Source organism: Methyloversatilis sp. XJ19-49, from assembly GCF_024580145.1.
Classification (GTDB): Bacteria; Pseudomonadota; Gammaproteobacteria; order Burkholderiales; family Rhodocyclaceae; genus Methyloversatilis.
The window spans coordinates 58642-115325 of record NZ_JANINI010000010.1 but is presented as its reverse complement, the minus strand read 5'-3'; the positions used below and the strand labels follow the sequence as shown (position 1 = coordinate 115325).

Sequence of the window (56684 nt, the reverse complement as noted above, 5' to 3'; positions counted from 1 at the left end):
GCGGTGTCGATTGCGCTCGAACACCGGGGCCTGATGCAGTCGGCCGTCGTGTTCGATCCGGTGCGCAACGAGCTGTTCACCGCCAGCCGGGGCCGTGGCGCCTTCCTGAACGACCGCCGCATCCGCGTATCGCGCCGCGCCAAGCTGGGCGAAGCACTGGTCGGCACCGGCTTTCCATACCGTGTGTGGGACCACGTCGATGCCTATCTGGGCATGTTCAAGGAATTGATGGAAAAGACCTCCGGCCTGCGCCGCCCGGGCGCTGCCGCGCTCGACCTGGCCTATGTCGCCTGCGGCCGCTTCGACGGCTTCTTCGAAATCGGCCTGTCGCCGTGGGACATCGCCGCCGGCGCCCTGCTGGTGACTGAAGCCGGCGGTCTGGTCGGCAATCTGACCGGTGAAACCGGCTATCTGGACAGCGGCAATCTGGTCGCCTCCACGCCGCGCATCTTCCCGGCCCTGCTGGCTGCGATCGAACCGCACCTGACAGACGCACTGCGGAGCTGACCGCAGGCCACCCGTGGCGGCACCGGTCGCGAACGAGTATTCTTACCAAATTCCGATCGATAAGCTCCAGGTACGACCATGCCAAGTACTGCCATGCTGTCCAGCAAATTCCAGATTTCCATCCCCAAGGCCGTGCGCGAGGCACAGCACTGGGAAGCCGGGCAGGAATTCGTGTTCATCCCGAAAGGCAAAGGCGTGCTGATGATGCCGGTGCCCGATGCCGCGCAGCTCGCCGGCATCGCCCGGGGCGCATCGACCGATGACACGCGCGACCGCGAGGACCGCTATTGATGCCGGTCGCCGCGTGCGTGGTCGATACCTCGGCGTGGATCGAGTGGCTCACCGGCAGCGACCTCGGCGAAATCATCGGCAAGGAACTGCCGGAGCGGCCGCAGTGCATCGTGCCTACCATCGTGCAGCTCGAACTTTCGAAATGGCTGGTGCGCGAAGTCGGCGATGACAAGGCCGACCAGGTCATCGCCTACACGCAGAAATGCGTCATCGCCCCCCTCGACACCCGCATCGCCCTGCTCGCGGCGGACCTTCATCGCGCGCATCGGCTGGCCACGGCCGATGCCATCGTGTACGCCACGGCGCGTGAGTACAAGGCTGAACTTATCACCTGTGACCGGCACTTCGACGGACTGCCGGGCGTGCGGCTTTTTCCGAAAGCGGGCTGAACGTCAAAAATGAATTCATCGAACGGCGTACCCAGCATCGATCCGTCGCATACACCGATGATGCAGCAGTACCTCGGCTTCAAGCGGCAACACCCCGATCTGCTGGTGTTCTACCGGATGGGGGATTTCTACGAGCTGTTCTTCGAGGACGCGATCCGCGCTGCGCGGCTGCTCGACATCACGCAGACGCACCGCGGCCAGTCGGCCGGACAGCCGATCCCGATGGCGGGCGTGCCCTTTCACGCGGTCGAGCAGTATCTGGCGCGGCTGGTGAAGCTGGGCGAGTCGGTGGTCATCGTCGAACAGATCGGCGACCCCGCGACGTCCAAGGGGCCGGTCGAGCGCGCGATTGCGCGCATCGTCACACCGGGCACGCTGACCGACGCCAGCCTGCTCGACGAGCGCGCCGATTCCCTGCTGATGGCGCTGCATGTCGAGCGCAGCCGCGCCGGTGTCGCCTGGCTGAATCTGGCCAGCGGCGAACTGAAACTGACCGAAGTCGCCGCCAATGTGCTGCCGTCGCTGCTCGACCGGCTGCGCCCGGCCGAACTGCTGGTGGCCGACAGCGGCACGGCACCGGACGGCAGCTGGGCCGTCACGTCGCGCAGCGCCTGGCAGTTCGACGCGGGTGAAGCCACGCGCCTGCTGTGCGAGCACTTCGGCAGTCGCGATCTCGCCGCCTTCGACGTGGCCGAGGTGCCGATCGCGCTGGCCGCCTGCGGTGCGCTGTTCAGCTACGCCCAGGCGACCCAGCAGCGCGCGCTGTCACATGTGACGACGCTCGCCGTCGAACACGATTCCGCCTGGCTGCGCATGGACGCCGCCACCCGGCGCAATCTCGAACTGACCGAGACGCTGCGCGGCGAAGCGGCGCCGACACTGCTGTCGCTGCTCGACACCTGCGCCACGTCGATGGGGTCGCGCTGGCTGCGCCGCTGCCTGCACCACCCGCTGCGCGAACGCGCGCAGGCCGAGGCGAGACATCAGGCGGTCGAGGCCCTGCGTACCGACAGCACCGCCGATTCGTTGCACGACGCGCTGCGCGGACTGGCCGACATCGAGCGCATCGGCGCACGCATCGCGCTGCGCACCGCGCGACCGCGCGATCTGTCGAGCCTGCGCGACAGTCTGGCGCGGCTGGGCGACATCGCTGCCGCCGTGCCGCCGGACGGTGGCCTGCTCGACGACGCGCGTGCCACGCTGGCGCAGCCGCTCGACGCCTGCGCCCTGCTCGCCCGCGCCATCATGGACGAACCGGCTTCGCAGCTGCGCGACGGTCGTGTGATGCGCGCCGGCTTCGACGCCGAACTGGACGAACTGCGCGGCCTGCAGGACAACTGCGGCGAATTCCTGCTCGCGCTCGAAGCGCGCGAGCGCAGCCGGACCGGCATCGCCAATCTCAAGGTCGAGTACAACCGCGTGCACGGCTTCTATATAGAGGTGACGAATGCCCACGTCGAACGCATTCCGGACGACTATCGCCGCCGGCAGACGCTGAAGAACGCCGAGCGCTACATCACGCCGGAACTGAAAACCTTCGAGGACCGCGCGCTGTCGGCCGCCGAACGCGCCACTTCGCGCGAAAAGCACCTGTACGAACAATTGCTGGACGCACTCGCCCCGGATCTGCCGGCACTCGGCGACATCGCCCGTGCGCTGGCGCATCTCGACGGCCTGCTCGCCTTCGCGCGCGCCGCGCAGCGCCACGACTATTGCCGGCCGCAGTTCGTCGACGAACCCGAAATCACGATCGTGCGCGGGCGCCACCCGGTGGTCGAACAGCAGGTCGACAGCTTCATCGCCAACGACACCGCCCTGCATGAGGCGCGGCGCATGCTGCTGATCACGGGCCCGAACATGGGCGGCAAGTCGACCTACATGCGCCAGGTCGCGCTGATCGCGCTGCTGGCGCACTGCGGCTGTCCGGTGCCGGCACAGTCGGCGCGGCTCGGCCCGCTGGACGCCATCCATACGCGCATCGGCGCGTCCGACGATCTCGCTTCCGGCCGCTCGACCTTCATGGTCGAAATGACCGAAGCCGCCGGCATCCTGCACGGCGCGACCGAACGCAGCCTGGTGCTGATGGACGAGATCGGTCGCGGCACCTCGACCTTCGACGGTGTGGCGCTGGCGCAATCCATCGCCCGCCATCTGTTGACGCGCAACCGCAGCTGGACGCTGTTCGCCACCCACTACTTCGAACTGACGCAGCTGGCGCAGAGCCATCCGACCTGCGCCAACATGCATCTGGACGCGGTCGAGCACGGCCGGCGCATCGTGTTCTTGCACGCCATCGAAGAGGGCCCGGCGTCGCAGTCCTACGGCATCGAGGTCGCCGCGCTCGCCGGTGTGCCCGGCACGGTCATCCGCGACGCGCGGCGCGCGCTGCAGCAGCTCGAAGCCAGCCGCATCAGCGCCGGTCCGCAGGCCGACCTGTTCGCGCCCGCCGCCCCGCCGCCGGAACCGCCCGTGCACGCCGCGGTCGATGCGCTGGCCGCGCTTGACCCCGACAGCCTGAGTCCGCGCGAAGCCCTCGATGCGCTGTATGCGCTGAAGAAGCTGGTGCAGGAGGATTGACCTCGGCGCCGGTTTTGTGGGAACAGCGCTGGTTTTGTGGGAGCGGCGCCGGTTTTGTGGGAGCGGCGCCGGTTTTGTGGGAGCGGCGCCGGTTTTGTGGGAGCGGCGGCCTCGCCGCGATCGGTGCAGCGATGATCGTTGATCAGCGTGCCGATCGCGGCGAGGCCGCCGCTCCCACAGGCCGCTCCCACAGACCCACACCATCTGACGAAACTGCCCGAAGAAGCACAGAGGACCCCATGACTTACGCAATCATCTGGATCATCACCGCGCTTCTGCTCGGTTTCTGGACCTTGCTGACCTGGACGGCCGACGCCGTGCTCACGTGGCCGGGCTGGAACGCCGACGCGCTGGCAACCTGGCCGGGCTGGGTGGTGAGCCTGCAGCCACCGGTGTGGCTGGCGCCCTGGCTGCCGGAAGGCTGGCTCGACATGGCGCGGCACACCCTGCTCGACTGGGGACCGACGATACAGGCGTCGCTGCAGCAGATTCCCGACCTGACCGGCTGGCTGAGCGCCATCGTCTGGGCGGTGTGGCTGATCGGTGCCCTCGGCTTCCTGCTGATGGGGCTGGCTGCGAGCGCGATCGCACGCATGCTGCTGCCGCGCAAGCCCGAGCCGACCCCCTGACCGACGCGGCCGGCTGCGATTGACTACTGCTCCGCCACTTGCGGCGGACGCGGGTGCAGCGGCATCACGTGCACCAGGGCTGAGTCCAGGCGCACGGCCAGCCGGTCGCCATTGGCGATGCGCTGGCGCTGCGGCCCGGCCAGCGTGATGCGCAGACTGATCTGCGGATTGCGCTCCAGCGTCAGGGTTGCCAGCGTGATTTCGCCCAGATGGCGGGCGTCGCTGACGCGCGCGTCCAGTGCCTGACCGCTGCCTTCCGCACCCAGCAGGATGCCGTCACCCGGTACAACCCAGTTCACGGGTTGCCCCGGCTTGATCTTTCCCTTGTCGCGCACTTCGAGCAGCATGTCCTCATCGTCGCCCGCGCCACTGGCCGCCGTTACCCACTTCAGCAGGCCCCAGCCGGCGCGACCGGACGGTCCCACCCAGACGCCCTGAAAGCGGTTGTGCATGCCCACCAGATCGGCCACGCGCGCGTTGCGCGGCGCCCGATGGATGTGAGCGGGCGGCCCTTCCTGCAGGACCGCGCCGGCATCCATCACCACCAGGCGGTCAGCCAGCAGGCGCGCCTCGTTCAGGTCATGGGTGACCAGCAGGATGGGGATGTCGAGATCGCTGCGCAGTTGGGCCAGCAAGCGGTAAAGCCCTTGCCGGCTCATCTGGTCGACCGCCGAAAAGGGTTCGTCGAGCAGCAGCAGCTTCGGTTCGCGGGCGAGCGCACGCGCCACCGCCACGCGCTGCTGCTGGCCGCCCGACAGCGCGCCCGGCCGACGCTGCTGCTGTTCGCCGGACAAGTGCACATGCTCAAGCCAGCGTCGGGCCTGCGCGTCGCGCTCGACAGTCGGCAGATGCAGCATGGCCAGTGCGACATTGTCGGCGGCACTCAGATGCGGCATCAGCGCATAGTTCTGAAACACCAGGCCGACATGCCGACGCTGCGGCGGCAGGAAGATGCACTGTTCACTGTCGCACCACACCTGCCCGCCGACCTCTATTCGTCCGCGCTGCGGCCGCATCAGCCCGGCCAGAACGCGCAGCATCGATGTCTTGCCGGCACCCGACGGGCCGACCAGCGCAAGCAATTCGCCGGCCGCGCACTCGAAGCGGCCGCGCAGCGGCATCGGTTCCTGCTGATCGATCTCGACGCGCAAGGCGCGCGATCCGTCGCGCCGGTCGCTCATCGCCGGGCCACCAGTCTGGCCGACGCGAAGAACGATGCCGCGACCGCGCCGAGCGACAGCACAAGCAGCAGCAGCGCCATGCGGTCGGCACCGGCGAGGTCGAACGACTGCACGCGATCGTAGATGGCGATGGCGACTGTCCGGGTTTCGCCCGGAATGCTGCCGCCCATCATCAGCACCACGCCGAATTCCCCCAGCGTGTGTACAAAGGTCAGCACCATGGCCGACAGGATGCCCGGCCAGGCCAGTGGCAGTTCGACGCGCCAGAAGGTTTGCCAGCCACTGAGCCCGCAGACCGACGCCGCCTCGGCGAGGTTTTCGGGGATCGCCTCGAAGGCGCGCTGCACCGGCTGAACGATGAATGGAATGTTGAATACCAGCGAGGCGATCAGCAGGCCGGCGAAGTTGAAGGTCAGCCTGACATCGAAGCTGTCGAGCAGCCAGCGACCCAGCGGCGAGCCGGTGCCCAGCGACACCAGCAGGTAGTAGCCCAGCACGGTCGGCGGCAGCACCAGCGGCAGCACGACGAAGGCTTCGATCCAGGCCTTGCCGGAAAAGCGCGTGCGCGCGAGCCAGCGCCCGGCCAGCACGCCGAACGGCAGCAGCACCAGCAGCGTCACCACTGCAAGTTCGATCGACAGCGAAAATGCTGGCCAGTCCATGTCAGTTCCCGTTTCCGGATCAGCACACCGGCGTCAGCCACAGTGGCGCACGCCGGGTCACTCCTTCGGCATTTCGAAACCGTAACGACGCATCACGTCCTGTGCCGCAGGCGTCGCGACGTAATCGTAGAAGGCCCGCGCGGCGGGCGGCGCATCGCGCAGCAGCACCATGCGCTGGGCAAGTCTGCGATGCCAGCTCTCGGGGATCAGCGCGAACTCGCCCCGCCCGCCCACCTCGGGCGCCATGGCCAGCGACAACGCGATGATGCCGCCCTGACTCGAGCCGGAGGTGGCGAACTGGGCCGCCTGTGAAATGTTTTCGCCGAGCACCAGACGCGGTTCGATGTCGGCCCACAGTCCGGCATGCTGCAACGCCTCCTTCGCCCGCGCGCCATAGGGGGCATGCTCGGGATTAGCGATGGCGAACTTCTTCAGTCGCCCGTCACGCAGCGCACGCGCCAGATCCTTCAATTCGCCGTCGGCCTTCAACGGCGAACCTTTCGGCACCATCAGGCCGATCCGACCGAAGGCGTACAGCCGGCCACGGTCCTGCGTGAGTTCCAGGTCGGCGAGCTTGAACACGAAATCCTCGTCGGCCGACATGAACAGATGAAACGGTGCGCCCTGCCGGATCTGCGAGAAGAAATTTCCGGACGAGCCGAATACCAGTCGAAGCTTGTGGCCGGTGTCGCGCTCGAAACGTGCCGCCAGCGCTTCGATCGCGAATTTCAGATCGGATGCCGCCGCCACGGTCGGCGACTCGGCCGCGCGCGCAAGCGGCACGACAGACCAGGCAACGATGCACAACAGCAGGATTCGGTGGATCAGGCGAACAGATGTCACGGGCAACGCGCCTCCGCACGGTTCGATATACATTCTTATGGATATCGTTCGCTGAGTATAACGAGTACCGTATGCTGTGCATGGCCGTCCATGCATCAACTTGTCCGAAGTGCGTCCCTCGATCCCGATGGACGCCGATCAACGATGACCAGGAACACCGCGCCCGACACGCCCGAACACAGCACGCGTTTTCGCGTGCAGATCAAGCACGCCGTCGCGATCGGCCCCGGCAAGGCGGACGTGCTGCAGGGCATCGCCGCAACCGGCTCGCTGGCCGAAACCGGTCGCCAGCTGGGCATGAGCTACCAGCGCATCTGGTCGTTGGTGGATGCGATGAACAAGGATTTCGTCGAACCGCTGGTCATCAAGCAGCGCGGCGGTACGGCGGGCGGAGGTGCCCGCCTCACCGCAACCGGAGAGCAGGTGCTCGCGCTCTACCGGGCGATCGAGGAGGACGCGCGCATCGCCGCGGCACGTCGACTGCCCGAACTGGTGGCACTGATCCGGGCGGGCGCCGGCGAGTCCGGATCGAACTGAAAAGGCGCCGTCCGGAATCGCACGGCCGCGAGCAGGTCAAGTCAGGACCGGCTCAGGCCGTGCTCGGGTCCACCGTCCAGCGGCGCGACACATTGCCCAGGCTGCCGACGCTTTCCAGATGCACCGGAAAGCCCCACAGCCGGGCGACGTGCTTGAGCACCTCGTAGGCGTTGTCATGCAGCGGGCGCTCGTTGTGCTGCGTGTGGCGCAGCATCAGCGAGCGGTCACCGCGCAGATTGACCGACCACACCTGGATGTTCGGCTCGCGCGAGCCCAGATCGTATTGGCGCGACATGGCCTCGCGCAGGCTGCGGTAACCGGCCTCGTCGTGGATGGCCGACACTTCCAGCGTCGGATCGGTCTCGTCGTCGACGATGGAAAACAGCCGGAAATTGCGCATGACGCGCGGCGACAGATACTGGCCGATGAAGCTTTCGTCCTTGAAATTGCGCATCGCGTGGTCGAGCGTTTCCAGCCAGTCGCGGCCGGCGATGTCCGGAAACCAGTAACGGTCTTCGTCGGTAGGCGCCTCGCAGATGCGCTTGATGTCGCTGTACATCGCAAACCCGAGTGCGTACGGGTTCATGCCGCTGTAGGCCGGGTGATCCACAGGCGGCTGGAACACCACATTGGTGTGCGACTTCAACCACTCGATCATGATGCCGTCTTCGAGATAGCCGTCGTCGTACATCGTGTTCAGCAGGTGGTGATGCCAGAACGTCGCCCAGCCCTCGTTCATCACCTGGGTCTGGCGTTGCGGGTAGAAGTACTGCGCGATCTTGCGCACGATGCGCACGATTTCGCGCTGCCAGGGTTCGAGCAGCGGCGCGTTCTTCTCGATGAAATACAGCAGGTTTTCCTGCGGATCGGCCGGAAAGCGCGCCTGCTCCTTCTCCGCGGCGTCCTTGCCCGACTTCGGCGGCAGGGTGCGCCAGATTTCATTCACCTGCTGCTGCGCATACGCCTCGCGGTCTTTCGCGCGCTCGAGTTCCTGCGTCAGGCTCAGCTTGCCCGGGCGGCGGTAGCGATCGACGCCGTAATTCATCAGCGCATGGCAGCTGTCGAGCAGCAGTTCCACGGCGTCGACGCCATGGCGCTCCTCGCAGGCCGCGACATAATTCTTCGCGTACACGAGGTAATCGACGATCGAACCTGCGTCGGTCCACATGCGGAACAGGTAGTTGCCCTTGAAGAAGCTGTTGTGCCCGTAAGCCGCATGCGCGATCACGAGGGCCTGCATGGCCATCGTGTTCTCTTCCATCAGATAGCTGATGCACGGATTGCTGTTGATGACGATTTCGTACGCCAGCCCCATCTGACCGCGCCGGTAGTTCTTTTCGGTGCTGATGAATTCCTTGCCGTAGCTCCAGTGCCGGTAGTTGACCGGCATGCCGACCGACGCATAGGCGTCCATCATCTGTTCGGCAGTGATGATTTCCAGCTGGTTCGGGTAGGTGTCGAGACTGAAGCGCTGCGCCGTGGCGCGGATCACCGTGTGGTACTGATCGATCAGATCGAAGGTCCAGTCGCTCGGACCGGGCAGCGTCTGCGCAGGTCTGTCGGTCGGCGGCAGCGGCACGCGCAGCGGCGGACGCGGACGGCGGCCGCCGTACTCGTCGGGCGTGGCCGCCTGACCGACATGCCGACGATTGAAGGTGTCGCTCATTTTGCCGCTCCTTCCTTCCTGAACAGGTCGCGGAACACCGGGTAGATCTGGTCCACCTCGCTCGCCTTGCGCATCGCGAAGGTGTCGGATTCTTCCGCCAGCGAGGCGTACTCATGCCACAGGTTCTGTTCCTGATCGACCACCTGGATGTAGGCGAAGTAACGGCACAGCGGCAGGATGCCGTGTTCCAGCAACTGGCGGCAGCGCGGGCTGTCGTCGTGCCAGTTGTCGCCGTCGCTGGCCTGCGCACCGTAGACATTCCACTCGTTGCGCGGGTAGCGCGCGCGGATGATCTCTTCCATCAGCACCAGCGCGCTCGACACCACGGTGCCGCCGGTTTCGGTGGCATGGAAGAAGTCGTGCTCGTCCACCTCCTGCGCCTGCGTGTGGTGGCGGATGAACACGATGTCGATCTTTTCGTAGTGCCGCGTCAGGAACAGATAGAGCAGGATGAAGAAACGCTTGGCCAGATCCTTGCGCGCCTCGTCCATCGAGCCGGACACATCCATCACGCAGAACATGACCGCCTTGGCCGTCGGTACCGGCGTGCGCACCCGGCTGCGGTAGCGCAGGTCTATCGGATCGAGGTAGGGAATGCGGTCGATGCGTGCGCGCAACGCCGCGATGTCGGTTTCGAGCTGCTCGATCTCGTGCAGCCGTTCAGCGCTGGCCGGCTGGGCGCGCAACTCGGTCAGCAGGTCTTCGAGCCGGTGGAGTTCGCGCCGCGACTCGCTGCCGAGCGCGATGCGCCGGCCGATGGCGCCGCGCATCGAACGCACGACGTGCAGGTTGTTCGGCGTGCCGTCGCTGGAAAAGCCGGCGCGATGCGTCTTGTACTCCGGCGTGTCGGCCAGCGTGGTGCGGATCAGGTTCGGCAGCGCGAGGTCGTCGAAGAAGACCTGCATGAACTCTTCCTTCGAAAGGTGGAACACGAAGTCGTCCTCACCCCCGCCGGAATCGCTTGCCTGGCCGCCGCCACCGCCCTGCCCGCCCTTGGGCCGCTCGATCCGGTCGCCGCGCACGAAATCCTTGTTGCCCGGGTGCACCATTTCGCGCTTGCCGCCCTGACCGTGACCGAACACCGGCTCGCTGATGTCGCGCCGCGGGATGTGGATGTCCTCGCCCTGCGCGATGTCGCGAATGCCTCGCCCTTCAACGGCCCGGCGCACCGCCTCGCGGATCTGTTCCTTGTGGCGGCGCAGGAAGCGTTCGCGGTTGCCGATGGACTTGTTCTTGCCGGCCAGCCGTCGATCAATGATCTGCTGCAAGATGTGTTCTCCGAGCCGTCAGTCGATCCGACATCTACGTCCCTGCCCTTTTTGCGCCGGCGCCCTCACGAGCTCTTGCGCACACGCAGGTACCACTCGCACAGCAGTCTGACCTGCTTCGCGGTGTAGCCCTTGTCCACCATGCGGGTCACGAAATCTTCGTGCTTCTTCGCATCGTCGGCGCTCGCCTTGGCATTGAAGCTGATCACCGGCAGCAGTTCTTCGGTGTTGGAGAACATCTTCTTCTCGATCACCGTGCGCAGCTTTTCGTAGCTGCTCCACACCGGATTCTTGCCACCGTTGTTGGCCCGCGCACGCAGCACGAAATTAACGATCTCGTTGCGGAAATCCTTCGGGTTGCTGATGCCGGCCGGCTTTTCGATCTTTTCCAGTTCGGCGTTCAGCGACGCGCGGTCGAACACCTCGCCGGTGTCGGTATCGCGGTACTCGCTGTCCTGTATCCAGTAGTCGGCGTAGGTGACGTAGCGGTCGAAAATGTTCTGCCCGTACTCGCTGTAGCTCTCCAGGTAGGCAGTCTGGATTTCCTTGCCGATGAATTCGGCGTAGCGCGGCGACAGGTGTTCCTTGATGAACGATATGTACTTCTGCTCGACATCCTGCGGAAACTGCTCGCGCTCGATCTGCTGTTCCAGCACGTACATCAGATGCACCGGGTTCGCCGCGACTTCGGTCGAATCGAAGTTGAACACCTTGGAAATGATCTTGAACGCGAAACGGGTGGACACGCCGCTCATGCCTTCGTCCACCCCGGCGTAGTCGCGATACTCCTGATAGCTCTTGGCGCGCGGATCCGTGTCCTTCAGGTTTTCGCCGTCGTATACCTGCATCTTCGAGTACAGACTGGAGTTTTCCGGCTCCTTCAGGCGGGTCAGCGTGGCGAACTGCGCCATCATCTTCAGCGTGCCCGGCGCGCAGACGGCCTGGGCCAGCGACGAGCCGCGCAGCAGCTTCTCGTAGATCTTCACTTCCTCGCTGACGCGCAGGCAGTAAGGCACCTTGACGATGTAGATGCGGTCGAGGAAGGCTTCGTTGTTCTTGTTGTTGCGGAAAGCCTTCCATTCGCTCTCGTTCGAGTGCGCGAGCACCACGCCATCGAACGGGATGGCGCCGAAACCTTCGGTGCCCTTGAAGTTGCCCTCCTGGGTCGCGGTCAGCAGCGGGTGCAGCACCTTGATCGGCGCCTTGAACATTTCGACGAATTCCAGCAGACCCTGATTGGCCAGGCACAGGCCGCCGGAAAAGCTGTAGGCATCCGGATCATCCTGCGCGAAGGTTTCCAGCTTGCGGATGTCGACCTTGCCGACCAGGCTCGAAATGTCCTGGTTGTTTTCGTCGCCCGGCTCGGTCTTGGCGATGCCGACCTGCTTGAGCACCGACGGGTAGCGCTTGACCACCCGGAACTTGCGGATGTCGCCGCCGAATTCCTCCAGCCGCTTGACCGCCCACGGCGACAGGATGCGATTGAGGTAACGGCGCGGAATGCCGTATTCCTTCTCCAGGATGGCAGCGTCTTCGGTCGCATCGAACAGTCCGAGCGGCGAATCATTCACCGGTGAACCCTTGATCGCATAGAACGGCACTTCCTGCATCAGCGACTTCAGTCGCTCGGCAATCGACGACTTGCCGCCGCCGACCGGCCCCAGCAGGTAGAGGATCTGCTTCTTCTCTTCCAGCCCCTGGGCGGCGTGGCGGAAGTAGCTCACGACCTGCTCGATCGCGTCTTCCATGCCGTAGAACTCGGCGAAGGCCGGATAGATCTTGATCACCTTGTTGGCAAACAGCCGCGACAGCCGCGGATCGTTGCGCGTATCGACCGTCTGCGGTTCGCCGATCGCCTTCAGCATGCGCTCGGCCGCGCTGGCGTAGCTCAGCGGGTCACGTTTGCACTCCGCCAGATACTCTTCCAGCGAAAGCTCTTCCTCACGCGTGCGTTCGTAGCGTGCGGCGAAATGACTGACGATGTCCATGTTGATCTCCACAATCCGTTGACCTGCAAAACACCTGTTGCCCGGCATGCGCGACCGGCGGCGCACTATCGTTCGCCCTGCTTTCAGCTTGGTCTACGGCAGCGCTTGTGCAAAGTTCGATAAGCACCGCAATCACCATTCTGATCCGATTGAACGCCTGTGCCGCGCGACGCCGGAACACCTGCTGAGTCGATGTCGCGACGCCCTCTAAGTTCCCCATTCCGGGCAGCCCGACCAGCGCGCGACACACTTCCTTTTCCAGGCTGTTGACGCGCCGGCAATCCAGACCGTTGACCGGTGTTCAGCAAGTAGCGGTCCAGTTCGCGTCGGGTATCCGGCACGGTCGCGCGCAGTCGCTCCGGATGACCGGCAGGCCGGGTCGGGGACCGCCTCGCAGCGCGCCGCCTGCTGGCGGAAGTCGCTGCAGCCGGCCAGCGGTAAGACCTGGCCGGGGCCTCGTACGGCTGGCGCTGCGCCACCAGCCGTCATGCACTGGCAGCGCCCGGATATGCACCATCAAGGTGCCTGACCGCAGTCCGACCGACACCGCTGCGTACAACGCGCCGCGCCCGGACCACTGTATTGAATTACAGTATATTCGTGCGACCCATTCGTCCGTGCCGATGCACCATGCCCGCCCCACCCGTCGACTATGCCGAACTGCATTGCCTGAGCCACTTCACCTTCCTGCGCGGTGCCTCCGCACCGGACGAACTGGTGACGCGCGCCGCGGAGCTGGGCTATGCCGCCCTGGCCATCACCGACGAATGTTCACTGGCTGGCGCCGCGCGCGCCCACCTGGCCTGGCGCAATCTGCCCGAACCGCGGATGAAGCTGATCATCGGCTGCGAAGTGCAGCTGGCCGACGGACCGAAGCTGGTCCTGCTGGCCTGCGACCGCAACGGTTACGGCAATCTGTCGGAACTGATCACGCTCGGCCGCATGCGGGCGGAGAAAGGCCGCTACCACCTGAGCTGCGCCGATCTGGACCGCGGCCTGCCCGGCTGCGTCGCGCTGCTGGTACCCGGCGATTTCCTGCCCGACACGGACGCTGCACTGGCGGCGCACGCCGGCTGGCTGAAGCAGCGCTTTGCGGAACTTGCCTGGCTGGCCGTCGAACTGCACCATGGTCCGGACGACGCCATCCGGCTGCACCGGCTGCAGGCCATCTGCGCCGCCAGCGGGCTGCCGCTGTGCGCCGCCGGCGACGTGCACATGCATGTGCGCAAGCGTCGCCGCCTGCAGGACACGATCACTGCGATACGGCTCGGGCGCACGCTCGCCGAGTGCGGCTACGCGCTGTACGCCAACGGCGAGCGCCACCTGCGCCTGCCGCACAAGCTGGCCGGCATATACCCCGCAGCACTGCGGGCCGAAACGCTGAAGGTGGCCGCATGCTGCCATTTCTCGCTCGCCGAACTGCGCTACGAATACCCGGAGGAAATCGCGCCGCCCGGCCATACCACCACCTCCTGGCTGCGCGAACTGACCGAGCGCGGCTACGTCGAGCGCTGTGCGCAGATCCGCCGCATCGTCACGCTGGACGACATCACCTTCGCGCGCAAGGCGCGGGAGATGCGCGCACAGATCGAAATCGAACTCGCGCTGATCGCCGAGCTTGAATACGAGCCCTACTTCCTGACCGTGTACGACATCGTCGCCTGGGCGCGCACGCAGGGCATCCTGTGCCAGGGTCGCGGCTCGGCGGCGAATTCGGCCGTGTGCTACTGCATCGGCGTGACCGAAGTCGACCCGTGGCGCGCCAACATGCTGTTCGGCCGCTTCATTTCACGCGAACGCAACGAGGCGCCGGACATCGACGTCGACTTCGAGCACGAACGGCGCGAAGAGGTCATCCAGTACATCTATGGCAAGTACGGCCGCGACCGTGCGGCCCTCGCCGCCAGCCTGACCACCTACCGGCCGCGCTCGGCACTGCGCGACGTCGGCCGCGCGCTCGGTTACACCGACGATGCGCTTGACCGCCTGACCCAGGGCCACATGTGGTGGGACGGCGGCCGGGTACGCGAAGACCGCCTGCTAGAAGCCGGCTTCCGGCCCGAAGCGCCGCGCGTGCAGCTGCTGCTCGAACTGTCGAACGAACTGATCGGCGCGCCGCGCCACCTGTCGCAGCACGTCGGCGGCTTCGTCATCGCGCGCGGCAGGCTCTCAAGGCTGGTGCCGATCGAAAACGCGCGCATGGCCGGGCGCTGCGTCATCCAGTGGGACAAGGACGACCTCGAAGCGCTCGGCCTGATGAAGGTGGACGTGCTGGCGCTGGGCATGCTGACCGCCATCCGCAAGTCGCTGGACGCACTGGCGGCGTTCGAAGACGGGGATCCTGCCGCGGCACGAAAAGCTCCGCGCACCCTGGCCGACATTCCGCACGAAGATCCGGCCACCTACGACATGCTGTGCCGCGGCGAGTCGACCGGCGTGTTCCAGGTCGAGTCGCGCGCACAGATGAACATGCTGCCGCGGCTGCGGCCGCGCCGCTACTACGATCTGGTGATCCAGGTCGCCATCGTGCGGCCGGGGCCGATACAGGGCGGCATGGTGCATCCCTATCTGGCGCGCCGCCACCTGCCGCCGGAGCGCATCGACTATCCGTCGGACGCACTGCGCCCGGTGCTCGAACGCACATTGGGCGTACCCATCTTCCAGGAGCAGGTGATGCAGCTGGCCATGGTCGCCGCCGGTTTCACCGCCGGCGAAGCCGACCAGATGCGTCGTTCGATGGCCGCCTGGCGGCAGCGCGGCACGATGGAAAAATTCCAGCAGAAGCTGACCGACGGCCTGCTCGGGAACGGCTACACGCCGGCATTCGCGGAGCAGATCTACCGCCAGATCGAAGGCTTTTCCGGCTATGGTTTTCCGGAATCGCACGCCGCGAGCTTTGCGCTGCTGGTGTACATCTCGTCCTGGCTCAAATGCCATCACCCGGCCGCCTTCCTGTGCGGCCTGCTGAACAGCCAGCCCATGGGTTTCTACGCGCCGGCGCAGCTGATCGCCGATGCCCGCACGCACGGCGTCGACATCAGGCCGGCCGATGTGTCGGTCAGCAGCTGGGACTGCGTGCTTGAAGCGGCGCCGCACGGCACGGCACCGGGTGTCCGCCTCGGCCTGCGCATGGTCAAGGGGATGGCGCAGGACGCCGTGCGGCGCATCGTGGCGGCGCGTGCGCAGGCGCCGTTGTCGAATGTCGACGAACTGACCCGCCGCGCCCGGCTGGACCGCCGGCAACTCGGCTGTCTGGCCAGCGGCGGTGCACTGCAGTCACTGGCCGGCAATCGCCATCAGGCACACTGGCAGGCCGCCGCGCGCCGGCCCGATGCGCTGCTGCGCGACGCACCGGTGAGCGAGAAGGTGCTGGCGCTGGCCGCTCCGCGCGAGGGCGAGGACATCGTGGCCGACTACGCCAGCCTGGGCTTCACGCTCGGCCGCCATCCGCTGGCGCTGCTGCGCAGCCAGCTCGCCGCGCAGCGCTTCATCACCGCGGCCGAATTGCGCCGCCTGCCCGACCGCGCACTGGCGCGTGCCGCCGGCATCGTCACCTGCCGCCAGCGCCCCGGTACGGCCAGCGGCGTCATGTTCGTCACCGTCGAAGACGAAACCGGGCTGGCCAACATCATCGTGCACAAGGACCTGCAGGAGCGGCAGCGCAGCGAAGTGCTCGGCGCCACACTGCTCGGCATCTACGGCCAGGTGTCGCGCGAAGGCGAGGTGATCCACCTGATCGCCCGCCGGCTGGTCGACCGCTCGCCACTGCTCGGCGCGCTGACGCCGCGCAGCCGTGACTTTCACTGACGTCAGCGGTCGTCGGCATGTACATCGCAACAGCACGACGTGCTGACGCGAAAGTGAAACAATCGAATGCGAAAGTAGTGGGTTATTTGCCCGGAATAGGGCAAATGGCGTGAGCCTGCCCGACTGTGGCCCAGAACAACAATACCGGCATCCTTCACATGAGTACGCCACCGCCATCGAGCGCAATCCGAGACGAATCAAAGCCGGTCGGAGCCCGGATCTGGCGAAAGGAGATCGGCGCGGGCGTGACCGTTGCGGCCGGATCCATCCCGAACGAACTCAGCTATGGCCTGCTCGCCATGGCGCCTCTGGGCCTGGCAATGGAAGGGCGCGGCATTCTCGCAGCCATGCTCGCGGGCATGCTGGGCACGCTGGTCGCCCTGTCGCTGGGCAGCCGGGTCGGACAGATACACGGTGCACGACCGGCGCTGGCGCTAATCGTGTCGGCCCTGATCGGAAATACGCTGATCAAGGCCAACTGGCTGCCCGGCATACCGCATCAGGACGGCGCACTCATCCTGATGGGCCTGGCACTGACCGGCGCCGCCCTGCTGCAGCTGACGACCGCAGCCGCTGGCTGGGGCCGCTTCGTGCGTTACATCCCCTATCCGGTACAGGCCGGGTTCTTCAACGGCGTCGCGCTGCTGATGCTGCTCGGCGGGTTGAAGCTGGTTTTCATGCAGGGCGGCACCTGGCATCTGTCACCCGGCCCGGCGCTGGTGGCGGCAGTCATCGTGCTGCCTGGCGTCGTGCTGCAGCAACGCTGGCCGGAGCGGCCTTTTCTGCCCGTGCTGCTGTGTGTCGGCGCACTGCTGCATCACGCACTGGCTTCACGCGGCATGGCGATGGGCCTGACACTGGGCGCGCTGGCCGACACCCGGCTCAGTTTCGACCACCTGCTGCACCTGCCCGATGCATTGGCGCTGCACGGCCCGGGAGACTGGCTGCGCGTGCTTGGCGGCTCATGCGTTGCCATCGCGCTGGTGTCGGCACTGGAAACCCTGTTTGCTGCCAACCGGCTCGACACGTTGACCCACAGCCGGCACGACACGCGACGCGAACTGGCTGCAATCGGTGGCGCCAATCTCGCCCTCGCGGCGGCGGGCGGCCTGCCGGCCGCGGGTGCGGTGTCGCGCGCCAATGCAGCCTATTCGGCGGGCGGCCGAACCCGCGTTCCGGCGCTGTGCTACGCCTTGTTGATCGCGCTGCTGTGGCTGTTCGGCCTCGACATGCTGGCCATGCTTCCGCACTCGACCATCGGCGCCGGTCTGGTGCTGCTGTCCGTCGGCGTGGCCGATCGCTGGAGCGTCGATGCGGTACGTGACTGCCTGCGTGGCCGATCGCTCCCGGAACGGCGGCTGATGTCGAATCTGGCCGTCAGCGCCCTGGTCACGCTGGTGGCGGCGTTCGTCGGTCTGCTGGAGGCGGTGTCGGCCGGACTGGTGGGCGCCATGTTCCTTTTCGCACGCGATCACAGCAAAAGCATCGTGCGACGCGTCGCCGACGGTTCGGTCGCGTCCAGCCTGCAGGTCAGGCCAGCCTGGCAGCAGATCAGGCTGGCGTCCCAATCGACGCGCTATGCGCTGGTCGAGCTTGAGGGATTGCTGTTTTTCGGCACCGCCGAGGAACTCGAAGAAGTGATCGAAACACGCCTGGCCGAGGCGCGCTTCATCGTGCTCGATTGTTCCCGCCTGATCGACATCGATCTCTCAGCCGCGCAGGTGCTGTCACGCATGGCGACGCGCCTGCGTATCCGTCACACGCGGCTCGCACTGGCCGGCCTCGATCCGGCCGGTGCGCGGGCAACTTTTCTGGCCAGCAGCGGATTGGCACAGGTACTGCCGCGCAAGCGATGGTTCGCCAATGCCGATGCAGCGCTCGAATGGGCGGAAAACCAGGTGCTGGACTCGGGTATGGCAACACGCCGACTCGACTCGGCCACGAAGCTGCGTCATCTCGATGTATGCACGGGCATGAGCGAGGACCAGGCCGCCACGCTGGAAAGCCTGATGCGGCGAGGGCTTTATGTGCGCGGAGACGTGCTGTTCAACGCCGGCGACGCCAGCGATGCCATGTATGTGCTGCTGGCGGGCAGCGTCAGCATTCTGCGCGCGGGCGATGCCGGCACGCCGCGGATACGCATCGCCTGTCTGAGCGCTGGTCTGGTGGTCGGGGAAATGGGGTTGATCGAAAATCAGCCGCGCACCGCCGATGCGATCGCCGACACGACGGTTGAGTGTCTGGTGCTGGAACGCACCGGACTGGAGCTTCTGCAACGTGAGCACCCGCAGGTTGCCAATCTGCTGTATGCCAATCTGGCCTGTACGCTGGCGCAGCGTCTGCGCGACACGACAATCAGGCTGCACGGCTACATGAGACCGCACTGAGCTTGGCTGCACTGCGATGCCATCCCGGCGGCTTCCGCCGCTAGCGCGCCGGAAACACCAGCAGCGCGTCGCCGACATCGAAGATGAGCACGATGTCGGCCTCGGGACGGGCTGCCGCAGCCTGCACCGTATCGGACCAGTTTCGGAAGAAGACCGCCCGATCAGGGCTGCCGGACCAGCTGCACAACGCCGCGTTCGGCCGATCGGGTGCCACGGACAGATAATCGCCGGTGCCGGTGTGGGTCAGCGCGAAGCCGAGGAAGCAGGCTTCGGCCGGCACGTCGAGCAGGTGCTTGAGCTGCGCGACCGGCGAACCGTCAGCCCGGGCGGTCGCCACATCCTCTGCCAGCGGTCTGGTTGCATACCTTTTCATGTCGCGCCTCCATAAACCCGATTGTCATACTAGCAAGCGGGATCGGGGGACGGAAGATGCCTGCACAATCAGAGGTCGCGCGTGACCGCCTGCCAGCGCAGGCGGCGGGCATGCGCGTGGCGGGCGCGCAGGCGCGGATCGGACGCCACGATGCTCAGCGTTTCGCCGATCACCATGATGACGCCGAGCACCGGCAGCACCAGCAGCAGACCGGCCACGCCGGCCACGGCACCGCCGACGAAAATCATCAGCACGGTGATCAGAGGATGCATGCGCAGGCTGCGGCCGATGGTGAGCGGCATGAAGATGAAGTCGTCGAGCAGGCGCACCAGGATGAACAGGCCGATCGACGCGTAGGCAATCGACGGTGAACCGGGAAAATCGGTCGCGGCGACCATGACCACCAGCGCGCAGCCAATGACCGAGCCGACGAATGAAATCCATGCCAGCACCGCGGTGATGATGCCGAGCGTCAGCGGCGACGACAGTCCGATGACCCACAGCCCGGCCGCCAGACAGACCGCATCGAGCACGGTCAGCTTCACCAGCCCCTGGAAATAGGCGCGCGTCGTGCGGTCGACCTCGTACAGCAGATGCAGCGTGCGCTCGAAATAGGCGTTGGGCACGGCGCGCGCAAGAAAGCGCTGGAAGCGGCGGCCGTCGCGCAGGAAGAAATAGGCGAGGAAAGGTGCGAGCAGCATGGACGGCAGCCAGGCGGCGACCGACATCATCAGCGACGGCAGGCGATTCTGCGCAAAGCCCTCGCCGGCCGCCGCAATGTAGGACGACACGGCGTCGGCCACATGTGCATCGCGCATGAAACGGGATTGCTGCTCCAGCGCACGCAGGGTCTGGTCGAGCAGCAGCAGGCCGCCCTGCAGATAGCGCATGCCGGTTTCCTGCACGCCGACCGCCTGCGCGGCAAAGCGCGGCAGCATGAATGCGAAGGCGCCGACCAGCAGCAGCGCGAACACGCCCACCGTGATGTTGGCCGCCGATTCCTGCGACAGGCCGGCGAACATCAGCCGCTGCATCGGGTACGCAAGAAAGTAGTAGGCGATGAGCCCGAACAGGAAGGGCAGCACCAGCCACAGCACCTGCTGGAACAGATAGAGCGCCAGGGTGGTGGCGAGCAGGATGCCGCACCAGGCCAGCGGCCCGGCACCGGACGGTCGCAGCCGCCTCATGCCGCGGCGCTCACAGATGACCGTCCTGCCGCTGCCCCGCGTTGGCCTGACGCAGCCGACCGCCCAGGTGGCGCGCCAGCGACAGTGCGATCTTCGACGCGATCTTCGGATGGGTTTCCAGCAGGTTCATGAAGTCGGCTCGAAAGAATACGACCAGCACACAGTCCGCCGTGGCACGGGCCTGCGCTGCGCGCGGCGCCTGATCGAGCAGTGCCAGTTCGCCGAACACCTCGCCGGCCGCCAGCAGTGCCAGACGCTGCTGACGCCCGCCGTCATGGCGCAGGATTTCGACCTCGCCCGACACGATGGCGTAGATCGCCTCGCCGTCGTCGCCTTCGTCGAACACCACCTCGCCGGCGAGGTAGCTGCGCTCGTGGCGCAGTGCCTGCACCACCGGCATTTCACGCCGGCTCAGGGTCGAAAACAGCTTGATCTGGCGCAGCGGATGCGGCGCTTCGTGTGCATCATGGCGGCCAAACAAGCGCACGTCGGACTCCGTTGGGTGGGGCGTGGATATCAACGCTGCAGCATACCGAGTTTTGTGCGCGCAAAAGTACGCCGGGCGCGGAATTCCCCCTATCCTTGCCGGTCACAGGCACGGCCATAACGATAATTACAGACATGACATCCCGACTGCTGCACTGGATAGACCTGAACATCCTGTCGCTCGGGCGCGACATGCGCCTCTCCTACCTGCCGCCGCTGATGGTCTACATGGCGGCCGGCATCCAGGGCCTGACCGGCATCGTCGGCACCTTTTTCGTCAAGGACTACCTCGGTCTATCGGCGGAGTTTCTCGCCGCACTGGGTTTCTGGGTCGGCATTCCATGGGCGCTGAAGATTCCGATGGGCCATCTGGTCGATCTGGTGTGGCGCTACAAGAGCCTGCTGATCTACCTGGGCGCCAGCATCATCGCCGCCAGCCTGCTGATCATGGCCGGCCTGATCGCCGAACGCGATGCGATGGCGGCCATCCTGCCGATCAATACCTGGTTCGTGCTGAGCGCGCTGTTGAGCCCGATCGGCTACGTGCTGCAGGACGCGGTGGCCGACGCAATGACGGTCGAGGCGGTGCCGCATGTCGAGGAAGACGGCACGCCGGTCACGCCCGAACGCCTCAAGCTGATGCACACCACGATGCAGACGCTCGGCCGGGTCGCCATCATCGGCGGCAGCGTGCTGGTGGCGCTGGTGAACCTGTATCTGTTTTCCGGCACCGAAGCGCTGCCGGAAGCGGAAAAGGTGCTGCTGTATCGCGACATCTATCTGATGGCGCTGGTCATTCCGGCGGTGTCGGTGGCCGGTGTCGCCTTCGCTGCGCTGCTCAGGATGCGCCACATCCGGGCGCACATGGCGCGCGGCCTTTCGCGCGCCGAAGCGGCCGCGCTGCTGCGCGACCCGGACGGAAATACCCGACCCAACTGGTGGATCATCGGCGGGAGCGCAGCCTTCGTGGCGTTCACGCTGACGATGGGGCTGTCAAACCTGAAGTGGAACCAGGAAATCATCTTCGTCGGGTCGTTCACCATCATCGCCTTCCTGATGGCGAAACTCACACGCGAACTGGACGAGACAGCGCGCAACACGCTGATCGGCACTGCGCTGGTCATCTTCATGTTCCGCGCGACGCCCGGCACCGGGCCCGGCGTATCGTGGTGGTCGATCGACGTGCTCGGCTTCGATCAGGCATTCTTTTCGGTACTGTCGCTGATCGCCAGCACACTGACGCTGATCGGCATGTTCCTGTTCCGCCGTTTCATGGCCGAGCGGTCAATCCTGTACGTCGTCGGATTTCTCACGGCAGCCAGCTTCGTGCTGTCGCTGCCCACGCTGGGCATGAGCATGGGCCTGCACGAATGGACAGCGAGCGTAACCGGCGGCGTCGTGGATGCACGCTTCATCGCGGTGATCGATACCGCTCTCGAATCGCCGCTGGGCCAGATTTCGATGATTCCGATGCTGGCCTGGATCGCCAATTCGGCACCGGCCCATCTGAAGGCGACCTTCTTCGCGGTGATGGCGTCGTTCACCAATCTGGCGCTGTCGGCCAGCCAGCTCGGTACCAAGTATCTGAATCAGATCTTCACGCTGGCGCGCGAAGTGAAGGACCCGGCAACCGGTGCCGTGGTGACCGCCGCCAACTACAGCGACCTCACATCACTGCTGCTGACCGTGGTCGCCATCGCCGTGCTGATGCCCGTCAGCGCCATCCTGATCGCCCGCGCCCTGCATCTGCGCAGCGCGTAACGCCTCCGGCAGCGCCACGACCCATCACCCGCGCGCCGCGTTGATCTGCGGCCTGTGGGAGCGGCGGCCTCGCCGCGATGGTGCCGTGACCATCGTTGTGCAGAGAGCGTATCGCGGCGAGGCCGCCGCTCCCACAGGCCGCAGATCCCACAAGGAGCCCGCCGCCACAGGCGTTGCAATAAGGGTTATGAGCCGGCAGTGCCGCCGGCAAAATCCACCCGGTGCGGCGACGCGAGGTATTCGCGCGTGCGCATTTCGATCAGGCGACTGACCGTGCGGGTGAATTCGTTGGCATTCGGGCCTTCGACATAAAGCAGGTGCGCCTCGACTTCGGCCGACAGGATGAGCTTGACCCGGAAGTCATACAGTACATCGACAAGCCAGGTGAAGCGACGCGCCTCGTTCGACTTTTCGCGACTCATCTTCGGCACGTCGGACAGTACGAAAGAGTGGAAGCGCCGAGCCAGTTCGAGGTAGTCATTCTGCGAGCGCGGGCCGCCGCAGATTTCCTCGAAGTCGAACCAGACCGCGCCCAGCGAACAGGCATGCGTTTTCAGCGTGCGACCGAGGATGTCAAGCGTGCCGTCGGACGATGGCTCGCCGCACAGCTCGCGGAAGTCCTCTTCCAGCCGGCGGTCGGCGTCGGTACCGTTGGGCACCATGTAGATGTCCATGCGTTCGAGCGAACGCAGCCGGTAATCGATGCCGGCATCGAGTTCGAACACTTCGAGCTTTTTCTTCAGCAGTTCGATGGTGGGCAGGAAGTTCTGCCGCTGCAGCCCGTTCGGGTAAAGGCCGTCGGGCGGATAGTTGGACGTGGCGACCAGCACCACGCCACGCTCGAACAGCGCCTCGACCAGCCGGCCGAGAATCATCGCGTCGGCGATGTCGGACACGTGGAATTCGTCGAAACACAGCAAGCGGGCGGACTGCGCAAGCTCTTCGGCCACCCGGGCCAGCGGATCGGCCTCCGACTTGTGCTGTTTGAGCGCCGCGTGCACCTGCTGCATGAAGGCGTGGAAATGCACACGACGCTTGCGCCGATAGGGAACGGCGTCAAAGAAGCAATCCATCAGGAAGCTCTTGCCGCGTCCGACGCCGCCCCAGAAATAGACGCCACGCGGCGGTTGTGCGCGCGACAGCAGCTTGCGCAGCTGGGTACGGCGCGCCGCCTTGAAGCCGAGCAGTTCGGTATAGAGCTGCTGCAGCCTGTCGGCGGCGGCGCGCTGCGACGCGTCAGCCTGGTAGCCGTGCGTTCTGAGTGCCGCCTCGAAGGCGTCCATCATGCCCCGTTCGGGCACCTGAAGGATTTCGTGCGGCATCGCCCGGTGTCAGAAGTGCAAAGGTCGCTTGTCGCAGGCCAGTGCAGCTTCGTGCATGACCTCCGACAGCGTGGGGTGGGCATGACAGATGCGTGCGATGTCTTCCGAGCAGGCACCGAATTCCATCGCAACGACCGCCTCGGCGATCAGCTCCGAGGCATTGTTGCCGATCACGTGCACGCCGAGGATGCGATCGGTTTCCGCGCAGGCGTACATGCGCACGAAACCGGTGGTGTCACCCTGCCCCAACGCGCGTCCATTCGCGGCGAACGGAATCTGGCCCGCCTTGAATTCGATGCCGGCCGCCTTGAGCTGCGCCTCGGTCTTGCCGACCCAGGCGATTTCAGGGTGGGTGTAGATGACCCAGGGCACGGTGTCGTGATTGACGTGCCCCTTCTGGCCGGCGATGCATTCGGCCACCATGACGCCTTCTTCCATGCCCTTGTGCGCCAGCATCGGGCCCGGCACGACGTCACCGACCGCCCACACGTTGGCAAGGTTGGTACGGCACTGTTCATCGACCTCGATGAAACCGCGGTCGCTCACCTTCAGGCCGACCGCATCGGCATTCAGGCCATCGGTATTCGGGATGCGGCCGACCGACACGATCAGGCGGTCGCACTCGAGCACCTTCTGCTCGTCCTTCAGTTCGTACTCGACGCGCACGCCATCGGCCGTGCGTTCGACCTTGCCGATCTTCACGCCGAGCTTGATGCCGAGCTTCTGCTTCGCGGTGAAGGTTTTCCAGGCTTCCTTGGTGATGGCCGCATCGGCTGCAGAAAGAAAGTCCGGTGCGGCTTCGAGGATGGTCACCTCGGCGCCGAGCCGCTTCCATACACTGCCCAGTTCCAGCCCGATGACGCCGGCGCCGATGACGCCCAGACGCTTCGGCGCACCGTCAAACGCCAGCGCGCCCTCGTTGTCGCAGATCACCTCGTTGTCGACCGGAATGTCCGGCAGATGGCGGGCACGCGAGCCGGTCGCCACGATGACGTGCTTCGCCATCACGTGTTCGGTCTCACCGTTGCGCGTCACGGCGATCTTCCATTTTTCTTCCTCGCGGCCGGCGAAACTGCCCAGACCGCTCAGCAGCGTCACCTTGTTCTTCTTGAACAGGCCGCGGATGCCGCTGGTCAGCTGATCGACGATGTTGTTCTTGCGCTTCATCATCACACCGACGTCCATGCGCGGCGAATCAACCGAAATGCCATGCATCACGAAGCTGTGATTGGCCTGCTCGAACAGCTCCGACGACTGCAGCAGCGCCTTGGACGGAATGCAGCCCACGTTCAGGCAGGTGCCGCCGAGACGCACCTCGCCCTTTGGGTCGGCGTAACTGTTGTACTCGATGCAGGCGGCATTCAGGCCGAGCTGGGCGGCACGAATCGCTGCGACATATCCGCCGGGACCGGCTCCGATCACGACGACATCAAATTCCTTGGACATCTGGATTTGCTCCACTTGAAGGTTCAAGCCTCAAGGTCCAAGGTACAAGGCAAACCCCTTGCACCTTGGACCTTGCCACTTGAACCGGAATTACACGTCAAACAACAGGCGGGCCGGATCTTCCAGCGCTTCCTTCATCGTCACCAGACCGAGCACCGCCTCGCGACCGTCGATGATGCGGTGGTCGTAGGACATGGCGAGGTAGTTGATCGGGCGGATCACCACCTGGCCGTTCTCGGCGACCGGCCGGTCCTTGGTCGCATGCACACCCAGGATGGCCGACTGCGGCGGGTTGATGATGGGCGTCGACAGCATCGAGCCGAATACGCCGCCGTTCGAGATCGAGAACGTGCCGCCAGTCAGCTCTTCCATCGACAGTTTGCCGTCCTTCGCCTTCTGGCCGAATTCTGCGATCTTCATCTCGATGTCGGCGAAGCTCATCTGGTCGGCATCGCGCAGGATGGGCACGACCAGACCACGCGGGCTGCCGACGGCGATGCCGATGTCGAAGAAGCCGTGATAGACGATGTCGTTGCCGTCAATCGATGCGTTCAGCAGCGGGAACTTGCGCAGCGCCTGCAGCGCCGCCTTCACGAAGAACGACATGAAGCCGAGTTTGACGCCATGCGTCTTCTCGAACTTCTCGGCGTACTTCTTGCGCAGATCCATGACCGGCTGCATGTTCACTTCGTTGAACGTGGTCAGGATGGCGTTCTGCGCCTGCGACTGCAGCAGGCGCTCGGCGACGCGGGCGCGCAGGCGCGACATCGGCACACGCTGCTGCGGCCGGTCGGCCAGCAGCTCTTCGAGCCGGACCGGAACCGGCGGCTGCGGCAGTGCCGCGGCAGCCGAAGCAGGCGCGGCAGCAGCACGCGGCGCGGCCGGGGCCTGAGCCGGAGCCGGGGCGGGCACTGCTGCGCCGACGGCGTCAGGCTTGGTGATGCGACCACCGCGACCGGTGCCCTGCACGTCACCACCCGCCAGACCGCGTTCGTCCATGATTTTGCGTGCGGCCGGGCTGGCGGGCGCCGACGAGGACGCGCTGGCGGTTGCAACCGCGGCGGCGGCGGGTGCTGCAGCAGGCGCTGCCGCCGCAGCCGGTGCGGCCGCGACTGCCTTGCCTTCGGTGTCGATCTGCGCGATCAGCTCGCCGCTGGTGACCAGGGCGCCGTTCTGCTTGATGATGGCGACCAGTACGCCGGCGTCCGGCGCGGGGGTTTCCAGCACCACCTTGTCGGTTTCGATGTCTATCAGGTTTTCATCACGGGCGACCGCGTCACCCACCTGTTTGTGCCAGCTGACCAGTGTGGCTTCGGCCACCGATTCGGACAGCTGCGGAACCTTCACTTCGATAAGCATTTGATCCTGTCTCCCTGTCGGGGGCGTCTCAGCGCCCCACTCCTGCGAACGCTGCTTCGATGACCGCCTTCTGCTGAGCCTGGTGCTTGGCGGCATAGCCGACCGCCGGCGAGGCCGCCGCAGGCCGTGATACCAGTTCCAGCTTCATGTCGCCCACTGCCTTGCCCAGGTGCTGACGCGAAATGAGCCAGTACCACATGCCCTGATTGCGCGGCTCTTCCTGGACCCAGGTGATGCCCTTCGCCTTCGGATAGCGTGCAACCTGCGCGGTCACCTCCGAAGACGGGAAGGGATAGGGCTGTTCAAGCCGTACGATGGCGACGTTCTTGATGTCGTTCGCACGACGGTGCGCCAGAAGTTCGTAGTAGATCTTGCCGCTGCACATGATGATGCGTTCGACCTTCTTGTCGTCCAGCGCATCGACTTCCGGAATGACCGGCTGGAAGCGGCCGTTGGCCAGCTCATCGAGCGACGATACGGCGTCCTTGTGACGCAGCAGCGATTTCGGCGTGATGATGACCAGCGGCTTGCGTACCTTGCGCAGCATCTGGCGACGCAGCAGGTGGAATATCTGCGCCGGCGTGCTCGGGATCGTCACCTGCCAGTTGTTCTCGGCCGACAGCTGCATGTAGCGCTCGATGCGCGCCGACGAATGCTCCGGGCCCTGACCTTCGAAGCCGTGCGGCAGCATCATCGCGAGCCCGCACAGGCGACCCCACTTCGCTTCGCCCGAAGCGATGAACTGGTCGAACACGACCTGCGCACCGTTGGCGAAATCGCCGAACTGCGCTTCCCACACGACCAGTTCGTTCGGTTCGGTCGTGGCGTAGCCATAGTCGAACGCCAGTACGGCTTCTTCCGACAGCACCGAATCGATCACCACGCACGGCGCCTGATCTTCCTGCAGATGCTGCAGCGGCATGTAGTTGCCGCTGTCCCACTTCTCGCGCCTCTGGTCGTGCAGCACGGCATGGCGGTGGAAGAAGGTGCCGCGGCCGACGTCTTCGCCGGAGACGCGTACGCCGTAGCCTTCGACCAGCAGCGTCGCATAGGCAAGGTTCTCACCCATGCCCCAGTCGACCGGCTGGCTGCCCTGCGCCATGGCAGCGCGATCGTCGATGATCTTCTGTACCCGCGAATGCAACGCAAAGCCGTCCGGTACGGTCGTCAGACGCTTGCCCAGGCGCGCCAGTTCGTCCTTCGGTACGCGCGTGTCGCACTCGTCGGTATAGGGCTGCTTCAGGAACGGCGTCCAGTCGACCGCAAAGCGACGCTGGTGATTGGTCAGCACCGGGTCCTGCGCCAGCCGGCCTTCGTCGAGCGCGGCCCGGTAGTCGGCAATCATCTGCTCGGGCTCCTGCTCGCCGATGACCGCCTGCGAAATGAGCCGGTCGGCGTAGATCTTGCGCGCACCCGGATGCGCCGCGATCTTCTTGTACATCAGCGGCTGGGTCACCATCGGCTCGTCCTGCTCGTTGTGGCCGAGCTTGCGGTAGCAGATGATGTCGATCACGACATCCTTCTTGAATTCGGCGCGGAATTCCATCGCCATGCGCGTCACGTAGGCCACCGCCTCCGGATCGTCGCCATTGACGTGGAAGATCGGCGCTTCGACCATCTTGAAGATGTCGGTGCAGTACAGCGACGAGCGGTAGTCACGCGGATCGGAGGTGGTGAAACCGATCTGGTTGTTCACGATGATGTGCACCGTGCCGCCCACGCCGTAGCCGCGCGTCTGCGAGAAGTTCAGCATTTCCTGATTGACGCCCTGGCCGGCCACGGCCGCGTCGCCGTGCAGGATGACCGGAATTACCTGGGTGCCGCTCTTGTCGCCACGGCGGCGCTGGCGCGCATACACCGAACCGACCACCACCGGATTTACGATTTCCAGGTGCGAAGGGTTGAACGCCAGCGTCAGGTGCACCGGGCCGGACGGGGTATTCACGTCGGACGAGAAACCCATGTGGTACTTGACGTCGCCGGCCGACAGGTCGGACGCCGCCTTGCCCTCGAATTCCGAGAACAGCATCGACGGCGCCTTGCCCAGCGTATTCACCAGCACGTTCAGCCGGCCGCGGTGCGCCATGCCGATGACGATTTCCTGTGCGCCCTGCGCGGCTGCCACACGCACCAGTTCGTCCATGGCGACGATGGTCGATTCGCCGCCTTCGAGCGAGAAGCGCTTCTGGCCGACATACTTGGTATGCAGGTAGCGCTCCATCGTTTCGGCCGCCGTCACGCGTTCCAGGAAGCGCTTGCGATCTTCGACCGAGTAGCCGTAATTGCCGCGCATCGGCTCCAGCCGCGCCTGGATCCAGCGCTTGTGGGCGATGTCGGTCATGTACATGTATTCGGCGCCGACGCTGCCGCAATACACCTGACGCACCGCTTCGAGGATTTCGCGCAGGCTGGCGCGGTCATCCGGCGGGAAGCGGAAGGAACCGGTGCTGAACACGTCGCCCAGATCGGCTTCGGTGAAGCCGTAGTGCGACGGCTCCAGTTCGGAAATGTCGGGCCGTTCGGCGCGCTTGAGCGGATCGAGCTGCGCCCAGCGATTGCCGAGGAAGCGGTAGGCGTTGATCATCTGCAGCACGCCGACCTGACGCTTGTCGTCGGCCGCCGGGCCGGCCGAACGGGTCGGACCGCGCTTGGCCAGTTCGGCAAACGACGCGACGACCGGAGCATGGGCCACATCGGCAGCAGCGCCAGGCAGATGTTGCAGGGATTCGAAGTAGCTGCGCCAGGCATCCGGTACGGAACCCGGATTGGCGAGATAGGACTCGTACAGTTCCTCGACAAAGGGCGCATTGCCCCCGAAGAGGTAGGAATGACTCAACATCTGCATCATGACTCGCTCCCCCGCCCGGGGTTGCCCGGGCTTGTTATGGCGATGCCCACGCGGTCGGATCCCGGCGCACCTGTCGTGCTCCGGACCCTCGCGTCTCGTAGGCGTCGAGAAGGCCTGCTGCATGCGGTTGTTCGTATTCGCCCTGCGGTCTCCGCATGACCGCAGGGCGTGTTGCGCAAACTGCTCCGATCAGGGCTTGATGTCGCGTCGTGCCGGGCCGACGTAGAGCTGACGCGGACGACCGATCTTGTATTCCGGATCGGTGATCATTTCGTTCCACTGCGTGATCCAGCCGACCGTACGCGCCAGCGCGAAAATGCAGGTGAACATCGAGGTCGGAATGCCGAGCGCCTTCTGCACGATGCCCGAGTAGAAGTCGACATTCGGGTACAGCTTCTTCTCGATGAAGTACTCATCCTCCAGCGCGATGCGTTCCAGTTCCATCGCCAGCTTGAACAGGCGGTCGTTCTGCAGGCCCAGTTCGTTCAGCACTTCGTGGCAGGTCTGGCGCATCAGCTTGGCGCGCGGATCGAAGTTCTTGTACACGCGGTGTCCGAAGCCCATCAGCTTGAAGCTGTCGTTCTTGTCCTTCGCGCGAGCGATGTACTCGGGCACGCGCGACACGTCGCCGATTTCTTCCAGCATCTGCAGGCAGGCTTCGTTCGCACCGCCATGCGCCGGACCCCACAGGCAGGCGATGCCGGCGGCGATCACTGCATACGGGTTGGCGCCCGACGAACCGGCAAGACGCACGGTCGAGGTCGAGGCGTTCTGCTCGTGGTCTGCGTGCAGCGTGAAGATGCGGTCCAGAGCCTTGACCAGCACCGGATTCGGCTTGTACTCCTCGCACGGCGTGCCGAACATCATGTACATGAAATTGCCGGCATAGCACAGGTCGTTGCGCGGGTACATGAAGGGCTGGCCGACCGAATACTTGTACGCCATCGCGGCGATCGTCGGCATCTTGGCGATCAGGCGGTTGATCGAAATGTCGCGATGCGCCTGGTCGGAAATGTCCATGCCGTCATGGTAGAAGGCGGACAGTGCGCCGACCACACCGGCCATGATGGCCATCGGGTGCGCGTCACGGCGGAAGCCGGCATAGAAGCGGGCCAGCTGTTCGTGCAGCAGCGTATGACGCTTGATCTGGCTGACGTACTCGGCCTTTTCTTCGACGTTGGGCAGTTCGCTGTTCTTCAGCAGGAAACACACGTCGAGGAAGTCGCAGTGCTCGGCCAGCTGTTCGATCGGGTAACCGCGATACCACAGTTCGCCCTTGTCGCCGTCGATGTAGGTGATGGTCGACTTGCAGCTTGCGGTGGAGAGGTAACCGGTGTCATACGTGAACATACCGGTCTTGGCATACATCGAACGGATATCCACCACATCAGCGCCAGCGACGCCGCTCATGATCGGGAACTCGGTGGTCTGACCTTCGATGGTCAGCGTAGCAGTGCGTTGATTTGTCATGTCTAACCTCTTCACTTCCTCAAAATGGCCCGGATCGACTCCGTTGCGCTCTCACGCTGCACGCAACAGGTCAACCATCCCCTTCAGACGCGTCTCCTCGCACTGCTCGCGTCCGCTGACAATCGCCAACAAGGTGATGTCGTCGTAATGGAGCAGTTCGAACAACTCTGCCCTCTGGTCTGTAGTCAAGCTTTCAAGATGATGCTCGATGAAGCGCTGCAGGATCAGGTCGAGCTCGAGCAAACCGCGTCGGCAATGCCAGAGCAGCCGACCGGGGCTGACCTGCTGATCGTTCGCGCTGTCCATGCTCAGACGGCCCGGCGGACCATCATGTCCTTGATCTTGCCGATGGCGCGCGTCGGGTTCAATCCCTTCGGGCATACATCGACGCAATTCATGATGGTATGGCAGCGGAACAGTCGATACGGATCTTCAAGGTTGTCGAGACGTTCGCTGGTCGCCTGGTCGCGCGTGTCGGCGATGAAGCGGTAGGCGGCAAGCAGACCGGCCGGGCCGACGAACTTGTCCGGATTCCACCAGAAGGACGGGCAGGATGTCGAGCAGCATGCGCACAGGATGCACTCGTACAGGCCGTTCAGTTCCTCGCGATCTTCCGGCGACTGCAGGCGCTCGCGCTCCGGCGGATGCTCCGGGTTGATCAGGTAGGGCTTGATCGAGTGGTACTGCTTGAAGAACTGGGTCATGTCGACGATCAGGTCGCGCACCACCGGCAGGCCCGGCAACGGGCGCAGCACGATGGGCGTGGCGATCGAATCCATGTCGGTCAGACAGGCCAGACCGTTCTTGCCGTTGATGTTCATCGCATCCGAGCCGCACACGCCTTCGCGGCACGAGCGGCGGAACGACAGCGTGTCATCCACATCCTTGAGTTTGGTCAGCGCATCGAGCAGCTTGCGTTCGGTGCCGTCGAGCTCGAGCGAGATCGACTGCATGTAGGGCTTCTCGTCGCGGTCCGGGTCGTAGCGGTAGATACTGAATTCGACAGTACGGGCGGTCATCCTGTGATCCTCAGTAAGCGCGCTTCTTCAGCGCGATGGTGTCAACGGTCAGCGGCGTCATGTTCACCGGCTTGTAGTCGAGCTTGTTGCCCTCGCGGTACCACAGCGTGTGCTTGAGCCAGTTGGCGTCGTCGCGGCCGTCCGGAAACTCCGGGCTGTCGATCGCATCGTCACGCACGTGGGCACCGCGCGATTCGGTACGCGCATTGGCCGACACCATGGTCGCCTTGGCGACCTCGATCAGGTTGTCCAGTTCGAGCGCTTCGAGACGCGCGGTATTGAATACCTTGGACTTGTCCTTGATTTCGGTGTTGGCCACCTGCTGTTCGATCTCGGTGATCTTGCTGACACCTTCCTCCAGCATGTGCTTGAAGCGGAACACGCCACAGTGGGCCTGCATCGTGCGCTGCATCGCCAGCCGGGTCGCGCCGACGGCGGTGCCGCCGGTCTGCGTTTCGAGCCGGTTAAGGCGCGACAGCGAGTAGTCGGCCGCGTTGGCCGGCAGCGGCTTGTGTGCCACCGGCTGCGCCTTGATGTACTCGACCATCGACTCGCCGGACGACTTTCCGAACACCAGCAGATCGAGCAGCGAATTCGTGCCCAGTCGGTTGGCGCCATGCACCGACGCGCAGGCGCACTCGCCGGCCGCGTAGAAACCGGGTACCGGCTCGCTCGGGTTGCCGTTCTTCGGAACGACGACTTCGCCGTGGTAATTGGTCGGGATGCCGCCCATCTGGTAGTGACAGGTCGGCACCACCGGCAGCGGCTCCTTGATCGCGTCGACGCCGGCAAACTGGATGCCGATTTCGCGGATGCCCGGCAGGCGCTTCATGATCGTGGCCGGATCGAGGTGAGTGATATCCAGCATCACGTGATCCTTGTTCGGACCACAGCCACGACCTTCGTTGATTTCGGTCACCATGGCGCGCGATACCACGTCACGCGAGGCCAGATCCTTGGCGTTCGGCGCATAGCGCTCCATGAAGCGCTCGCCATCGGCGTTGCGCAGAATGCCGCCTTCGCCGCGCACGCCTTCGGTGATCAGCACGCCCGCGCCGGCAACGCCGGTCGGGTGGAATTGCCAGAACTCCATGTCCTCCAGCGGAATGCCGGCGCGTGCCGCCATGCCCACGCCGTCACCGGTGTTGATGAAGGCATTGGTCGAGCTGTAATAGATGCGACCGGCGCCGCCCGTGGCGAACAGCACCGCCTTGGCGTGAAATATGTAGACCTCGCCGGATTCCATTTCCATTGCGGTCACGCCGACGACGTCACCCGCTTCATCGCGGATCAGGTCGAGCGCCATCCATTCGATGAAGAACTGGGTGTTGGCCTTGACGTTGCGCTGATACATCGCATGCAGCATCGCGTGGCCGGTGCGGTCGGCGGCCGCACAGGAGCGGCGCACCGGCTTTTCGCCGAAGTTCGACATGTGACCGCCGAACGGGCGCTGATAGATCTTGCCGCTGTCCGTCCGGTCGAAGGGCATGCCGTAGTGTTCCAGCTCGATGACGACTTCGTTGGCCTTGCGGCACATGAATTCGATCGCATCCTGGTCGCCGAGCCAGTCGGATCCCTTGATTGTGTCGTACATGTGCCAGTGCCAGTGGTCTTCCTCGGAATTGCCGAGCGAGGCGGCCACGCCGCCCTGCGCCGCCACGGTGTGGGAACGGGTCGGAAACACCTTTGACAGGACGGCCGTGCGCAGACCGGCTTCCGACAACTGGATCGCGGCGCGCAGGCCGGCGCCACCAGCGCCGACGATCACTGCGTCAAACTTGCGTATGGGTGTGCTCACTTACAGTCTCCACAAAACTTGCGCTGCCCAGCCCAGATAGCCGATCAGCAACAGCAGGGTCACCGCATGCAGCACGAGGCGCACGCTGGTGGGCTTGATGTAGTCCATGTAGATGTCGCGCACGCCGACCCAGGCGTGATACATCAGTGACGCAAAAAACAGGAAGGTCGCGAAACGCATGAACCCACCGGCGAACAGACCACGCCAGTTGTCGTAGTTCAATTCGCCCATGAAAAGCACGCCAATTGCAAAGATCAACGTATATACGGCCATCACGACCGCAGTGATGCGCTGGCCCAGCCAGTCCTTCAGCCCGTAATGGGCACCGACAACAACCCGAGTCACCACAGTTTCACCCCCAGAATCACGGTAAGCGTCAAGCTCACGACCAGCACTGCGACAGAACTTTTGCGCGCGGCAGCCAGTTCCAGTCCCTGGTGCATGTCGAGCAGCAGGAAACGGATACCGGCACAGAAATGGTGCAGATAGGCCCACATCAGGCCCAGCAGAAGGAGCTTTGCAAGCGGGTGGCCCACCACCGCGCTGAAGGTATCGAAGGTTTCCGGCGAGCCGAGACTGGCGGCGAACAGCCACAGCAGAAGCGGCAGACAGAGGAACAGTCCGGCACCGCTGACCCGGTGCAGGATGGACACGATGCCCGGGATCGGCAGCCGTATTGCGGTCAGCTGCAGGTGTTTCGGTCGGGTCTTGCTGGCTGTATTGGCCATCTGGCTCGCTCTCCTAGGATGATCGTGTGGCAGGAAACGGGATTGCGCCGGGTCCGCTAACTCAGGGTGTTCAGGTAGTAATGGTCGGCGGTGGAGCACAGGCCGCGCCGCCATTCGACAGGTTCGTCGTCGTAGGTGTAGGCCACGCGCTCGACCGACAGCAGTGGCGTGTTTTCCTGCACTTCGAGGTATTCGGCGCTCTGGCGATCTGCCGGCACTGCGCGCAGGCGTTCTTCGGCACGCACCATGCGCACGCCGAAGCGCGTTTCGAAAAAGGAGTACAGGGAGCCCTGGTGTTCCTTGAGCACATCGAGGTTGAGCCCGGGAAAAAGGTCTCCGCGCAGATAGATTTCGTCTATCACGACCGGCTTGCCTGCGAACTTGAGCAGACGGCGCACGATGATGATCTGCGAACCTACCTCGACGTCGAGCGTACGCGCCACTTCCTGACCCGCGCGGGCGCGCCAGCACTCGAGCGGCACGCTCTGCGACGATTCGATGCCGCCGTTGATCGGGGCAAGACGAAGAAAACGGAAGAAGGCACGTGGATCGTGATGCGTCGCAACAAAGGTCCCCTTGCCTTGTTTGCGTACCAGCAGGTTGTCGGCCGCCATCTCGTCGATGGCCTTGCGCACCGTACCCTGACTCACGCTGAAGCGCTGCGCCAGTTCGGTTTCGCTCGGTATCGACTCACCCGGACGCCATTCGCCACTTTGCAGCGCCTGGGTCAGCAGCACACGTATCTGGCGATACAGCGGACTGAACGTTGGGGATTCCTGTGCCATGCAACAATTTCAGCACAGAAATCCCATCACGTCTACAAGGTGTCTCATGTCTTATATATGATATAAATCGTTCCCGCGCTGACAGGCACCCGGACACCAGGCGGGTTCCGCTCCGGTACGTCTGTCTTGTGCTGTGTGTCAAAGCACCGCAGGTCGGCCATAATCCTGCTGCGCACAACGCACTTTTACGCACCACTCCCATCCTCATCCAGGAGACTCACATGTCAAAGACGCCCCTCCGCGTCGCGGTGACCGGCGCCGCCGGTCAAATCGGTTACGCCCTGCTGTTCCGTATTGCCAGCGGCGAAATGCTCGGCAAGGACCAGCCGGTCATCCTTCAACTGCTCGACCTGCCGCAGGCCCAGAAGGCGCTCACCGGCGTGATGATGGAACTGGACGACTGCGCCTTCCCGCTGCTCGCCGGCATGGTGGCCACCGACGACCCGAACGTCGCGTTCAAGGACGCCGACTTTGCCCTGCTCGTGGGCGCGCGCCCGCGCGGCCCCGGCATGGAACGCAAGGACCTGCTGACCGAGAACGCCAAGATCTTCACCGTGCAAGGTGCCGCAATCGGCGCGCATGCCGCCCCGACCTGCAAGATCCTGGTGGTCGGCAATCCCTGCAACACCAACGCCTACATCGCGCTGAAGACCGCTGCCAAGGCGGGTGGCCGCGTGCCGGCGAAGAATTTCACCGCCATGCTGCGTCTGGACCACAACCGTGCGCTGTCGCAGCTGGCAACCAGGCTGAACCGTCCGGTGGCTTCGTTCAGGAAGATGGCCGTGTGGGGCAACCACAGCCCGACGATGTATGCCGACTACCGCTTCGCCACCTCGAATGGCGACAGCGTGGCCCAGCTGGTGAACGACCAGGAGTGGAACGCCAAGACCTTCCTGCCGACCGTCGGCAAGCGCGGCGCCGCCATCATCGAGGCGCGCGGCCTGTCGTCGGCCGCCTCGGCCGCCAATGCGGCCATCGACCACATGCGCAACTGGCATCTGGGTTCGGATGGTGACTGGGTGACCATGGGTGTACCGTCGGATGGTTCGTACGGCATTCCGGAAGGCCTGATCTTCGGCTTCCCGTGCATCTGCGCCAACGGCGAGTACAGCATCGTCAAGGGCCTGGAAATCGACGAGTTCTCGAAGCCCTATGTGGCCAAGACGCTGGCCGAACTGGAAGAGGAGCGCGCCGGCGTCGCCGACCTGCTCTGATCCGTCAGGCTTGAAACAGAAGAAGCGGCCCGGTAACGTGGCCGCTTTTTTGTTGCCCGGACATCCCGCATGACTTCAGCCGCGCCGGTTCATCCACGCGACGTCCTCTATCAGGGCGAGCGGGCCTTCCCCATCCTCCCGGCCGTCGATCATTACGCCGGCTCGGAAAAGCTGATGCGCAAGGCGCTCGCGCTGCAGGGCGAACGGGGCCCGGTGTTCGACCTCACCTGCGATTGCGAGGACGGTGCCGCGGCCGGCAACGAAGGCGCACACCGCCTGCTGTGCGCGTCCATCATCAATGATGCCGACAACCTTTTCGGGCGGATCGGCGTGCGCATCCACGATGTCACGCATGCGCAGTGGAAAGCCGACATGGATGTTCTGGTCGGCGAAGCCGGCGACCGGCTGGCCTTCATCACGCTGCCCAAGGCGCGCTCCGCCGACGATGTACGCACCCAGCTCGACTGGCTGCGCACCTGCGAAACGCTGGCCGGCGTGAAGCGCGCGATTCCGGTGCATGTGCTGATCGAAAGCCACGGCGCGCTGCGCGAGGTGTGGGACATCGCGCGCCTCGATCGCGTCGAATCGCTCGATCTCGGGCTGATGGATTTCGTCAGCGCCCATCATGGCGCGCTGCCGGGCGACGCGATGAAAAGCCCGAAGCAGTTCGAGCACCCGATCATCGTGCGCGCCAAGTGCGAAATCGCCGCCGCGGCGCATGGGTGCGGGGTGGTGCCTACGCACAACGTCACCACCGAAATCCGCGACATCGAGTACATCCGGCGCGACGCCGAACGGGCGCGCCACGATTTCGGCTTCATGCGCATGTGGAGCATCCATCCGAACCAGATCGAGCCTATCCTGAGCGCCATGCGACCGGATTTCAGCGAAGTCGAAGACGCGATCGCCATCCTGTGCGCGGCACAGGACGCTAGCTGGGGGCCGACGCGCCACCGCGACACGCTGCACGATCGCGCGTCCTACCGCTACTACTGGGAGTTGCTGGCACGCGCCCACGCCACCGGCATGGCCCTGCCGGATGCGGTGCGACAACGTTTCTTCTGACCCCAGATGCCGACAAGTCCGCCCCGTACCCGTGAATGTGCCGTGCTGTTTGCCGATCTGGTCGGCAGCACCCAGCTTTACGAACGCATGGGCGACACGGCCGCGTTCGCGCTGATCGACCGCTGCCTGCGCACCATGTGCGATTCGGTGATCGGCAGTTCCGGCACCGTCATAAAGATGACCGGCGACGGTCTGCTGGCGATTTTCCGCGCCTGCGACCACGCTGCTGAAACGACGCTGGCCATTCACCGCGACATCGACGGTCTGCCGCTGGCCAAGCACTTTTCACTCGGCGTGCGCACGGGCTTTCACTTCGGCCCGGTGGTCGAATCGGGCAACGACATCTATGGCGAGTCGGTGAATATAGCGGCCCGACTTTCGGAACTGGCCAGCCACGGCCGCGCCATCGTATCGACCGAAGCTGCCGTGCGGCTGAGCGAACACTGGCAGCCGAAGATCCGCCCGCTGCCGCCGCGCGTCGTCAAGGGCGTCGCGCGCTCGGTCGAACTGTGCGAGATGCGCTGCGAACATTCCGACCACGTCACCCAGATCGGCGGCCTGACGATGAGCAGCGGCCGTGTCGAAATGCGCGTCTACCACGGCGGCCGCGTCTGGCTGCTCGGCGATGAACACCCGCGGCTGCGCATGGGGCGCGACATCGATGTCGACATCGGCATCAAGGACGCGCGCGCGTCGCGCCAGCACTGCGACCTCGAATTCAGGCGCGACCGCTTCGTGCTGACCGACCGCTCGAGCAACGGCACCTTCGTCACCATCGAAGGCCGGCAGGAATTTGCGCTGACCCGCGAAGAAGTGGTCGTCGACGGCCACGGCTGGCTCGCTTTCGGCTCTCCGCGCAGCGCGGCGAGCGATGTGGTCGAATTCTTCTGTCTGGGCTGAACACGCGGGACGGGCGGCGTATTCTCGGCCACTTCAGCAGCCTCGAAGGTCCTCATGCGCAAACCCGAAGAACATCGCCTCGCCACCCGCGCGATCCACGGCCACACCGCCGACGACGCCTGGGGCAGTCCCTACCCGCCGATCTACAACACCACCACCTTCGGTTTCGATTCGACGGCCGATCTGCTCGACGTGATCGACGGTCGCACGCGCGGCGGGCTGTACACGCGTTACGGGCTGAACCCGACCATCCAGGCGCTGGAGGAGACGCTCGCCGGTCTCGAGTCGGCCGAGGCCTCGTGGGTGTTCTCCTCCGGCATGGCGGCGCTGAGCACGCTGTTCCTGACGCACGGCCGCAACGGTATCGTCTGCGTCGGCGATGCCTATGGCGGCACGCTGGAACTGCTGGGCCAGCAGTTGCCCGGCCTCGGGCTGCGCACGCACTGCATCCTGGGCAATGAGGGTGACAGGCTGGATGCCCTGCTCGCAGACGGCGTGAAGCTGGTGTTCTTCGAAACGCCGACGAATCCGACGCTGGACGTCGTCGATATCCGCGCCATGGCCGGCAAGGCGCATGCGCACGGCGCGCTGGTCGCCATCGACAACACCTTCGCCTCGCCGGTGAACCAGCGTCCGCTGGAACTGGGCGCGGACCTCGTGATGCACAGCGCGACCAAATATCTGGGCGGTCACAGCGATCTCACTGCCGGCGCGCTGATGGGCAGCAAGGCACTGCTCGAACCCATGTGGGCCTGGCGCAAGAATCTCGGCACCGTGCCGTCACCGGAAACCGCCGCGCTGCTGTCGCGCAGCCTGCGCACGCTGGTCGTGCGTGTGCGTCAGCACAATGCCAATGCGCAGGCGGTGGCCGAGGCCATGGCGCATCACCCGAAGATCGCGCGCGTGCATTACCCGGGCTTGCCTGATGCGCCGGGCCACGGACTGGCGAAGGCGCAGATGGACGGCTTCGGCGGCATGTTGAGCATCGTCGTGCGCGGCGACGGCAGCGAAGCCACCCGCGTCGCCGACCGCCTGCGCCTGATCAGGCTGGCGCCGAGCCTGGGCGGCGTCGAAAGTCTGGTCACCCAGCCGTGTACCACCACCCATCATGGCCTCACGCCGGAGGAACGCGCTCGACGCGGCATTCCGGACGCGATGCTGCGGCTGTCCATCGGCATCGAAGACGCCGATGACCTGATCGCGGATCTGCAGCAGGCACTGGGCGACGCCTAGTCAGGTGGGTGACTTGCCCTAGAACCCGAAGCCCATCTGGCCGCCGTCATCGGCCTTCGCCTTGCGACGACGACGCACACCTTCGCGATCGGGGTTGCGACTGCCGTGCTGCACGAACACGCGGCGTGCTTCGGCACCGGCCTCCGGCAGGCGGCGAACCGCCCACACCGCATCGCGCGCCGCGCGCGCAGCATCGAGGTGCTCGACCACCGGCGCCGGATAGTCGCGGCCGATCACGCAACCCGCCCGCATCTGCTCATCCGGCGTCATGCGCCACGGTTCGGCCAGCAATTCGATCGGCACACGCGCCAGTTCCGGCAGCCAGCGGCGAACGAAAATGCCTTTCGGATCCTGATCGATCTGCTGCTTGACCGGGTTGTAGATGCGCAGGGTGTTGATGCCGGTCACGCCGGACTGCATCTGCACCTGTGGGTAATGGATGCCCGGCTCGTAGTCGGTGAACAGGCGTGCCAGATGCAGCGCCGGCTCGCGCCAGTGGTTCCACAGCTGATAGGACGAAAACGCGATCAGCATGGCGCGCATGCGGAAATTGATCCAGCCGGTCGCATCGAGAGAGCGCATGCAGGCATCGATGAACGGATAGCCGGTTTCGCCACGGCACCACGCGGCGTGGCGGGCAGCCGAAAAGTCCGCCTCGCGCAGCCCTTCGTACAGACGATTCACCGGGTGGAATTCGATCTCCGGTTCGGATTCCAGCTTCTGCATGAAGTGGCAGTGCCAGTGCAGCCGGCTTTCGAACGACTTCAGGCCGGCCAGCGCCGCCGCGCCCTGCGGAACATGCGCACGGGCCAGCCAGCCGGACCGCGCGCGCCACACCGCATGCACCACCTCGCGCAGCGACACGATGCCCAAGGCCAGATGCGGCGACAGGCGCGAACAATCGTCGCCGGCCGACAGCGGACTGGACATGCCGCGCCGGTAGCGCGGCACGCGCTCATCGAGAAACTGATCGAGTTCGTTCAGCGCCAGCGCCCTGCCCGCGCGCTGACGCCCGTCGATGTCGCGCGACACCAGACCGACTGCCGCGGCGTCCGGCGGCACCACACTGACCATGCCGGCCACCCGCGCCGGCGTGATGCGCGGCGGCGGACCGGCTGGCGCCGGGCGCATGACCGACATCCAGTGCGCGGACCACTCGTCGCGATCGCGCAGACGCCGGACCACCGCACCATTGGGATACTCGCGCCACGGAACCCCCTGGGCACGGCACCAAGCGGCCACCGCGCGGTCCCTGGCAAAGCTCGACGCATTGCCGGTCTCTTCATGGCTCCACAGCCCTTCGATGCGGTGGCGGCGATGCAGCGCATCGAACACCTCGGGCAGCGCGCCGCGCAGCCGAAGCAGACGCAGGCCGATGTCCGCGAGCGCGGCGTCGAGGTCATCGAGTGCTTCGTTCAGGAAGCCGAGGTGGCGAGCGTCGGCATCGGGTGCACCCAGCAGTGCGTCTTCATAGACGTACAGGGCGAGCACCGGGCCGGCCAGCGCCGCCGCGCGCAGCGGCGCGTGATCGGTGATGCGCAGGTCGCGCTTGAACCAGGCGACCTGCATCGCCGGTTCAGGGCAACGCCAGCGCCGCCGCGCGCAGCGGCGCGTGATCGGTGATGCGCAGGTCGCGCTTGAACCAGGCGACCTGCATCGCCGGTTCAGGGCAACGCCAGCGCCGACGCGGCGAGGCAGATCGTGACGATGACGCTGAGCAGCGTGCGCAGCTGCAGGTACCAGGGTTCGAGCGTGAGCGTGCGCGCGAGCCGCGCGTCCATCCACCAGCAGGCGGGCACGGCGGCGCACAGCAGCCAGAAGCCGGTGCCGAGGGGCGCAAGCAGCGCCAGCCAGGCCAGCAGAGAGGGCAGCACGCCCCAGCCCAGCGCCTGCCACAGCGCGGCGCGGTCGAGCGTGGCATCACGCATCGCCAGTCCCCAGTGCAGCGCACCGATGAAACTGACGATGGTGGCCGCATAGGCCAGCTGGGCCAGGGCAATCCAGCCGCGTGGCGCGGCGTCGACATACATCGCGACCGTCAGGCCGACGAACGGGATCAGCCCGGCCAGACCCAGCACCCGGGCCGGCGCGCGCGCCAGCGGATTCAGGACGGTATTCATCGGTGTCAGCGGTGCCAGGGCCGGCCCACCTCGGCCTTCGGCGCCACGCTTTGCCAGAAGCGCGTGAACGACGGCATGGCGCGCGGCGGGTCTTCGAACTGCCGTGCCACCGGTTCGGCCAGCATGCCCGCTTCCGCGATCGCCTCGCGATAGCCCGGGTTGTGCGTCTGCATGGTCATCAACCGCACACCGCCGAGCTGCCGATGCAGGGTCTTCGCATCGCCGACCACGATGCCGTCGCAGGCCTCCCGCATGCGGGTCAGCACGAACTGCCAGCGCGCCTCGTTCCACGCAAAGCGTTCGTGAAACGACGGCTCGATCCAGCCGATCACGCGTCCCTGCGGCGGACAGCCGAGCGACCAGGGGTGCATCAGCCACACTTCGCCATCCTGCGGCATCGACCAGTTGTCGGGATCCAGCACTGCACCCACCGGCGGCTCGCCGATCGCTCCGGCACGCAGGCTGTGCGGGCCGCAGTCGCCGCGGTGACGGGCAAGCTGGTCGAGCGCGTCGTATCCGGCATCGAGCACCGTATCGCGACTGGCCCACTGCGGTGCGTAGCGCTCGACGTTCTCCGCATTGAAAAGATAGGGTTTTCCGGTCAGCGTGCCGGCCACCCACTGCCAGGACAGCGTATTGGACGCGAGATCGCCATCGAGCAGGTGGCGATACATCCACATCGCGCCGGTGCGCCAGTCGGTCTTGCGCAGATGCACGACATAACTGGCCAGCCACATCCGGGCATGGTTGTGCAGATAACCGGTGCGGTACAGCGTGCGCACCGCCTGATCGATCACCGGCACACCGGTGCGTCCTTCGACGACATCCTGCGGCATGGCTGGCGCATAGTGCGGGGCAGGTGGCGGGCGGCGCGACTCGAAGATGTCGTCGCTCCAGTGCCGCCACAGGTGGTGAAAATACTCGCGCCACGCCAGTTCGAACACGATCTTGTCCTCCGGCGCCAGCGTGCAGCGCTGAGACAGGCGTTCGATCACCTGCGGCACGTCGACGAAACCGTGCGTCAGGTACGGCGACACGCGGCTCACGGCACCGTCGATGTGGTTGCGCGTGCGGGCGTACGTCACCGGCTGAATGGCGTCGATGCGTGCCAGTGCAGCAGCGACGGTCGCCGGAAAGTCGGCCACGCCGCCGGTGGCGTCGGCAAAGTGCGGATCGGAAAAGAGGTCTGTCATGTCGGGGCGTCACCTGTGTCAGCTGAGGACACAGACCCGAAGAAGCGATAAAAAATCCCGCTGTCGCAGGGCAGGACTCAGACAACCGGACCAAACCTGCGTGGGTGACTACAGGCTGACCAGCGCGAGCATCAGAGGCGTCGTCACGGCGGCCAGTGCGGTCGACATCAGCAGGCTGCCGGCCACCGGGCCCTGCATGACCTGGAACTGGCGCGACATCAGATAGACGTTGGCCCCGACCGACAGCGAGGCGAGCAGCACGACGGTGCGCGTTTCCGTTTCGGGCAGGCCCAGCGCCGCGGCCAGTCCCCAGACGATCAGCGGATGCAGACCCAGCTTGAGCACGCTGATCGACGCGCTCTGCCGCCAGTGCGAGCGCACACCGAATTCGGCCAGCCCCATGCCGAGTGCAATCAGCGACAGCGGCAGCGCGGCGTCGGCCAGCATTTTCAGCGGTTGATCGATCAGCCCGGGCAGCGTCAGTCCGCTCAGACCGAACAGTGTGCCGGCGAGAATCGCAGCCACCAGCGGGTTCGTGAGCACGCCGCGTGCGGTCTTGCCGAATCCGGACAGGGTCAGCGCACCGTGGCGCGCCCATTCCACCGAAACAGTGACCAGCGTCCACAGGATCAGGGCGTTGAACACCACCACCAGCGCCGCCGACGGCATAGCCGACTCGCCGAGCAGCGTATGCGTCAGCGGCAGACCGAGCAGCACATTGTTGGAAAACACGCCCCCCAGCGCGAACAGCGACTGCGACACGCCGTCCAGACCGAACAGTCGTGCCGACACGAGACGGCCGATCACGAACACGATCAGGCAGGCACCGAAAAAGGCAATCAGCAGGCGCGCATCGACCGGCGGCAGACTGGCGAAGCCGCTCATCAGGCGGAACAGCATGGCCGGCAGTGCAATGGTGAACACGAATTTCGCCAGCGCATCGGCGCCGGCCTTGTTCCAGCCACCCCATTTCATGATGGCGTAGCCGACGAACACCAGGACGAACAGCGGCGCGGCCAGCAGGATCTGTTGCAGGGCCGGGTTCATGGATGCACCACGCGGCAGTCCGGGCAGCATGTGGAATGCGAACGACGAGGGAGTTCGAACACGGAAGCGGGCGGCAACTGCTAAGGATGAACGACGCGCAGGATAGCAGCGGGCGCTGATGCCATCACGGGGTCACGTATTCAAGAGTGCGCGGTGCGCTGCCGTTAGCACCACTTAACTTCTCCATTCGAGCGTCCTTCATGGCCCAAGCAACGTTAGCAGTGGTAGCGGAGGCCGAAACGCCCTGCGGAGCCGACATCGTCCACAGTGCCAGTGGCGTGTCGGCGCGATACAAGGGTCTGAAGCTGACCAGTCACTTCCAGCCCATCTTCAGCCTGTCGCACTGTCGCGCCATCGGCCACGAAGGCCTGCTGCGCGCAGCCGACGCCGACCTCAACCCGGTTGCACCGGGACGGGTCATCGCCGGCACGTCGGGCTACGAAGACCTGCGCTATCTCGATCAGCTGTGCCGCTATCTGCACGTGAACAACCATTCGGCCCACGATACGCACGGCGGCTGGCTGTTCCTGAACATCCATCCGGAAGTGTTCCGGCGCGGCCCGGACAGCGACCTGTCGGACTTCCTGCCCGAGTTGTGCGAACACCCGGACATCGATGCACGCCGCATCGTCATCGAAGTGATGGAGCAGGCCGTATCCGAACACGCCGGCTTTGCCCGCACGGTCGAATACCTGCGCGAAATGGGCTGCATGATTGCGCTCGACGACTTTGGCGCCGGCCATTCGAATTTCGACCGCATCTGGTCGCTGCAGCCGGAAATCGTCAAGCTCGACCGATCGTTCGCGATCAAGTCGGTGGACGACCCGTCGGCCCGTCGACTGTTGCCGCAGATCGTCAGCCTGATCCACGAAGCCGGCTCGCTGGTGCTGCTGGAAGGCGTCGAGACCGAAGCACAGGCGCTGGCCGCGTTCGATTCGGACATCGATTTCGTGCAGGGCTTCTACTTCGCCATGCCGGCCGCAGCGCCGGTCGATACGCGCGAAGTGAGCCCGGTGATCAATGCGCTGTGGGACCGCTTCAACACCACGCGCGGCAACGGTGCCCAGCGTTACCGCGAATTGATCGGCCCCTACATCCACGCCATGGGCGGCTGCGCCGTGCTGCTCGAAGAAGGCATGCCGATGGCCGAGGCCTGTCAGGCCTTCCTGCAACTCGAACGCGCCGACTGCTGCTTCCTGCTCGATGAGCAGGGCCGTCAGGTCGGCCGCAATGTGCGTCCTTCCCATTCCGCCGGCCCTGAAGAAAGCCAGTACCGCGCGCTGTCGATCAACCGCCACGCCCGCTGGTCACGCCGGCCCTACTTCAGACGCGCGGTCGACAATCTGGGCAAGGTGCAGGTCACCCGTCCCTATCTGTCGATCTCGTCCGGCGTGCTGTGCGTCACCGTATCGGTCGCCTATCGCGATTGGGATGACGAATTGCGCGTGCTGTGCGGCGACCTGCACTGGCCGCAGGTGGTCTGACGCAGCGCGACGCCGCGACACGGTTGAACCGTCGCACGCGCGACCTGTCTTCAACGTCGTTGACGTGTTACCTTTTTGCCGATGAATGCATTGTCCAACCTGATGCGCCCCTGGATGCGGACTCTGGTCCTGCTGATCCTGGTCGGCGCCGTGCCGCTGCAGGCGTTCGCGCTGCAGTGTCAGGTTCGTTGCGCACTCGCCGATCCGGCGATGCCCGGGCAGGTGCAGCTCGATGCCGCCATGGATGACGCCATGTCCGGCCATGATTGCCACAGTGCGGTCGACGTGTCGGACGACTGCCCGAATGATGGACAGTGCGGTGCGCAGTGCGCCGCTGCCCAAGCGATCGCGCTGCCGATGACTGGCGCAACACACTGTCCGGCGGCGATCGACCGGGTCAGCGCACAGCCCGCGCCCGACCGGTCGTCGCATACGCCACTACCTCCCGAACGTCCTCCCAGACAGGGCTGAACACGCCGATCGCGACGCCTGCGCGTCGCAGCCGTTGTTCAACGTTCAGGAGTTCATCATGCTCGATCCATCGGGTTCGCCCGCGCGCGACTTGCGCTCGCGTACGCTGGCCGCCCTTGCGCTCAGTGCGCTCGCCGGCCAGGCGCACGCGGGTTTCTTCATTCCGCGCGACATCACGATGTTCATGTTCACCGCGTCACCCGACGCCCAGATGGCCGAAGTGGCGCACGGCTTCCGCGCCGACCTGTCGGTGGCTGCCGGCCAGTCGCGCTACCTGTCGGACGACGAAAGCATCGAACGCCGTTACACCACGCTGCAGGCCAACTGGCTGGTGCATCGCCACTACGGCCGGGACGGCATCGCCAATGCATACATATATGGTGGCCCGCTCGCCGCACGCGGAAGCGCCTACGACGAGGCAGGCACCGACAGCGGCAGCCGCAGCGGTGTGCATGGCGGCTTCTGGATGGACTACGAAACCCGGCGCATCTACACCCGGCTGTCCACCCACCTGTACCACGCCGGCAGCCAGACCCAGGCGGTCACCACCGCCCAGGCGCTGTGGGCGCCCTACGCCGCCGACTACGAAGACATCGCGCTGTGGTTCGGCCTGCAGGCCGAAAGGCGCAGCACCTTGTCGGACGCAACCCAGATCACTCCGCTGGTACGAGTGTTCCAGCGCCGCTGGTGGGTGGACGTCGGTGTCAGCGTCAACAGCCAGCATCGTGGTGACGGCTTCGTGAACGTCATGCTTCTGTTTTGAATTCAAGGAGATATCAAATGAATATTCGTACCTTCGCTGCTGCCTTGTCGCTGTGCGCCCTGTCCGTCGGTCAGACCTGGGCGGCCCAGACCATCCGGATGCAGGTGGACGGTCTGGTCTGCGCCTTCTGCGGCTCGGCCATCGAGAAGAAGCTGCGCTCCAACGCCGCGACCGACGACGTGCTGGTCAGTCTGGAGCACAAGATCGTTGCACTGAGTCTCAAGGACGGGCAGGACCTTGCCGACGACCTGCTGCGCAAGCAGATCACCGACGCCGGCTATCTGGTGAAAAGCATCGAGCGCGTGCCCGACACGCTGGACAGCCTGCGCGCCGGCCTGAAGGCGCGCTGACATGGAGCCGGCGGAAAGTCTGCGCGCCACACTCGGCGCGAGCTGGCTGTCGCTGCTGACCAGCAGCTCCACCCTGGTGTGTTGCGCGCTGCCGGCACTGCTGGTGACGCTGGGCGCCGGTGCCAGCCTGGTTACGCTGACCGGTCACGTACCGCAGCTGATCTGGCTGTCGGAACACAAGGCGCTGGTATTCGGCGGGGCGGCATTGGCGCTGCTGCTGGCAGGCCTTGCGCAGTGGCGTGCCCGCTCGCTGCCCTGCCCGGCCGACCCGGTCGCCGCACGCACCTGTCAGCGGGCACGCCGGCTGTCGGCCGGCGTGTACTCGGCATCGCTTGCGCTGTACGCGATCGGCGCGTTCTTCGCCTTCGTGGCGCCGCTCTGGCTTTGACCGGCCTCAGGCGGCGCGCAGGCTGGCCAGCGCCGGTGCGCGCAGCGCCGCACGCAGGCCCAGCATGCCGGCGCCGACCACGGCCAGCGTGCTGAACAGCATGCCGCCCAGCGGCTGGACGATGGACGGCACATAAGGCAGCTGGAAGGCTTCGCGCGCCAGCACCATCGTCATCACGACCGCGCCCGCGGCGGCCAGCATGCCGGCCAGCGCGCCGAGCAGCGCGAATTCGGTCAGCAGCGATGCCCGAAGCTGACGGTTGCGCGCGCCCAGCGTGCGCAGCACTGCCAGTTCGAAGCGGCGTTCGTCATGCGTCGCCTCGATGGCCGCGAACAGCACGACCACGCCGGCCAGCAGCGCGAAGCCGAACACCACGCTGACGGCCGCCGACAACTGGTCCATCAGCGCGCGGAACTGGCGCACCACGGCATCGACGTCGATCGCCGTCAGGTTCGGGAAGCGCGCCACCAGCTCGTTGGTGAAGCCGGCCGAGGCCGCCGGCAGGTGGAAGGATGTGATGTAACTGGCCGGAAAGTCCTCCAGCACGCCGGGCGAGGCAACGACGAAGAAATTCACGTTCATCGAGTCCCAGGCCAGCTCGCGCAGGCTGTGTATCGTCGATTCGACGCGCTGGCCCGCGATGTCGAAGGCCAGCCGGTCGCCCACGCGCAACCCCAGGTCCGTCGCCAGCCCGGCTTCGACCGAAAAACCCGGCTGGTCGGCCCGCCAGGCGCCATCGACGATGCGGTTGCCGACCTGGAAGCTGTCCGACCACGACAGGTTGAATTCGCGCTCGACCAGGCGCTGCGCACGCATCGAGTCGTAGTTGTCGGGCGACGCCGGCTTGCCGTTGATGGCGGCCAGACGGGCGCGCGCCATCGGCAGAAGTTCCGGCGGTGTCAGGCCGGCGCGCGCGAATTCCTCCCGCACCGCGGTCAGCTGATCGGTCTGGATGTTCAGGATGAAGCGGTTCGGCGCATCGGCCGGCAGCCGGTTGTGCCACGCATCGAGCAGGTCGCCGCGCACGATCACCAGCAGCAGGACTGCGGTCAGCCCCAACCCGAGCGCGGCGATCTGCATGACCGACGCAGCGCGGCGTCGGGTCAGGCTGGCCAGGCCATAGCGCCAGCCGCCGGCGGTACCGCCGCGCAGTCGCGCGACGGCGGCCAGCGCGAGCCAGGCGACTGCGGCATAGATCCCGCAGGCGATGACGAACCCGCCGACCACCACCAGACCCAGCGTCACATCACCCGCCATCAGCACGATCAACGCCGACAGGCAGGCCAGACCGAAGCCGTATGCACCCCATGAAATGCGGTCGGTTTCGTCCCATTCACGGCGCAGCACGCGCAGCGTCGATACACGACGAAGGCGCAGCAGCTGCGGCCAGACGAAGCCCAGCATCAGCGTCATGCCGACTGCAAAGCCATACACCAGCGGCAGCGGTCCCGGCTGCGGCAGCTTCGTGACAAACAGCCCGGCCAGCAGCGCTTCGACGCCGAACTGGGTCACGTAACCGACCGCACACCCGGCAGCACAGGCCACGATGCCGACCAGCGCGAATTCGATCAGGAAAAGCCGGGTCAGGCGCGCCTGCGTGGCGCCCAGGCAGCGCATCACCGCACAGCCATCCAGATGCCGCTGCATGTATCGACGCGCCGACAGGCCGACCGCCACCGCGGCGAACACCACCGCCAGCATGGCAGCCAGACGCAGGAATTTCTGCGCCCGGTCGAGCGCGCCGCGCACCTCGGGCTGGGCTTCATCGACAGTTTCGATCTTTTCGCCCGCCGTCAGCGTCGGCTTGAGCCATGACGCATAGCTGCGCACGACGGCATCTTCACCCGCCAGATGCAGCCGGTAACTGATGCGGCTGCCCGGCTGGATCAGCCCGCTGGCCGGCAGGTCGGCGGCGTTGAGCATGAGTCGCGGTACGATGGCGAAGAAACTGGCGCCGCGGTCGGACTCGAACGTGAGCACCGCTGCCACCTTCAGCGTGAGCTGGCCCAGCGTCAGGGTGTCGCCGGTGCGCACGCCCAGCGCGCTGGTCGCGCGTTCGTCCAGCCACACGGTACCCGGTGCGGGCAGCGAACGGGTTTCCGCGTCCGGCGCATTGAGCGCCGGTGCAGTGCGCAGCTTGCCGCGCAGCGGGTAACCGTCGGACACCACCTTGACGCCGACCAGCTGGGCGCCATCGGCGCTCGACGCCATGCTGGTGAAGCTCCACGTATTGACGGCGCGCAGACCGCGCGAGCGCGCCTCGTCGGCATAGGCGTCCGGCACCGGGTCGCGCGAGGCGACCAGCAGATCGCCGCCGAGCAGCTGGTTGGCTTCGCTGACCACCGAACGCGAAACGCGATCCGTGAAGAAGGACACCGAGGTCAGTGCGGCCACCGCGAGCAGCAGCGCCACCAGCAGGATGCGCAGCTCGCCGGCTCGGAAATCGCGCAGCGCCATGCGCGCGGCAAACATCAGGTCAGCTTTCATCGGGTGCTTTCTGCTTTCAATTTTCCGTGCGGGTTCTTGTCATGCACAATGCGCGCCTTTCGTGTCCGGCCAGTGAGACCTTCGATGTCCGCAAACGATCTCGACAATTTCGTGACCGCCGTCGTCGCCGGCGCGCTGATTCCCGACCCGGGCACGATGTTCAACCCGTGGGGCGACCACGACCCGGTGCACGACTGCTCGCCGGACGCCCCGCAGATCCGTGCCGACCACCTGCATCGCTATCTGGCCGCCCGGCTGGGCCGCGCCCGCGTGCTGCTGATCGCCGAGGCCCCCAGTTACAGCGGCGCCAAATTCTCCGGCATGGCGATGACCAGCGAACGCGACGTGCTGGCGCGCGGTACCGACGGACATGGCGCCGATTGCTTTGATGACTATTTCGATGGGCGATTCCGGCGCACCAGCCGCGAGCTGCCGCAATTGAAGAACCGCGACGGCATGCTGGAACGCACCGCCAGCATCGTGTGGGGCGCGATGCGCGACCAACGCTGGCAGGCGCGCGACTTCGTGCTGTGGAATGCAGTCGCCTATCACCCTCACCTGCCGGACCAGCCGCTGACCAATCGCGCCCCCAGCGTGACCGAGCGGCGCGCGCTGCGGCCCCTGCTGGAACAGTTCCTCGAGCTTTTTCCGGGCGTGCCGCGACTGGCGATCGGCCGCATCTGCCAGGCCAGCCTGGCCGACATGGGCATCGACGCGCTGCCGGCGCGTCACCCCAGTTACGGCGGTGCGCCCGAATTCCGCGCGGCGGTCAGCGCGCTGCGCGAACGGCTCACTGACGGGCAAGTTTGACGAAGCGCCCGTCCGGCTGTTCGAAATTGCTGCGCCAGGGATTGATGTCCAGCCCGCCACGCCGCGTGTAGAAGGCGTTAACCGTCAGACGCTCGGGCCGGCAGCGCTGCAGCAGATCCATATAGATCCGCTCGACGCAGTGTTCGTGAAAATCGGCGTGATTGCGGAAGGACACGACATAGCGCAGCAGACCTTCGCGATCGATGCGCGGGCCGCGATAACGCACCATCAGGGTCGCCCAGTCCGGCTGCAGCGTGACCGGGCAGTTGGTCTTCAGCAGGTCGGAGCGCAGGCACTCCTCGACCGGATCACCGCCCGCGGACAGCAATGAGGGGTCCGGCTGGTAGCAGTCGAAACTCAGCTCCGGGGCATCGATCGAGTCGCCCGGCAGTGCGCTACCCTGCTCCCCGACCCGCGCCGGCAAGGCGTCGAGCGCATGCAGTTCGACCATCACACCCGACTGGCAGGCCGCCGACAGATCGGTTTCGATCAGCGCCCGCACCGCTTCGCGCGACACCATGCGCTCGTTGTTGTAGCTGTTCAGGTAGAGCTTCAGCGATTTGGACTCGACCATGCACAGGCTGTCGGCCGGAATGTCGAAGCGCCCGATCGCCACCTGCGGTTTGCCACGCGGGTCCAGCCAGGATATTTCCCACGCGTGCCAGCGATCGATGCCGGAGAACGGCAGCGGCTGGCCCTGCAACAGACCGAGCGACTGGCGCGATGCGGTGCGCTGCATCGGGAACAGCAGGCCGGCGTCGTAGCGGTCCGGATAGTCGGAGCTGCGCCCGAGCGGCGAATGCGATGGCAACTGGCGTTCGTCGTCCATCACGGCCCCATCGACTTGCGGATCAGCGCCGCTGCGTCGGTATTGCCGACCTTCAGTGCCCAGTCAACCGCCGTTTCGCCGTCGCGCCCGCGCACCCGGGCATCGGCACGCGCCGCCAGCAGCACGCGCACGGTGTCGATGTTGTTGCTGCGCGCGGCCAGCATCAATGCGGTCGCGCCATTCGGCGCCAGCGCATCGACCGGTGCGCCGCGGGCGATCAGCGCCTTCAGCGGCGCGCTGTGTCCCTGCATGGCGGCGTAATGCAGGGCCGACCAGCCCTGCGTATTGACCGGGTCGGCGCCCTTCGCCAGCAGCAGGTCGACCACTTCGGCGTGACCGTTGTATGCCGCCACCGCAAGTGCGGTTTCGCCGACCGCATTGACGGCTTCGAGTCTGGCGCGTCGGTCGAGCAGTGCCTTGACCAGATCGAGGTGACCCGCGCGCGAAGCGATGATCAGCAGCGTTTCACCGCGCGGATCGACCGAATTCACATCCAGCCCGCGATCCACGAAGGCAGACACGGTACGTGCGTCGCCCAGATTGGCGGCATTGATCAGGTCATCGTAGGCGGCGCCCAGTACGCCGCTGGTCGCCGCGAGGCAGGTGCTCAGCACCACGATGCGCAGTGTCTTCATGCCGCCACTCCGAGGCGACCGGCCAGCCGCGCGGCATCGCTGAACACGCGGAAGAAGTTGTCGCTGGTGACGCGGGCGACATCATCGAGCGACATGTCGCGCACGCGCGCAAGTTCGGCCGCCACATGCGGCACGAAGGACGGCTCGTTCATCTTGCCGCGGTAGGGCACCGGCGCGAGGTAGGGCGAATCGGTTTCGATCAGCATGGCGCGCGCCGGAATGGCTCTGGCCACATCACGCAGCGACTGCGCGTTCTTGAACGTGACGATGCCGGAAAAGGAAATGCAGAAATCCATGTCGATCGCCGCTTCGGCCACCTCCAGCGATTCGGTGAAACAGTGCATGACGCCACCGACCTCGTGCGCCTTTTCCTCGCGCATGATGGCCAGCGTGTCTTCAGCCGCCGATCGGGTGTGGATGATCAGCGGCTTGCCGCATTCGCGCGCGGCCCGGATGTGGGTGCGGAAGCGCGCGCGCTGCCACTCGAGGTCACCGGTCAGGCGGAAGTAATCCAGCCCGGTTTCGCCGATCGCCACGACGCGCGGGTGGTCGGACAGCTTCACCAGCTGCTCGACATCCGGCTCGGTCACGTCTTCATAGTCCGGATGCACGCCCAGCGAGGCGAACACATTGTCGTGCCGGCCTGCCATCGCGGTGACGCGCGGCCACTGTTCGATATTGACCGACACGCACAGCGCGTGACTGACCTGCTGCGCACGCATGTTGGCGATCAGTTCGTCCTCGCGGACGGCCAGGTCGGGAAAGTCGATGTGGCAATGGGAATCGATGAACATTGAAGAACCGGAAAGAACGTATTCGTTGGGGTCGCCCGGATCACGCCCGGGCGGCCCGGTCAAAGCGTGTGCGTCTGCCGCGTGGACGCCAGATGGCTGCCGATCACGGATTCGATCTTGGCGCGGGCCGCCTTGCTGCTGTCGTCTTCACCGAAGCGCAGGCCGATGCCCTGCTGCTTGCCTCCCTGCGCGTCCGGCGGTGTCACCCACGCGACGGTGCCCTGGATCGGCAGCTTGGCCGGATCGTCCATCAACTGGAGCAGCAGGAACACCTCGTCGCCTATCTTGTAGACGCGGTTGGTCGGCAGGAATATCCCGCCGCCCTTCAGGAAGGGCATGTAGGCGGCGTACAGCACCGATTTCGAACTGACGGCGAGTGACAGTACGCTGCGGCGGTTGCCCGACGTGACCTGCGGTTCGCTCATTCCTGTTGTCCCGGGGTCTGCTGACATCAAGTACATCAAGTTTCGCTCAGCGTGGCGCCCGGAACAACCTGGCGTAACGCAGCAGCATGTCTTCCACGAAAAGCCGGGCATTCAGCGGGTGATGCGCCAGCGCCCGGACTTTCAGCAATTCATTGTACCCACGCAGCACGGTCGCGACATCGCTGCGTTGTGCAAGCGCTTGCAACGCCGCCTGACGCGCCACGAAGACGCGTGGCGCACCGGCGGTCGACTGCATGACCAGATCGGCCATCCAGCGCTGCAGCCAGGTCACCAGCGTCGGCAGGTCGGTCAGCCCGGGCTCGCCCTTCTTGCGGCCCTGCAGCCAGCCGGCCCAGCGCGCCGCCACGTCCAGCGGTGCGTCGATGGCGAGCCTCGATACATCATCGACAAACTGGCCTTGAATTTGAGCGTCTTTTGACGCGGCGAGATCGCGTGCATGCAGCGGCGCCCCGGCACACAGCGCCAGCGCATCGGCCGCCTGCGCAATGCCCTGAGCCTTGAGCCAGGCCATCGACTGGTCGATCGGCGGCAGGTGAAAGGGCAGCAGACGGGTTCGGCTGCGTATCGTCGGCAACAGATTTCTTGGTCGATCTGAAATCAACAAAAACAATGTATTTACCGGTGGTTCTTCAAGTACCTTGAGAAGTGAATTGGCAGATTCGGACAGCATGGCTTCAGCCGGATACAGCAGCACCACGCGGTAGCCCCCCTGGTGCGATCCCACGCCGAGCCGTTCGATGACGGCGCGCACCTGCGCGATGCGGATCAGTTTCGACTTTGCCTTGCCGCCTTCGCCGTCCTCTGCGTCATCGCCCTCGCCGGCTTCGTCGTCGAGCGCTTCCGGGCGCACCGTCAGCAGGTCAGGATGATTGTCGGTCGTGATCAGCACGCAGGACGCACACGCACCACAGGCGATTTCAGCGCCTCGGGCGCGCTCGCACAACATGCGCGCAGCCAGCGCCTCGGCGAATTCGCGCTTGCCGACACCGGACGGGCCGGCCAGCAACAGCGCGTGCGGCATGCGGTCCGCGCCGGCGAGCACCTGATTCCACTGTGGCTTCAACCAATCGTAAATCATTTAATTACAGTACTTTGAAAGTATTTCTTCAAGTTGAATCGAAACAATATCCGGGCTCGTTGAAGCATCGATGACGCGAATGCGCGCGGCCTCGGCGGTGGCCCGTTCAAGATAGGCAGTCCGTACGCGGTTGAAGAAGTCGGCCTGTTCGCGCTCGAATCGATCCGGGTCGCCGCCACTCGCCGCCAGACGCTGCGCCGCAACTTCGCACGGCAGATCGAACAGCAGCGTCAGGCCCGGCTGCAGGCCGCGCTGGACCCACTGTTCCAGCACGCCGAGCCGTGCCGCATCGATGCCCCGACCGCCGCCCTGATAGGCGAAGCTGGCGTCTGTGTAACGGTCACACAACACCCACTCGCCACGCGCCAGCGCGGGCTCGATCACCTGTGCCAGATGTTCGCGACGGGCAGCAAACATCAGCAGGGCCTCGGTATCGGCATGCATGGCTTCGTGCAGCAGCAATGCGCGCAGCGATTCGCCCAGTGGCGTGCCGCCCGGCTCGCGGGTCAGCAGCACGGAATCGCCGCGCGTGCGCAACCAGTCCGCCGCGTGGACGATCTGGGTGCTCTTGCCGGCGCCATCCATGCCTTCGAAAGTGATGAAACGGTGTGTCTGCATCTGTAGGGCGGCCTCGCCTTCGTTCATCCGGGTTGCGTTCATTTGCGCTCACTCTTCGCCGGACGACGCTGAAAGCGGTCGACGGCTCGGTTGTGTTCTGCCAGCGTGCGCGAAAACTCGCTGCTGCCGTCGCCGCGTGCGACGAAGTAATAGTAGGGGCTGGGCGCCGGATTGAGGGCGGCATCGATCGCCGCCCGGCCGGGCAGTGCGATCGGCGTTGGCGGCAAGCCGCCCCGGGTATAGGTGTTGTACGGCGTGTCTGCACGCAGATGGGCGCGAGTGAGATTGCCGTCGAAGCGCTCGCCCAGACCATAGATCACGGTCGGATCGGTCTGCAGCGGCATGCCGACGCGCAGCCGATTGACGAACACCGAGGCGATCATCGGCCGGTCGGTGGCGGTACCGGTTTCCTTTTCGATGATGGACGCCATGATCAGCGCGTCCTGCGGCGAGCGATAAGGCAGATCGGCCGTGCGGTTCTGCCACGCCTGCGCAAGCTGGGCCTGCATCGCGTGATGGGCACGTCTGAGCACCGAAAGATCACTGTCGCCCCTGGCGAACAGATAGGTGTCGGGGAAAAACCAGCCTTCGGCGAAGGGCGCATCGCTGCCGATGCGGGCAAGCAGCTGCGCGTCATCCAGCGCCGCCGCCTCCTGCAGCAGATCCGGGTGCGCCGCCAGCGCCGCGCGTGCCTGACGCCAGGTCCAGCCTTCGATCAGGCGCACCTCGCGCAGCGTCACGTCGCCGCGCGTCATCATTTCGAGCAGTTCGACTGGCGTCAGCCCGCTGCGAAAGGCATAGCTGCCGGCCTGCAGCTTCGTGCCGTCGACGGCCACCCGCCCGATCAGCCCCATCAGGGCCGGCTCGACCGGCACACCGGCTGCGGCAATCTGACGCGTCGCCTGACGCAGGGCCGTTCCGGGGCGCAGTGTGAATTCGACCGCCTCGCCGTCCCAGACCAGCGGACGCTGGGCATACCAGGCCAATGCAGCGACGGCGGCAAGCGCGGCGACCAGCGCAAGCAGGGCGAGACGGACGAGAACACGGATCATGCGGGAAAGGCGTTTGGCGGGCGGCGCAGCACGCCGGGTCGCATATGTTAACCTCTCCGACGTGGTCGCCGACCTTCAGCATCAACTGTCTGACTTCCGTTTCCGCATACCATGACCTTCACCGATCTTCTCCCGGCCGGCACAGTGGCCAACGATGGCCAGTTTCCGGCCATGCAGGATGCCGCCGCCGAAATGCGCGCGGCGCACGACGCCACCGTGCTCGTTCCGCTGAGCCACCTGTCGCGTCTGCACGCCGACGGCGAGGACGCCTCGGCCTTCCTGCACAACCTGCTGACGCAGGACGTCAAGGGCCTGCCGGCCGACACCGCGCGGCTCGCCGGCTTCTGCAGTGCGAAGGGACGCCTGCTGGCCGCATTCACGATCTGGCGCGAG

52 protein-coding genes (2 of these 52 only partly in view) are annotated in these 56684 nt (G+C 65.5%); 20 read left to right on the top strand and 32 right to left on the bottom strand.

Annotated features, from left to right (window positions below; all coding sequences use genetic code 11):
- The 5 genes from NMQ16_RS13135 to NMQ16_RS13115 form a co-directional block, all read left to right on the top strand.
- Positions 1–507, top strand: the 3' portion of a protein-coding gene (locus NMQ16_RS13135) for an inositol monophosphatase family protein (RefSeq protein WP_257081207.1). It extends 291 nt beyond the left edge of the window; 507 of the gene's 798 nt are visible here — the last part of the coding sequence; its start codon lies off the left edge, out of view; the stop codon is at positions 505–507.
- Between the two features lie 78 nt (positions 508–585).
- Complete coding sequence (locus NMQ16_RS13130) at positions 586–798, top strand: AbrB/MazE/SpoVT family DNA-binding domain-containing protein (RefSeq protein WP_257081206.1); 213 nt, start codon at positions 586–588, stop codon at positions 796–798.
- Entirely contained in the window at positions 798–1187 is a 390-nt protein-coding gene (locus NMQ16_RS13125) for a type II toxin-antitoxin system VapC family toxin (RefSeq protein WP_257081204.1), read from the top strand. Before NMQ16_RS13130 ends, NMQ16_RS13125 begins: the two co-directional genes overlap by 1 nt.
- A 9-nt stretch (positions 1188–1196) precedes the next feature.
- Entirely contained in the window at positions 1197–3764 is a 2568-nt protein-coding gene (mutS, locus tag NMQ16_RS13120; protein ID WP_257081202.1) for a DNA mismatch repair protein MutS, read from the top strand.
- Positions 3765–4003: 239 nt separating this feature from the next.
- Positions 4004–4393 carry a hypothetical protein gene (locus NMQ16_RS13115; protein WP_257081200.1) on the top strand — a complete coding sequence of 130 codons (390 nt, stop codon included), beginning with the start codon at positions 4004–4006 and terminating at the stop codon, positions 4391–4393.
- 23 nt (positions 4394–4416) lie between these two features.
- On the opposite strand, the gene NMQ16_RS13110 is transcribed toward NMQ16_RS13115, so the two are convergent.
- The 3 genes from NMQ16_RS13110 to modA are packed head-to-tail and all read right to left on the bottom strand — an operon-like array spanning position 4417 to position 7079.
- Positions 4417–5574 carry an ABC transporter ATP-binding protein gene (locus tag NMQ16_RS13110; protein WP_257081198.1) on the bottom strand — a complete coding sequence of 386 codons (1158 nt, stop codon included), beginning with the start codon at positions 5572–5574 and terminating at the stop codon, positions 4417–4419.
- The gene (modB, locus tag NMQ16_RS13105) at positions 5571–6236 is read right to left on the bottom strand and encodes a molybdate ABC transporter permease subunit (RefSeq protein WP_257081196.1); all 666 of its coding nucleotides are present in this window, start codon (positions 6234–6236) and stop codon (positions 5571–5573) included. The genes NMQ16_RS13110 and modB overlap by 4 nt, the downstream gene beginning before the upstream one ends.
- Before the next feature lie 57 nt (positions 6237–6293).
- The gene (gene modA / locus NMQ16_RS13100; RefSeq protein ID WP_257081195.1) at positions 6294–7079 is read right to left on the bottom strand and encodes a molybdate ABC transporter substrate-binding protein; all 786 of its coding nucleotides are present in this window, start codon (positions 7077–7079) and stop codon (positions 6294–6296) included.
- 144 nt (positions 7080–7223) lie between these two features.
- On the opposite strand from modA, the gene NMQ16_RS13095 reads away from it, so the two are divergent.
- A complete protein-coding gene (locus tag NMQ16_RS13095) occupies positions 7224–7616 on the top strand; it encodes a winged helix-turn-helix domain-containing protein (protein ID WP_257081194.1) in 393 nt (130 codons plus the stop codon).
- 52 nt (positions 7617–7668) lie between these two features.
- Here the strand turns inward: NMQ16_RS13095 and NMQ16_RS13090 are convergent, their stop codons facing one another.
- The 3 genes from NMQ16_RS13090 to NMQ16_RS13080 all read right to left on the bottom strand — a co-directional run bounded on the left by NMQ16_RS13090 (position 7669) and on the right by NMQ16_RS13080 (position 12538).
- Positions 7669–9282, bottom strand: a complete 1614-nt coding sequence (locus tag NMQ16_RS13090; RefSeq protein ID WP_257081192.1) for a SpoVR family protein — start codon at positions 9280–9282, stop codon at positions 7669–7671.
- Positions 9279–10550 carry a YeaH/YhbH family protein gene (locus NMQ16_RS13085; RefSeq protein WP_257081191.1) on the bottom strand — a complete coding sequence of 424 codons (1272 nt, stop codon included), beginning with the start codon at positions 10548–10550 and terminating at the stop codon, positions 9279–9281. Before NMQ16_RS13085 ends, NMQ16_RS13090 begins: the two co-directional genes overlap by 4 nt.
- 65 nt (positions 10551–10615) lie before the next feature.
- Positions 10616–12538: a PrkA family serine protein kinase gene (locus NMQ16_RS13080; RefSeq protein WP_069037582.1), complete on the bottom strand. Its 1923-nt coding sequence runs from the start codon at positions 12536–12538 to the stop codon at positions 10616–10618.
- A gap of 630 nt (positions 12539–13168) precedes the next feature.
- Between NMQ16_RS13080 and NMQ16_RS13075 the strand changes: the two genes are divergently transcribed.
- Positions 13169–16345 carry an error-prone DNA polymerase gene (locus tag NMQ16_RS13075; RefSeq protein ID WP_257081188.1) on the top strand — a complete coding sequence of 1059 codons (3177 nt, stop codon included), beginning with the start codon at positions 13169–13171 and terminating at the stop codon, positions 16343–16345.
- A gap of 158 nt (positions 16346–16503) precedes the next feature.
- Entirely contained in the window at positions 16504–18732 is a 2229-nt protein-coding gene (locus NMQ16_RS13070) for an SLC26A/SulP transporter family protein (protein ID WP_257081187.1), read from the top strand.
- 40 nt (positions 18733–18772) lie between these two features.
- On the opposite strand, the gene NMQ16_RS13065 is transcribed toward NMQ16_RS13070, so the two are convergent.
- The 3 genes from NMQ16_RS13065 to NMQ16_RS13055 all read right to left on the bottom strand — a co-directional run bounded on the left by NMQ16_RS13065 (position 18773) and on the right by NMQ16_RS13055 (position 20779).
- On the bottom strand, positions 18773–19105 hold the full coding sequence (locus NMQ16_RS13065) for a hypothetical protein (protein WP_257081186.1): 333 nt from the start codon (positions 19103–19105) through the stop codon (positions 18773–18775).
- A gap of 68 nt (positions 19106–19173) precedes the next feature.
- Complete coding sequence (locus tag NMQ16_RS13060; RefSeq protein ID WP_257081183.1) at positions 19174–20292, bottom strand: AI-2E family transporter; 1119 nt, start codon at positions 20290–20292, stop codon at positions 19174–19176.
- 10 nt (positions 20293–20302) lie between these two features.
- Positions 20303–20779 carry a cyclic nucleotide-binding domain-containing protein gene (locus tag NMQ16_RS13055; RefSeq protein ID WP_257081181.1) on the bottom strand — a complete coding sequence of 159 codons (477 nt, stop codon included), beginning with the start codon at positions 20777–20779 and terminating at the stop codon, positions 20303–20305.
- Between the two features lie 134 nt (positions 20780–20913).
- Between NMQ16_RS13055 and NMQ16_RS13050 the strand changes: the two genes are divergently transcribed.
- A complete protein-coding gene (locus NMQ16_RS13050) occupies positions 20914–22539 on the top strand; it encodes a hypothetical protein (RefSeq protein WP_257081180.1) in 1626 nt (541 codons plus the stop codon).
- 185 nt (positions 22540–22724) lie between these two features.
- On the opposite strand, the gene zapE is transcribed toward NMQ16_RS13050, so the two are convergent.
- The 11 genes from zapE to NMQ16_RS12995 all read right to left on the bottom strand — a co-directional run bounded on the left by zapE (position 22725) and on the right by NMQ16_RS12995 (position 35314).
- On the bottom strand, positions 22725–23861 hold the full coding sequence (zapE, locus tag NMQ16_RS13045) for a cell division protein ZapE (RefSeq protein ID WP_257081179.1): 1137 nt from the start codon (positions 23859–23861) through the stop codon (positions 22725–22727).
- Between the two features lie 9 nt (positions 23862–23870).
- Positions 23871–25307, bottom strand: a complete 1437-nt coding sequence (gene lpdA / locus NMQ16_RS13040) for a dihydrolipoyl dehydrogenase (RefSeq protein WP_257081177.1) — start codon at positions 25305–25307, stop codon at positions 23871–23873.
- A gap of 90 nt (positions 25308–25397) precedes the next feature.
- The gene (gene odhB / locus NMQ16_RS13035; protein WP_257081175.1) at positions 25398–26666 is read right to left on the bottom strand and encodes a 2-oxoglutarate dehydrogenase complex dihydrolipoyllysine-residue succinyltransferase; all 1269 of its coding nucleotides are present in this window, start codon (positions 26664–26666) and stop codon (positions 25398–25400) included.
- Positions 26667–26694: 28 nt separating this feature from the next.
- Positions 26695–29514: a 2-oxoglutarate dehydrogenase E1 component gene (locus NMQ16_RS13030; RefSeq protein ID WP_257081174.1), complete on the bottom strand. Its 2820-nt coding sequence runs from the start codon at positions 29512–29514 to the stop codon at positions 26695–26697.
- Positions 29515–29703: 189 nt separating this feature from the next.
- Complete coding sequence (gene gltA, locus NMQ16_RS13025; protein ID WP_257081173.1) at positions 29704–30984, bottom strand: citrate synthase; 1281 nt, start codon at positions 30982–30984, stop codon at positions 29704–29706.
- A 51-nt stretch (positions 30985–31035) separates the two neighbouring features.
- On the bottom strand, positions 31036–31290 hold the full coding sequence (locus tag NMQ16_RS13020) for a succinate dehydrogenase assembly factor 2 (protein ID WP_257081172.1): 255 nt from the start codon (positions 31288–31290) through the stop codon (positions 31036–31038).
- 2 nt (positions 31291–31292) lie between these two features.
- The gene (locus NMQ16_RS13015; protein ID WP_069037594.1) at positions 31293–32003 is read right to left on the bottom strand and encodes a succinate dehydrogenase iron-sulfur subunit; all 711 of its coding nucleotides are present in this window, start codon (positions 32001–32003) and stop codon (positions 31293–31295) included.
- 10 nt (positions 32004–32013) lie between these two features.
- On the bottom strand, positions 32014–33801 hold the full coding sequence (gene sdhA, locus NMQ16_RS13010; protein ID WP_257081170.1) for a succinate dehydrogenase flavoprotein subunit: 1788 nt from the start codon (positions 33799–33801) through the stop codon (positions 32014–32016).
- Positions 33802–34149: a succinate dehydrogenase, hydrophobic membrane anchor protein gene (gene sdhD, locus NMQ16_RS13005; protein WP_257081169.1), complete on the bottom strand. Its 348-nt coding sequence runs from the start codon at positions 34147–34149 to the stop codon at positions 33802–33804. It lies immediately after the preceding gene.
- Positions 34143–34529 (bottom strand): succinate dehydrogenase, cytochrome b556 subunit, encoded by a 387-nt coding sequence (gene sdhC / locus NMQ16_RS13000; RefSeq protein ID WP_257081168.1) that lies wholly within the window; start codon positions 34527–34529, stop codon positions 34143–34145. Before sdhC ends, sdhD begins: the two co-directional genes overlap by 7 nt.
- A gap of 56 nt (positions 34530–34585) precedes the next feature.
- On the bottom strand, positions 34586–35314 hold the full coding sequence (locus NMQ16_RS12995; protein ID WP_257081167.1) for a GntR family transcriptional regulator: 729 nt from the start codon (positions 35312–35314) through the stop codon (positions 34586–34588).
- Positions 35315–35535: 221 nt separating this feature from the next.
- On the opposite strand from NMQ16_RS12995, the gene NMQ16_RS12990 reads away from it, so the two are divergent.
- The 4 genes from NMQ16_RS12990 to NMQ16_RS12975 all read left to right on the top strand — a co-directional run bounded on the left by NMQ16_RS12990 (position 35536) and on the right by NMQ16_RS12975 (position 39726).
- Positions 35536–36528, top strand: a complete 993-nt coding sequence (locus NMQ16_RS12990; RefSeq protein ID WP_257081166.1) for a malate dehydrogenase — start codon at positions 35536–35538, stop codon at positions 36526–36528.
- A gap of 69 nt (positions 36529–36597) precedes the next feature.
- Positions 36598–37593: a CoA ester lyase gene (locus tag NMQ16_RS12985; protein WP_257081165.1), complete on the top strand. Its 996-nt coding sequence runs from the start codon at positions 36598–36600 to the stop codon at positions 37591–37593.
- A 6-nt stretch (positions 37594–37599) separates the two neighbouring features.
- Positions 37600–38493, top strand: a complete 894-nt coding sequence (locus NMQ16_RS12980) for an adenylate/guanylate cyclase domain-containing protein (protein ID WP_257081164.1) — start codon at positions 37600–37602, stop codon at positions 38491–38493.
- Positions 38494–38547: 54 nt separating this feature from the next.
- Complete coding sequence (locus NMQ16_RS12975) at positions 38548–39726, top strand: PLP-dependent aspartate aminotransferase family protein (protein WP_257081163.1); 1179 nt, start codon at positions 38548–38550, stop codon at positions 39724–39726.
- A gap of 18 nt (positions 39727–39744) precedes the next feature.
- Here the strand turns inward: NMQ16_RS12975 and NMQ16_RS12970 are convergent, their stop codons facing one another.
- From NMQ16_RS12970 to NMQ16_RS12955, 4 genes are all read right to left on the bottom strand, one after another.
- A complete protein-coding gene (locus NMQ16_RS12970; RefSeq protein WP_257081162.1) occupies positions 39745–41295 on the bottom strand; it encodes a cryptochrome/deoxyribodipyrimidine photo-lyase family protein in 1551 nt (516 codons plus the stop codon).
- A gap of 95 nt (positions 41296–41390) precedes the next feature.
- Positions 41391–41846, bottom strand: a complete 456-nt coding sequence (locus NMQ16_RS12965) for a DUF3429 domain-containing protein (RefSeq protein WP_257081161.1) — start codon at positions 41844–41846, stop codon at positions 41391–41393.
- 5 nt (positions 41847–41851) lie between these two features.
- The gene (locus NMQ16_RS12960) at positions 41852–43039 is read right to left on the bottom strand and encodes an FAD-binding domain-containing protein (RefSeq protein ID WP_257081160.1); all 1188 of its coding nucleotides are present in this window, start codon (positions 43037–43039) and stop codon (positions 41852–41854) included.
- A 108-nt stretch (positions 43040–43147) separates the two neighbouring features.
- A complete protein-coding gene (locus NMQ16_RS12955; RefSeq protein ID WP_257081159.1) occupies positions 43148–44086 on the bottom strand; it encodes an AEC family transporter in 939 nt (312 codons plus the stop codon).
- Between the two features lie 200 nt (positions 44087–44286).
- Between NMQ16_RS12955 and NMQ16_RS12950 the strand changes: the two genes are divergently transcribed.
- The 5 genes from NMQ16_RS12950 (at position 44287) to NMQ16_RS12930 (ending at position 47542) form a co-directional block, all read left to right on the top strand.
- Positions 44287–45570, top strand: coding sequence for an EAL domain-containing protein (locus NMQ16_RS12950; protein WP_257081158.1), 1284 nt, complete (start codon positions 44287–44289; stop codon positions 45568–45570).
- A gap of 114 nt (positions 45571–45684) precedes the next feature.
- A complete protein-coding gene (locus tag NMQ16_RS12945) occupies positions 45685–46041 on the top strand; it encodes a hypothetical protein (protein WP_257081157.1) in 357 nt (118 codons plus the stop codon).
- 58 nt (positions 46042–46099) lie between these two features.
- A complete protein-coding gene (locus tag NMQ16_RS12940) occupies positions 46100–46804 on the top strand; it encodes a hypothetical protein (RefSeq protein ID WP_257081156.1) in 705 nt (234 codons plus the stop codon).
- 17 nt (positions 46805–46821) lie between these two features.
- Positions 46822–47154 (top strand): heavy-metal-associated domain-containing protein, encoded by a 333-nt coding sequence (locus tag NMQ16_RS12935; protein WP_257081155.1) that lies wholly within the window; start codon positions 46822–46824, stop codon positions 47152–47154.
- A gap of 1 nt (position 47155) precedes the next feature.
- Positions 47156–47542 (top strand): hypothetical protein, encoded by a 387-nt coding sequence (locus NMQ16_RS12930; RefSeq protein WP_257081154.1) that lies wholly within the window; start codon positions 47156–47158, stop codon positions 47540–47542.
- Between the two features lie 6 nt (positions 47543–47548).
- Here the strand turns inward: NMQ16_RS12930 and NMQ16_RS12925 are convergent, their stop codons facing one another.
- Positions 47549–50029 (bottom strand): ABC transporter permease, encoded by a 2481-nt coding sequence (locus NMQ16_RS12925; RefSeq protein ID WP_257081153.1) that lies wholly within the window; start codon positions 50027–50029, stop codon positions 47549–47551.
- Between the two features lie 84 nt (positions 50030–50113).
- Here NMQ16_RS12925 and NMQ16_RS12920 point away from each other — a divergent pair, with 84 nt between their 5' ends.
- Positions 50114–50839 carry a uracil-DNA glycosylase gene (locus NMQ16_RS12920; protein WP_257081152.1) on the top strand — a complete coding sequence of 242 codons (726 nt, stop codon included), beginning with the start codon at positions 50114–50116 and terminating at the stop codon, positions 50837–50839.
- On the opposite strand, the gene queF is transcribed toward NMQ16_RS12920, so the two are convergent.
- The 7 genes from queF to mltG are packed head-to-tail and all read right to left on the bottom strand — an operon-like array spanning position 50820 to position 56291.
- Positions 50820–51668 carry an NADPH-dependent 7-cyano-7-deazaguanine reductase QueF gene (gene queF / locus NMQ16_RS12915; RefSeq protein ID WP_257081151.1) on the bottom strand — a complete coding sequence of 283 codons (849 nt, stop codon included), beginning with the start codon at positions 51666–51668 and terminating at the stop codon, positions 50820–50822. The two genes, NMQ16_RS12920 and queF, sit on opposite strands and share 20 nt — an antisense overlap.
- Positions 51668–52303, bottom strand: a complete 636-nt coding sequence (locus NMQ16_RS12910; RefSeq protein WP_257081150.1) for an ankyrin repeat domain-containing protein — start codon at positions 52301–52303, stop codon at positions 51668–51670. Before NMQ16_RS12910 ends, queF begins: the two co-directional genes overlap by 1 nt.
- Complete coding sequence (locus tag NMQ16_RS12905) at positions 52300–53097, bottom strand: TatD family hydrolase (protein WP_257081149.1); 798 nt, start codon at positions 53095–53097, stop codon at positions 52300–52302. The genes NMQ16_RS12910 and NMQ16_RS12905 overlap by 4 nt, the downstream gene beginning before the upstream one ends.
- A 59-nt stretch (positions 53098–53156) precedes the next feature.
- Entirely contained in the window at positions 53157–53522 is a 366-nt protein-coding gene (locus tag NMQ16_RS12900; protein WP_069037618.1) for a PilZ domain-containing protein, read from the bottom strand.
- Between the two features lie 46 nt (positions 53523–53568).
- A complete protein-coding gene (gene holB, locus NMQ16_RS12895; RefSeq protein WP_257081147.1) occupies positions 53569–54621 on the bottom strand; it encodes a DNA polymerase III subunit delta' in 1053 nt (350 codons plus the stop codon).
- Entirely contained in the window at positions 54622–55239 is a 618-nt protein-coding gene (tmk, locus tag NMQ16_RS12890; protein WP_257081299.1) for a dTMP kinase, read from the bottom strand.
- 38 nt (positions 55240–55277) lie between these two features.
- A complete protein-coding gene (gene mltG, locus NMQ16_RS12885; protein ID WP_257081146.1) occupies positions 55278–56291 on the bottom strand; it encodes an endolytic transglycosylase MltG in 1014 nt (337 codons plus the stop codon).
- A gap of 111 nt (positions 56292–56402) precedes the next feature.
- Here mltG and NMQ16_RS12880 point away from each other — a divergent pair, with 111 nt between their 5' ends.
- Positions 56403–56684, top strand: the 5' end (the start) of a protein-coding gene (locus NMQ16_RS12880; protein ID WP_257081145.1) for a folate-binding protein YgfZ. Its footprint extends 741 nt past the window's final position; only the first 282 of its 1023 coding nucleotides appear in the window; its start codon is at positions 56403–56405; its stop codon lies beyond the right edge, outside the window.

What these genes read in the sequence shown, in the direction of transcription:
- NMQ16_RS12990 (WP_257081166.1), top strand. Translation starts at nt 35,536, where the DNA reads ATGTCAAAGACGCCCCTCCGCGTCGCGGTGACCGGCGCCGCCGGTCAA.
- NMQ16_RS12910 (WP_257081150.1), bottom strand. Translation starts at nt 52,303, where the DNA reads ATGAAGACACTGCGCATCGTGGTGCTGAGCACCTGCCTCGCGGCGACC.
- NMQ16_RS12940 (WP_257081156.1), top strand. Translation starts at nt 46,100, where the DNA reads ATGCTCGATCCATCGGGTTCGCCCGCGCGCGACTTGCGCTCGCGTACG.
- NMQ16_RS13065 (WP_257081186.1), bottom strand. Translation starts at nt 19,105, where the DNA reads ATGAAAAGGTATGCAACCAGACCGCTGGCAGAGGATGTGGCGACCGCC.
- NMQ16_RS13060 (WP_257081183.1), bottom strand. Translation starts at nt 20,292, where the DNA reads ATGAGGCGGCTGCGACCGTCCGGTGCCGGGCCGCTGGCCTGGTGCGGC.
- NMQ16_RS12935 (WP_257081155.1), top strand. Translation starts at nt 46,822, where the DNA reads ATGAATATTCGTACCTTCGCTGCTGCCTTGTCGCTGTGCGCCCTGTCC.
- mutS (WP_257081202.1), top strand. Translation starts at nt 1,197, where the DNA reads ATGAATTCATCGAACGGCGTACCCAGCATCGATCCGTCGCATACACCG.
- NMQ16_RS12905 (WP_257081149.1), bottom strand. Translation starts at nt 53,097, where the DNA reads ATGTTCATCGATTCCCATTGCCACATCGACTTTCCCGACCTGGCCGTC.
- NMQ16_RS12955 (WP_257081159.1), bottom strand. Translation starts at nt 44,086, where the DNA reads ATGAACCCGGCCCTGCAACAGATCCTGCTGGCCGCGCCGCTGTTCGTC.
- NMQ16_RS13080 (WP_069037582.1), bottom strand. Translation starts at nt 12,538, where the DNA reads ATGGACATCGTCAGTCATTTCGCCGCACGCTACGAACGCACGCGTGAG.
- NMQ16_RS12925 (WP_257081153.1), bottom strand. Translation starts at nt 50,029, where the DNA reads ATGAAAGCTGACCTGATGTTTGCCGCGCGCATGGCGCTGCGCGATTTC.
- NMQ16_RS12975 (WP_257081163.1), top strand. Translation starts at nt 38,548, where the DNA reads ATGCGCAAACCCGAAGAACATCGCCTCGCCACCCGCGCGATCCACGGC.
- NMQ16_RS12950 (WP_257081158.1), top strand. Translation starts at nt 44,287, where the DNA reads ATGGCCCAAGCAACGTTAGCAGTGGTAGCGGAGGCCGAAACGCCCTGC.
- mltG (WP_257081146.1), bottom strand. Translation starts at nt 56,291, where the DNA reads ATGATCCGTGTTCTCGTCCGTCTCGCCCTGCTTGCGCTGGTCGCCGCG.
- NMQ16_RS12980 (WP_257081164.1), top strand. Translation starts at nt 37,600, where the DNA reads ATGCCGACAAGTCCGCCCCGTACCCGTGAATGTGCCGTGCTGTTTGCC.
- NMQ16_RS12945 (WP_257081157.1), top strand. Translation starts at nt 45,685, where the DNA reads ATGCGGACTCTGGTCCTGCTGATCCTGGTCGGCGCCGTGCCGCTGCAG.
- zapE (WP_257081179.1), bottom strand. Translation starts at nt 23,861, where the DNA reads ATGCCGCACGAAATCCTTCAGGTGCCCGAACGGGGCATGATGGACGCC.
- NMQ16_RS12970 (WP_257081162.1), bottom strand. Translation starts at nt 41,295, where the DNA reads ATGCAGGTCGCCTGGTTCAAGCGCGACCTGCGCATCACCGATCACGCG.
- holB (WP_257081147.1), bottom strand. Translation starts at nt 54,621, where the DNA reads ATGATTTACGATTGGTTGAAGCCACAGTGGAATCAGGTGCTCGCCGGC.
- sdhC (WP_257081168.1), bottom strand. Translation starts at nt 34,529, where the DNA reads ATGGCCAATACAGCCAGCAAGACCCGACCGAAACACCTGCAGCTGACC.
- NMQ16_RS13130 (WP_257081206.1), top strand. Translation starts at nt 586, where the DNA reads ATGCCAAGTACTGCCATGCTGTCCAGCAAATTCCAGATTTCCATCCCC.
- gltA (WP_257081173.1), bottom strand. Translation starts at nt 30,984, where the DNA reads ATGACAAATCAACGCACTGCTACGCTGACCATCGAAGGTCAGACCACC.
- NMQ16_RS13115 (WP_257081200.1), top strand. Translation starts at nt 4,004, where the DNA reads ATGACTTACGCAATCATCTGGATCATCACCGCGCTTCTGCTCGGTTTC.
- NMQ16_RS13070 (WP_257081187.1), top strand. Translation starts at nt 16,504, where the DNA reads ATGAGTACGCCACCGCCATCGAGCGCAATCCGAGACGAATCAAAGCCG.
- NMQ16_RS13050 (WP_257081180.1), top strand. Translation starts at nt 20,914, where the DNA reads ATGACATCCCGACTGCTGCACTGGATAGACCTGAACATCCTGTCGCTC.
- NMQ16_RS12985 (WP_257081165.1), top strand. Translation starts at nt 36,598, where the DNA reads ATGACTTCAGCCGCGCCGGTTCATCCACGCGACGTCCTCTATCAGGGC.
- NMQ16_RS12900 (WP_069037618.1), bottom strand. Translation starts at nt 53,522, where the DNA reads ATGAGCGAACCGCAGGTCACGTCGGGCAACCGCCGCAGCGTACTGTCA.
- NMQ16_RS13030 (WP_257081174.1), bottom strand. Translation starts at nt 29,514, where the DNA reads ATGATGCAGATGTTGAGTCATTCCTACCTCTTCGGGGGCAATGCGCCC.
- tmk (WP_257081299.1), bottom strand. Translation starts at nt 55,239, where the DNA reads ATGCAGACACACCGTTTCATCACTTTCGAAGGCATGGATGGCGCCGGC.
- NMQ16_RS12995 (WP_257081167.1), bottom strand. Translation starts at nt 35,314, where the DNA reads ATGGCACAGGAATCCCCAACGTTCAGTCCGCTGTATCGCCAGATACGT.
- NMQ16_RS12920 (WP_257081152.1), top strand. Translation starts at nt 50,114, where the DNA reads ATGTCCGCAAACGATCTCGACAATTTCGTGACCGCCGTCGTCGCCGGC.
- odhB (WP_257081175.1), bottom strand. Translation starts at nt 26,666, where the DNA reads ATGCTTATCGAAGTGAAGGTTCCGCAGCTGTCCGAATCGGTGGCCGAA.
- NMQ16_RS13020 (WP_257081172.1), bottom strand. Translation starts at nt 31,290, where the DNA reads ATGGACAGCGCGAACGATCAGCAGGTCAGCCCCGGTCGGCTGCTCTGG.
- modB (WP_257081196.1), bottom strand. Translation starts at nt 6,236, where the DNA reads ATGGACTGGCCAGCATTTTCGCTGTCGATCGAACTTGCAGTGGTGACG.
- NMQ16_RS13075 (WP_257081188.1), top strand. Translation starts at nt 13,169, where the DNA reads ATGCCCGCCCCACCCGTCGACTATGCCGAACTGCATTGCCTGAGCCAC.
- lpdA (WP_257081177.1), bottom strand. Translation starts at nt 25,307, where the DNA reads ATGTCCAAGGAATTTGATGTCGTCGTGATCGGAGCCGGTCCCGGCGGA.
- queF (WP_257081151.1), bottom strand. Translation starts at nt 51,668, where the DNA reads ATGGACGACGAACGCCAGTTGCCATCGCATTCGCCGCTCGGGCGCAGC.
- NMQ16_RS13015 (WP_069037594.1), bottom strand. Translation starts at nt 32,003, where the DNA reads ATGACCGCCCGTACTGTCGAATTCAGTATCTACCGCTACGACCCGGAC.
- NMQ16_RS13090 (WP_257081192.1), bottom strand. Translation starts at nt 9,282, where the DNA reads ATGAGCGACACCTTCAATCGTCGGCATGTCGGTCAGGCGGCCACGCCC.
- NMQ16_RS13125 (WP_257081204.1), top strand. Translation starts at nt 798, where the DNA reads ATGCCGGTCGCCGCGTGCGTGGTCGATACCTCGGCGTGGATCGAGTGG.
- NMQ16_RS13110 (WP_257081198.1), bottom strand. Translation starts at nt 5,574, where the DNA reads ATGAGCGACCGGCGCGACGGATCGCGCGCCTTGCGCGTCGAGATCGAT.
- NMQ16_RS13095 (WP_257081194.1), top strand. Translation starts at nt 7,224, where the DNA reads ATGACCAGGAACACCGCGCCCGACACGCCCGAACACAGCACGCGTTTT.
- NMQ16_RS12965 (WP_257081161.1), bottom strand. Translation starts at nt 41,846, where the DNA reads ATGAATACCGTCCTGAATCCGCTGGCGCGCGCGCCGGCCCGGGTGCTG.
- NMQ16_RS12960 (WP_257081160.1), bottom strand. Translation starts at nt 43,039, where the DNA reads ATGACAGACCTCTTTTCCGATCCGCACTTTGCCGACGCCACCGGCGGC.
- NMQ16_RS12930 (WP_257081154.1), top strand. Translation starts at nt 47,156, where the DNA reads ATGGAGCCGGCGGAAAGTCTGCGCGCCACACTCGGCGCGAGCTGGCTG.